Origin of the sequence: Sphingomonas rosea, from assembly GCF_039538065.1 — a bacterium.
Classification (GTDB): Bacteria; Pseudomonadota; Alphaproteobacteria; order Sphingomonadales; family Sphingomonadaceae; genus Sphingomicrobium; species Sphingomicrobium rosea.
In genome coordinates this window covers 1,112,299-1,166,287 of sequence record NZ_BAABBR010000001.1, presented here as the reverse complement: position 1 = coordinate 1,166,287, position 53,989 = coordinate 1,112,299, and the positions used below count along the sequence as shown (strand labels likewise).

Here is a 53,989-nt window from a genome sequence, read left to right as displayed (position 1 = left end):
CGTTGCCGGTAAGATTGCCGCTGCCGGCATTGGCAGTGAGCTGATCGATCTGCAGCCGCTCGCCGGTGAAGCGACCCTGCAGCGCGAGGTTGGTCAGCCGGGTCCCGTAGGTCGCGTTGGTGTAGGTCAGGCTCTTGCCGCGCACGATGCCGGTGACTTGCGGCTGGTCGACCCGGCCCGAGAAATCGGCGGCGACCCCGAGCGGGCCGCTGAGGCTCTGGTCCGGCAGGCCTGCGAGCGAGAAGAGCGCGTCGGCCGGACCCATGTAGCGGATCCCGCCGCGCAAGGGGGCGCCGGCGATCCGGCTGGTCCAGCTTCCGGCGCCGGTCGGCTGGATCGCGGCCTGGACCCGCCCGACGACGGTGCCGCGGGTCCGCATGACGGCGTTCAAGGTGCCCGTGCCGGGGGCGAGCTTCGCCACCACATTGACGTCGAGCGGGCGGCTGACGGCGGCGGCGGTGGTCCGGGTAAAGCCGCGGATGGCGAGGCTGGCGTCGAGCTGGGGGAAGGCGCTGCCGGCCTGGACGAAGTCGATGCTGCCAGTCGCGCGACCACCCACCCCGAGGCCCGGGGTGAACAGGTTGATGAGGCTCATGTCGACGCCGTCGATCCGGCTTTGCAGGCGCAGTTCGCGGCTGCTGTAGAGGCCCGACAGGCGCGCGCTGCCCTGGTCGAGAACGAGGCGGGTCGGGAGGAGTTCGTAGGCGCCGCTCTGGGGCACGATCCGCGCGGGATTGTCGGTGCGGACGTCGATGCCGTTGACCCGGCCCTTCAAGGCGGCGCGCCACAGGTTCGGCTCGAGCTGGCTGTTGAAGGCGACACGGAAGGGGACCCCCGACTTGCCCTCGGCGAGGCCGCGCGCGAAGCCGCGACCGCCGCGATAGTTGATGATGGCGCGGAAGGCGGAGAGGTCGGTCGAGCCGAAGCGCGCGCGGGCAAGCTGCGCGTCGGCGACGATCTCGGGCTGGCCGTAGAGAATGACGCGCGCGTCGACGATGGCCGCGCCGACGGCGATCCCCGCAGGCTCGGGGAGGATGGCGTTCTGGGCGCGCAGGTTGATGAGCGCCTGCTGATAACGGCCGGCGGCGGACAGGCGAACGAGCCCGCCGATGCCATTGCCCCGCGCCGTCAGCTCGCCCGCATAGGGACCGGCGCCGGTCTGCCGGATCCGGCCCTGCGCAGTGATTTCGGCGAGCGTCGCACGGCGGATGTCGATGGTCAGCGGTCCGGCGGCGGTCTGCACCGCGACGTCGGCGGTGAAGTCGCCATAGTCGCTGCGCCCGCGCGCGAGAACGAGATAGGCGTTGCCGGCCGAGCGGATGTCAGCGCGCAAGCCCGCGATCCCGAGGCCGAAGCCGGGGCGGGCGGCGGTGACGATGGCGCGCGGATTGCTGGCGGTGCCGGCGACCTGGACTCCGACCGGTCCGTAGGCGCGCGACACGCCCGTCGCGGTGAGCGCGATCTGGCCGTTCGGCGCATAGCTGCCGCGGCCGTCGGTGACATGGAGTTCGGGTGCGGTCAGGCGGAGGCGGGCGAAGCGGATGATCCCGTCGGGGCCGTAGGCGACATCGCTCGAGGCGACGACGTTGCCGCCGAGGAAATTGCGTACGCCCTCGTTGAACAGTCGGGTCGACTGGGCGCGGACACGACCGACGAGACTGAAGCCGCCGTTCGCCAGAGTCTTCACGTCGGCATTGGTGGTGATGTTGAAGATGCCGAGGCTATCGATGCGGTAATTGTCGACCGTGCCTTCGAGCGCGCCGGTGTAGAGCCCCTTCGCGACGTCGGCGAGGACGATGGCCTTGGCGTCAATCCGGTCGGCGCGGAGGCGGAGATTGTCCGACACGATGCGGGGCCAGTCGACCGCGAGATCGCCGTCGAGGCGGACATTGGTGATGGTCCCGCCGGCCGCCACGTCGAGCCCGGTGATCGCGCGGGCGCGGGCGGCGACGGGGACGATCAGCTGCGATCGGTCGAACCGCGCGCGGCCGCTCGCCTCGAGTCCCTGCAGACCCATGTCGTTGAAGGCGAGCGTCGTGGCGGTCACGCGGTAGTCGACCGTCGGGCGGGTAAGTTCGCCGTCGAGGGTCGCGGCCAGCCGGAGGTCGCGCCCCGCGAGGTTGGGGGCGAGCAGGCCGGGCTTCAGCAGGCCGAAATCGAGCTTCATGCCTTCCAGACGGTTGCGACCGACATCGGCGACGCCATTGGCGACGAGGGTGAAGGCGTCGCTCTTTGCGGTCCCCGACAGGTCGGCGCGGCGATTGGCCCAGGTCGACTGCACCGCGACGGTGGTGATCGGGCCGAGCAGGGCGGCGGTCGGCCCGGTGAACAGCCGCGCGATCCGGGTCGGCCCGCGCACGCCGAAGGTGCCGTCGCGGGCAGTGAGGTCGAGCCGCGCGAACGGCATATTGTCGAGGTCGGCGAGCAGCCGCCCGTTCCATGCCTTCCAGTCACCATTGCCCTGCACCCGCAGGAGCGCGGGCTGTGTGAGGCCGGCAAGCTTGCCGAACACGCCGCCCGAGGGGGCGCTGACCCGCGCGTCGAGGGCGAGGCGATTGTCCTCGGGTACGGCATCGAGCTTGAGGGCCAGACGGTCGCCGCCCGCCCGCCCGTCGCCGCCGATGATCGCGGCCTGGAGATCCACCTGCGCGCGGCGGTCGGCGATCCGGGCACGGCCATCGACGAATCCGACCCGCCGTTCGCCCGTGACCGGGGCCTCGACGACGAGCTGGTCGATCTTGAGCCGGCCGATATCGATGTCGAGGTCGGGAAGGAGCGGGGCGTCGCTCGGCGGGCTGGCGCGAAATTCGGGCAGCCGCGCGAGGGTCGCGGTGCGCGCGGTCAGGCTACGGATGTCGACATGGTTGTCGAGGTAATCGAACGGGCGCCAGTCGAGCTTCACTTCGGGCGAGCGGAAGAAGACGCCCTTGGGATCGGCGAGCGTGAAATCGTGGAGCGTCAACGCGCCGTAGAGCGACCCGTCGATCCGTCCGACGCCGATCTTCATGCCATTGGCGAATTCGAGGCCCGCGATCTTGTTTGCGACGAAGCGGCGACCGGGGTCGCTGTTGATTCCGAAGAAGAGGGCGGCGGCGAGCAGCAGGACGAGCACCAGCAAGCCGGCCAGCCACTTGGCAATCCGCGCCGGCCAGTTCGTGCGGCGGTGGACGACGACGATGTCGTCCCCGCGCTCTGGGGTGGCGTCCGGGTCGGCCGTCACCGCGCTCATCAGAACGGCGAATACGGGATCCGGACCGAGAACCTCATCCTCGTCGTACCGAAGACCATCGAAGGCGCCGACCGCGAGATGCTCGGCTTCGAGACGCTGACTTTCGCGCCGATCGACCGCCGCCTGATCGTCACCGAGATGCTGAGCCCGCGCGAGCGGCAGTGGGTCGACGATTATCACGCCGAGGTGGTGAAGCGGATCGCGCCGGGCCTCGCCGCGGGGGAACGGGCGTGGCTCGAGGCGGCCTGCGCGCCGCTCTAGGCGTTCGGGCGCCCTACCCGCTAGCGTCACCCCGGGCCTGACCCGGGGTCCCGCTCTTGCACCCGCTTCAAAGCCGCTGAGAAAAAGAAGCAACAAGCGCGATTTCGGGGGTGACGAAGATCGGTCGTGCCGATGTCCGCTTCCGACCCGTTGCGTACATTGTTACTTCGCCTCAGATAGTCTGATGTGTAACAAATCGTCTCTGGCGTGCTTCGCTCTCGTCATCGGTCTGGCGGTTGCTCCGACCGCAGCGAGACCTTGTCCTGATCCAGTGCGGGTGATTGTACAGAGTATTGCCGGTAAGTGCGGCCTTCCCTCTAAACAGCTTTATACCGCCCGAGGGGTGGTTCTCTTCAATCCGGCTACAGATACCCCGTTCGCAAAAGTCGAATGCGTCTTGAAAGAGATGAGCGCCAATCACCTTCAGTTCGAAAAAATTGGACTGATTGCAGCGCCTTCTCCCACGGGAAGATGATGTCCGCCTTCCATCCATAGCGGACATTTCAGCCGCCCCTTGTTGACAAACTTGCGTCGCGCGTACGAGGCAGCGGCTCAGTCCTCGGGCTTTTCCGACCTCGGCAATTCCCCCTTCGCCGGCACCGCCCCCGCCTTCCGTTTTCTGAGGTTCTCGCGCAACGCGGCGGCGAGCCTCGCTTCCTTTTCCAGCTTATTCATTCTCTTCCCTTGACACTTACGCCAGCCAACCGCCATAGGCCCGCCCGTCTCCGGACAGTGCTGCCGTAGCTCAGTGGTAGAGCGCATCCTTGGTAAGGCTGAGGTCGTGAGTTCAATCCTCACCGGCAGCACCATTTTCCCCGACCTAATCGCTGGACCTCCGCCTCTCGGCGGCTAGAGGACGGCGATGCGCTTCTTTTCCGACAATGCCGCCGCCGTTCACCCCGCGGTCTTCGAGGCGATGGCCAGGGCCGACCGGCTCGACACCGCCTATGACGGCGACGCCTGGAGCCAGAAGCTCGACGCGGCCTTCTCGACTGTCTTCGAGCGCGAGGTCACCGCGCTGTGGGTCACCACCGGGACCGCGGCCAACTGCCTCGCGCTCGCCGGCATGGTGCCTTCCTACGGCGGAATCCTCTGCCACCGCGAGGCGCACATCCAGGTCGACGAGGCCGGCGCGCCCGAATTCTTCTCGGGCGGGGCGAAGCTGCTGCTGGTCGATGGCCCAGGCGCCAAGCTGACCCCAACCGCCCTCGAGGACGTCCGCGGCCGGATTCGCGCCGACGTCCACCAGGTCCAGGCCAATGCGCTGTCGATCACCAACGCCACCGAATATGGCCTGACCTATTCCGCCGCCGAAACCGCGGCGCTCGGCGAGTGGGCGAAGAGCCACGGCCTGGGGTTCCACTTCGACGGCGCCCGCTTCGCCAATGCCGTCGCCTCGACCGGCGCCTCGCCCGCCGAACTGACCTGGAAGGCCGGGGTCGACGCCCTCTCCTTCGGATTCGTCAAGAATGGCGGGCTGTCGGCCGAAGCGCTGATCCTGTTCGATTCGTCCCTCGCCGACGGGATCCGCCGCCGCCGCAAGCGCTCGGGCCATCTGCTGAGCAAGGGCCGCTATCTCGCCGCCCAGCTGCTCGCGATGCTCGAGGACGACATCTGGCTCGCCAATGCCCGCAATGCCAACGAGGCCGCGCGGCGGCTGGCGGCCGCGGCGGGGACACGCCTCGTCTTCCCGGTCGAGGCCAATGAGGTGTTCCTCAAGGTCACCGCGGACGAGGCCGCGCACCTCCGCGCCGCGGGCTTCGATTTCTACGACTGGGGGATCGGCGAAGCGCGGCTGGTGACGAGCTGGGACCAAGACCTCGCCGCGGTCGACCGCCTCGCGGAAGCGATTTCGGCGCTGTGAGCGCGCCGCTCGGCCGCGGCACGGTCCTTCTCTTCTTCTGCATCATCACATTGATCTGGGGATCGACCTGGATCGTCATCCGCGACCAGCTGGGCGTCGTCCCGGCGCACTGGTCGGTCGCCTACCGCTTCCTCATCGCCACCGCCGCCATGGCCGCCTACACCCGCTGGCAGGGCGCGGGCCTGCGCCTGCCGCCCGGCGCCTGGAAGGTCGCGGCACTGTTCGGCTTCTGCCAGTTCTGCGTGAACTTCAATGCGGTCTATCTGGCCGAGCACCACATCACGAGCGGCCTGGTCGCCTGCGTCTTCGCGCTGCTGCTGATCCCGAACAGCCTGCTCGCCTGGGCCTGGACGGGCCACAAGCCGAGCCGCAGCTTCATCCTCTCGGCCATTCCGGCGGTCGGCGGAATCGCCCTCCTGTTCCTCAACGAGGTGCAGAGCGCCCGCGCGCCCGTGAATGAAGCCGCGCTCGGGATCGGTCTCACCCTGCTCGGCGTGATGGGCGCCAGCGTCTCGAACGTCCTCCAGACCACCGAGCGCGCCAAGGAAGTGCCGCTGCCGACGATGCTGACCTGGGGAATGCTCTACGGCGCGCTGTTCGACTGCCTGTTCGCACTTATCGTCAGCGGCCCGCCGGTCGTCGACCCGCGCCCCGGCTACTGGCTCGGCCTCGCCTATCTGGCGCTCTTCGCCTCGGCGCTCGCCTTCAGCCTCTACATGCCGATCATCCGCACCATCGGCCCCGGCCGCGCGGCCTATTCGAGCGTCATCGTGCCGATCATCGCCATGGCGCTCTCGACCATCTTCGAAGGCTATCGCTGGACCGCGCTCGCGGCTGGCGGCGCGGTGCTGGCGATGGCCGGCATGGTCTGGGCGCTGACCAGCCGGCGCGACCCCGAGCCAGTCCCGCTTGCCGACTAATTGGCCACAGTCAGGAGCTCGGGCTTCGCCATCGCCCGTTTGGCCGGCGGCAGCTCGGCAAGGTGCCGCGCCTTCCACTCCATCGCCCGGTGCGCGCGATTGTAGCCCGAGGGATGGTCGAAGAAGATCATCTCCTCGAGCGCGCTCGGCTCGAGCTTGCGATATTCGCTGAGCCGCATCGCGACATGGGCGAAGCCATCAGGCTCGCGCGCCGCGTCGAGGCCGAATGCGTCGGCCTCGTTCTCGTTGTGGCGGATGATCGAATTGGTGAATGGCGTCGCGACCAGCATCGCGAGCGCGGTCAGCAGCACCAGCGCCGGCATCGAGGCGGGATCGGCGACATCGCGCACGCCCCACCGGCCGCCGTAGCGAAGCAGCAGCCGCGGGGTCGCCCACCAGAGGAACAGGAACACCGCCAGCACCACCACGGTGAATGCGAGCAGCATCTTGATCACGTGGTTCAGCACATAATGGCCAAGCTCGTGGCCCATCACCGCCTTCACTTCCTCGGGGCTGGTGCGGTTGAGGAGATTGTCGTTGAGGCTGATCCGGACCGTCGGCCCGAGCCCACTGACGTTGGCCGAGATGCGGTTGGTCTGGCGCGAGGCGTCGACCACATAGACATTGTCCGCGGGCACCTTGTTGGCGCGGGCCATGGCGAGAATCTGCTGGCGCACCGGCCCCTCGGCCATCGGCGTGTAGCTGTTGAACATCGGCGCGATGAACACCGGCGCCAGCAGCGCACCGAAGGTCATGAAGCTGACGACGACCCCCGTCCCCCACAGCCACCAGGTCCGCGGCGCGCGGCGGATGACACCATAGATGGCGGCCGCAACCAAGGGGCCGATGATCAGCGACACCAGCAGCGACTTGCCCTGGTCGCCGAGGAAGCCGCCCAGCGTCTGTGTCGACATCCCATATTGATGCTCGCGGAAGTAATCGCCGTAGATCACCCACGGCATGACCATCAGCCCGGTCACCAGAATGTAGGGCAGCGCATAGAGGATGGTGCGCAGCCACGGCCGCTTTGTCCGGCGGCTCGCGGCCCGGCTCCAGCGCGACGACCAGCCGAGGTGCAGCACCAGCCCGTTGATGAGGACGCTGATCAGCGTCCCCCACATCAGCATCCAGTAGCCGCCCTCGAAATAGGCGTCCGAACGCGCGCGGACGGGTCCGGAAACGGTGTCGAGATAGGCGCGCGTCGCCGTGTCGACGTCGAAGGCCCCGGCCGTGGCGGCAAGCAGCAGGTTGAGCGTCATGATATTCCCCCTGGCTGCGTTTCCTAATTGCCTCGACGTCGCCGCGCCACTCCCCTTCGACGGATGGCCGGACGGCAGGTTGTCGAGGCCATTTCCCGCGCCTAAGCCCCACCCCATGCTCGATATCCGTGATGCGTTAGAGACGCCCGCCGCCCCCGCTCCCGTCCGCCGCGAGGATTACCGGGCGCCCGACTGGCTGATCCCGCAGGTCGAGCTCGACTTCGCCCTCGATCCCGCCCGGACGATCGTCCGCGCCCGCCTGCATGTCGTCCGCAATGGCGAGCACGACCGCCCGCTCCGCCTCGACGGCGAGGCGCTCGAGACCCTCTCGGCCAGCCTCGACGGCCAGCCGATCGAGGTCCGCATCGAGGCCGAGCAGCTCGTCGTGCCGATCGCCGCCGCGAGTGCCGTGCTCGAGACCGAGGTCGCGATCCTCCCCGACCAGAACAGCCAGCTCATGGGCCTCTACGCCTCGGGCGGGATCCTCTGCACCCAGTGCGAGAGCGAGGGCTTCCGCCGGATCACCTGGTTCGCCGACCGGCCCGACGTGCTCAGCACCTATCGCGTCCGCCTTTCGGCCGACCGGGCGCGCTTCCCGATCCTGCTCGCCAACGGCAATCCGGTCGAGCGCGGCGAGGGCGAGGGCGGAACCCACTGGGCATTGTGGGAAGACCCCTTCCCCAAGCCCTCCTATTTGTTCGCGATCGTCGCCGGCGACCTTGCCTGCAACGCCGACACCTTCACCACCGCGTCGGGCCGCAAGGTCGACCTCGGCATCTGGGTGCGCGAGCCCGACCTCCCCAAGACCGCGCATGCGATGCAGGCGCTCAAGGATTCGATGGCCTGGGACGAGCGCGCCTACGGCCGCGAATATGACCTCGACCGGTTCAACATCGTCGCTGTCTCCGACTTCAACTTCGGCGCGATGGAGAACAAGGGCCTCAACATCTTCAACACGCGCTACGTGCTGGCCGATGCCGAGACGGCGACCGACGCGGACATCGACGCCGTCGCCGCGGTCGTCGCGCACGAATATTTCCACAACTGGTCGGGCAACCGGGTCACCTGCCGCGACTGGTTCCAGCTCAGCCTCAAGGAAGGCCTCACCGTCTTCCGCGACCAGAGCTTCAGCGAGGCGATGGGCTCGGAAGCCGTTCAGCGGATCGACCAGGTCCGCATGCTCCGCGCCGCCCAATTCCCCGAGGACGCCGGCCCGCTCGCCCATCCGGTGCGGCCCGACAGCTATCTCGAGATCGCCAATTTCTACACCGCGACCGTCTACAACAAGGGCGCCGAGGTGATCCGGATGATGCGGACGCTCCTCGGGCCCGAGCGCTATCGCAAGGGCACCGACCTCTATTTCGAGCGCCACGACGGTCAGGCGGTGACCTGCGAGGATTTCGTCCGCGCGATGGAGGATGCGAGCGGCATCGACCTTGGCCAGTTCCGCTTCTGGTACAGCCAGGCCGGCACCCCGCGGGTCGAGGCGCGCCTCGTCCAGGAAAACGGCCGCGCCGCGCTCCATCTGCGCCAGAGCGTCCCCGCCACCTCCGGCCAGCCGCTCAAGCAGCCGATGGTCATCCCTCTCAAGGTCGCGCTGATCGGCGCCGACAGCGGCCGCGAGATCGCGAAAGAGCGGCTCGTCGTGATGCGCGAGGCGACCCACGTCGAGCCTTTCGCCGACGTCACCGAGCCTGCGCTCCTTTCGATCAACCGGCACTTCTCCGCGCCCATCGTGGTCACGGCCGAGCGCAAGCCCGGCGAGATCGAGGCGCTGGCCGAGACCGACACCGATCCCTTCGCCCGCTACGAGGCCGGGCAGGAACTGATGACGCGCGACCTCATGGCCGCGATATTCGGCCAGCCGCTGCGCACCGATGCGGTCGTCACCGCCGTCGGTGCGACGCTCCGCAGCCAGGCGCTCGACCCTGCTTTCAAGGCCGACGCCATCGCGCTCCCGGCCGAGAGCCTGCTGATCGAGCATCTCGACGCCGCCGATCCCGGCAAGGTCCACGACGTGCGCGAAGCGATGCGCCGCGCGATCGGGACCGAACTCGCCGACGATCTGTCGCGCGCGCACATGGCCGCGAGCCGCGCCGATCCCGCCAGCCTCGCAGGCGCCGACAAGGGCCTGCGCCGCCTGCGCAGCGCCACCCTCGCCCTCCTCGCCGCGGGCAATGCCGAGCTCGGCCGGAGCCTGGCGTCGCGCCAGTACGATGCCGCGAAGACCATGACCGAGCGGCAGTCGGCGCTGATGGTGCTGGCGACGCTCGGCGGCGGAGAGGCCGAGAAGGCGCTGGACGACTTCTACCGCCGGTTCGAGAACGACCCGCTGGTGATCGACAAGTGGTTCGCGGTGCAAGCCTCGGTGCCGGGCGACGCGACCCTCGACACCGTCGAACGGCTGATGGCGCATCCCGCCTTCACGCTCGCCAACCCCAATCGCCTGCGCGCGGTCGCGGGGAGTTTTGCGGGCACGCCCTCGGCCTTCCACCGCCCCGACGGGCGCGGCTATGACTGGCTGGCCGAGGTGATCGTCGCCGCGGACAAGCTCAACCCGCAGACCGCCGCCCGCTTCGTCGCGCCCTTGGGCCGCTGGCGCCGGATCGAGCCGGTTCGCGCCGCCATGATGCGTGCCGCGTTGGAGCGCATCCTGCGCGAGCCGGGGCTCAGCAAGGACGTGCTCGAGCTCGCGGGCAAGAGCCTGGGATGAGTTCTGCGTCGTCCCGGTTCGCGCCGGGACGACAGGCCGTGCTCTAGTTGCCGATCCAGCGCGCGACCTGGGCCGCGACGTTGTTCGCCGCCTGGTTCATCGCCGGGCCGACACTTGCCGCGGTGCCGTCCGCCGGCACGCTCGCGGTGAAGCGCTGGGCCTGCACCGTGGCGCCACGCGTCGCGGTCGCGTCATAGGTCACGATCACCTGGCCGGTCGCCATGTCGTAGCCGAACCGCTCGAGCACGCCGGTGACCCGGGTCCCCGGATCGATCCCCGCCTGGCGCGGGTCGATGACGATGCGGTTGGTGGTGCGCTTCACCGTTTCGCTCAGCAATTGCTGGAACAGCCGGTCGGGCGTCTCGAGATACTGGAGGTCCTTGACGTAGGTGACCCGGCCCGGCGCCTCGAGCACGGGGACGCGCACCTGCCGAATTTCCTTCGCCGCCACCGGCAGCTCGATGCTGACCGCATCGCTCGCCGCCCCGGTCCGGGCGATCGCCGTGTCGGCCGCCGCGGGGGTGAGGGTCAGGAGCGTGGTCGGGACCTTGCCGCCGCCGAAGCAGCCAGACAGCGCGAGGGCGGCCACGGGAGCGAGGAGGGACAAGCGCATCAGCGGGACTTTCCGGGTTTATGATCGGGGAGCTTGGGCGCGCCGAGCACGCCCGTGACGCCGCCCTGTTCGAGCCTGCTCGACACGCCGTCGAGGCTGGTCGTCAGGTCGCGCAGGTCGCGCACGAGGCGGTTGACCTCGGGCAGCGTCGACTTGGAGAAATTCTGCACGCCGGGCTGTGCGTCGGCGACCAGCGAATCAATCCGGGCCGAGGTCTGCTGGAGCGCCTGGAGCGTCTTGCGGAGATCCGCCGCGGCCGGCTGGACGTCGCGCTGGACCACCACGTTGCTGCTGTTGGCGAGCTTGGCGACCTCGTCGGCGGCACGGCCGGCATTGCGGGCGGCGACCCGCGCCTCGGCCAGCGTCTGCGCCATCTCGGGCGCCCGCTCGGCCAGCACGGCGCTGGTCTTGTCGATATTCTCGAGAATGTCCGAGATCGCATTCTGGTTACGGTCACTGAGCAGCTCGGTCAGCCGCTCGGTCAGCCGCTGGATGCGCTCGAGCAGTTCCGGCGCCGAATTGAGCAGCGCACCGAGGCCACCCGCCGAGCTCGGGATCACCGGGCAGCCCTGCGGCCCCAGCTGGGTCAGCGGCTTGGCGCCCTTGACCGCGCCGTCGAGCTGGATCTCGCTGACGCCGGTGAAGCCGACGCCCTTGATCTGCGCATTGGTGCCCTGGAGCACGGGGGTGGTCTGGTCGACCTCGATCCGCACCCAGACGAACTCCGGCCGGTCCGGCAGCAGCGAGATCTTGGTGATCTGGCCCACCGGCACGCCCGAGAAACTGACGTTGGTGCCGCGATTGAGCCCGCCGACACCTTGGCTGAAATAGATGTCGTAGCATTGCCGCTTGTCGGTCTTCAGCCCCGCGATCCACACCGCGAAGAACAGGAGGCCGACCAGCAGGGCCAGGACGACGGTGCCGACGAGCACCTGGTTCGATCGAGTTTCCATGCGCCTCTGCTAAGCCGCCGCCGCGGCGCGGCCGCGGGGTCCGTTGAAATATTCCTGGATCCAGGGATGGTCGAGTTTGAGCAAGCGGTCGATCGTGTCCACCGCGATCACCTTGCCGTCCGCCAGCACCGCGACCCGGTCGCAGATAGCGTACAAGCTGTCGAGATCGTGGGTGATCAGGAAGACCGTGAGGTCGAGCCGTTTCTGCAGGCTCCGGATCAGTTGGTCGAAGGCCTGCGCGCCGATCGGGTCGAGGCCCGCGGTCGGCTCGTCGAGGAACAGCAGTTCCGGATCGAGCGCCAGCGCCCGGGCCAGCCCCGCGCGCTTCCGCATGCCGCCCGACAATTCGCTCGGATATTTGCTGCCAGCATTGTCGGGCAGCCCCGACATGGCGATCTTGAAGCCCGCGATCTCGTCGAGGAGCTCGCCCTTGATGAAGGGGAAATATTCGCGGATCGGGACTTGCACGTTCTCGGCCACGGTCAGGGTCGAGAAGAGCGCGCCGTTCTGGAACAAGATGCCCCAGCGGCGACGGATGTTCTTGGCCTCGTCCTCGGGGCGGTCGACCATGTTCTCGCCGAGCACCTCGACTTCACCCGCGGTCGGCCGCTGGAGCCCGATGATCGAGCGCATCAGCACCGACTTGCCGGTGCCCGAGCCGCCGACCACGCCGATGATCTCGCCCCGGCGCACGTCGAGATCGAGGTTCTGGTGGACGAACTGGTCGCCGAACTTGTTCTCGAGCCCGCGCACGCGGATGATCGGCTCCTCGCCGTCGGGCAGGATCGGGCTGGAATGCTCGGGGGCGACGAACTCGGCCATTAGAGCCACCCGATCGAGCTGAAGAACACCGCGAACACCGCGTCGAGGACGATCACGAGGAAGATCGACTGAACCACCGCCGACGTGGTCTTCAACCCGACCTGTTCGCTGTCGTTGGCGACCAGCATTCCCTGGAAGCAGCCCGCGAGGGCGATGATGAAGCCGAACACCGGTGCCTTGATGAGGCCGACCCAAAGGTCGCTCGCCGGCACCACCTCAGCCATGCGCTGGGTGTAGGTGAGCGGCGGAATTCCGAGGCCCACCCAGCAGAAGATGCCGCCGCCGATGATCGCGGTCAGCATCGCCCAGAAGGCGAGGAGCGGCATGGTGATGATCGCCGCGAACACACGCGGGACGACCAGCGCCTCCACCGGCGAAACGCCGATGGTCCGCATCGCGTCCACTTCCTCGGTGATCTTCATCGTCCCGATCTGCGCCGCAAAGGCCGAGCCCGATCGGCCCGCGACCATGATCGCGGTCATCAGCGGCCCCAGTTCGCGCACGGTGATCCGGCCGATGAGGTTGATCGTATAGACCTCGGCCCCGAACTGCTGGAGCTGGACCGCGCCCTGCTGGCCGATGACGATGCCGATGAGGAAGCTCATCAGCCCGATGATCGCGAGGGCGCGGACGCCGACCACGTCGAACTGCTGGACCACCGCATTGTAGCGGAAGCGCTTGGGATGGGTGATGACCGACGCAAAGCCCATCAGCGTCGCGCCGAAGAAGCCGACCAGTCCGGCGAGCGTCCGGCCGAAGGATATGGTCGCGATCCCGATCTCGGCCACCGCGCCGGTCTTCTTGGGCGGCTTCACCTCGACGGCTCGATCGGCGTCGGCGACCTGGTCGAGCAGTTTCTGCGTGTCGCTCGACACGCCGGTCAGCTGCGCCTGCCGGTCGCGCATCGTGCGATGCACCAGCCAGGCGCCGACCGTGTCCATCCGCTCGACGCGGCTGAGGTCGATGGTCAGGGGATCGGGAGTCGCATCGATCTCGCGCTGGGTCGAACCCGCACGACCGATCGTCAACGCGCCACTGGGCGCGAAGACGTTGCTATTTCCCTCGTTTACCGCCGCGGAAGCCATTAGTTTCGCGACATGCCCGCAAAGCCTGTCAACGGCAAGCTCCTGCCCCTTCCGGTGTTTGGTCTTGCTATTGCCAAGCTTTGCCGCTTTTCGCCCTTAGCATATGGCTGAGACGTCCGCCGACCCCATCCAGTTCCTCAGCCTCGGCGATCCGCCGGTGCGCCTGTTCGGCCGCACGGCGCGCGCCCGGGCCGAGCAGGTCGCCGCCAAGGCCGGCCTCGCGGTCGGTGACGCGGAGGATGTCGGGCGTCCGCGCATCGTCGCCGACATGGGGTTTGCCTGGGACCCTGCCTGGCTGCGCGAGCTCAAGGGCCGGCCCGGAAGCGCGCTCCTCCTCGACGGCCTGCCCGTCCTCTATCACCTGCCCCCGGGCACGCCGGCGAGCGAGGCCGACCCGCTCGCCCTCGATCCGATCGACGCGCGCACGGCTTCGCTGAGCTATTTCGAACTGCGCAAGCGCGAGCGACCGTTCGTCATGCCGCTCGATCCCGCCGATCCGCTTCCGGTCGAGCGCGCGCTCTACGACGCCTCGTACAAGGGCGTGACCGACCTCCTCACCCTTTATCTGTGGCGCCGGCCGGCCTTCTGGCTGACCCGCTGGGCCGCGCAGGCCGGGCTCAGCCCCAACATGGTGACGCTGGTCGGCTTCGTCCTGTGCGTCGCCGCCTTTTGGCAGTTCTGGCTCGGCCATTACTGGACCGGCACCGCCCTGGGCTTCATCTTCATGGTGCTCGACACGGTCGACGGGAAGCTCGCGCGGACCACCGGCCAGTCGAGCGGCTGGGGCAACGTCTTCGACCATGGCATCGACCTCATCCACCCGCCCTTCTGGTGGTGGGCCTGGCTCCACGGCCTCGGCGCCGCCGGCCACCAGCTCGAGGAAGTCTACAAGGGCGGGCTGCTCACCGTGATCGTCGGCACCTATGTCGCCGGGCGAATCATCGAGGGCCTGTTCGAGTGGCGCTTCGGGATGCACATCCACGTCTGGAAGCGGATCGACAGCCAGTTCCGGCTGATCACCGCCCGGCGCAATCCCAACATGGTGATCCTCGTCGCCTGCCTGTGCCTCGGCCGGCCCGACCTCGGGATCGAGCTCGTCGCCTTGTGGTCGATCCTCAGCCTCATCTTCCACGCCGTCCGCCTCGCGCAGGCCGAGGGCGTCGTCTTCCGCGGGGGCAGGATCGTCAGCTGGCTCGACGCCGAATGAGCGGCGGCTGGACCGCCGTATTGCTGGCCGGCACCCGGCCCGGCGGCGACCCCCTCGCCCGAAGCCTCGGCACGGACTTGAAGCCCCTGCTCCCGCTGCTCGGCGAGCCGATGATTCTTCGCCCCCTGCGCACCCTTCTCGCCAGCCCCGAGGTCGCCGCCGTCCGCGTCCTCACCCAACAGGTCGAGCCGATCGCCGCCCCCCTTCCCGTGGACGGGCGGGTCACCGTCGAGCCCTCCGCCGGCACCATCGCCGAGACCATCCTTCGCCTCCTCGACGACCCCGCGACGCATTATCCCCTGCTCGTCACCACCGCCGACCACGCGCTCCTCACCCCCGTGATGATCGCCGAGTTCACCGCCGCCGCCGCCCGGAGCGACATCGCCATCGGCCTCGTCAGCCGGACCGCCATGCGGAAGCGCTTCCCCGACGCCCAGCGCACCTGGATCCCGGTCGGCGGCGAAGCCTATAGCGGCGCCAATCTCTTCGCCCTGACCTCGCCCGCCGCCCGCGCCGGGGTGATGCGCTGGCGGGCGATCGAGCAGGACCGCAAGAAGGGCTGGCGCGTCCTCCTCCAGTTCGGGCTCCCGCTCTTCCTCGGTTCGGTGCTACGGCTGCGCGACCTCCCCCGCACCGCCGCCGCGCTCGGCCGCAAGCTCGGCCTCCGCCTCGAAGCGATCGTCCTTTCCGACCCCCTTGCCGCGATCGACGTCGACAAGCCCGCCGACCACGCCCTCGTCACCGCCATCCTCGAAGGCCGCGCCTGATGGACCTTGCGATCTACGACATGGACCGGACGGTGACCCGCCGCGCGACCTTCACCCCCTTCCTCCTCCATTGCGCGCTGCGCCGGGCGCCGTGGCGGCTCGTCTTCCTCCCGCTCGTGATCCTCTCGATGCTGGCCTATCTCGCCAAGGTCATCGACCGCGCCGAGCTGAAGGAGATCAACCACGCGCTCCTCCTCGGCCGAAGCACCCGGCCGGCCGAGCTCCTCCCGCTCGTCGCCGGGTTCGCCGACCGCCAGGCCGCGACCAACATCCGCCCCGGGGCGCGCGCCGCCATCGCCCGCGACAGGGCGCAAGGCCGCCGAATCGTCATGGCCACCGCCAGTTATCGCTTCTACGCCGCCGCCATCGCCGAGCGCCTCGGCTTCGACGACGTCATCGGCACCAATACGATCCTCGGGCTCGACGACAGCGTGCTCTGCCGCATCGACGGCGAGAATTGCTATGCCGAGGCGAAGCTCCGGATGATCGCCGACTGGGTCGAGAAATCGGGCCTCACTGGCCGCCACGGCCACGTCCGCTTCTATTCGGATCATGTCAGCGACGCGCCCGCCTTCGAATGGTCCGACGAGCCGGTCGCGGTAAACCCTCACGCCAAGCTCGCCGCCCTCGCCAGGGAGCGCGGCTGGCAAATCGAGGACTGGGGTTGAGCGGCTAGAGCCGTTCCCGCATCGTCGTCAGCAGGTCCTTCAGGAGCAGGTTGCTGCGCCGGAGCTCGCGCCGCGAATGCATCATCTCGAGCGCCAGCACCGCCGAGCCGCCGACCACGAGGAAGATGCCGGACAGGGCGAGGCTCTGGAACAGGGACATGGCTCCTGCCTAGGCAAAGCTCCCTACCAGTGTCTTAAGCGAAGGCACCATGACGGGACTTCGATCTGAAGCTATGACCTGACGCAACTGTCGCTAAATTCACTTTGGACCCGAAACGATCTCTCGAGGATTAAGGACTGAAGCCAGTGTCACTGAAATGGCACCGTTGGCTGTGTGGGATTTGGTCTCGGCTCAGGCCGCCGGCATCGGTGGCGGGAGAAGGTGAAGCTGCCTAATGGATCCGACATGGTCTCGATCGAGCAACTGACCCCGAGGCAGCGCGACTGTCTGCGCGGTGTTGCCGATTACAAATCCTACAAGCAGATCGCGCGCGACCTCGGCATCTCCGACAGCATGGTCGAGAAGCACCTGCGCATCGCCCGAGAGAAGCTCGGCGTCGGCAGCACCGCCGAGGCTGCCCGTGTCTTCCTCGCCGCCGAAGGTGAGGCTCCGCCTCAGGTCGGATTAATCAACCTGCACAACCTCGAGCCTAGTCCCGACAAGGTGTTCACTCACGACGAGCTTGCTGGTCACGAGTACACGGAAACCGGGGCCGCCGACCTCGATCCGCCATTGTCGCCACTCCAGACGCTGTCGATGATCGGCCGCGTCGCGCTGGGATCGATCGTCGCCCTGACGTTGCTGATCGCCTGCGCCGAAGGGTTGAAGATGGTGCTGATCTGAAGCGACGGCTCCACAGCGGGAGTCGAAGAGAAATGTTGAATCAGCGTCTGGCAGCTGCCCAGAAAGTCGCCCAGGAACTCATGCCCATGGAAGCCTCGATCGAGGAAGCGCTGATGCGCGGCTCGCGCCTGGCGCTGGCGATCCTCGAGGGTCGTCAGTTGGCCAAGCTGCCGATCACCGCCGGCCAGGAGAGCCTCAAGGCCCTCGCCAGCACGCAGGCGGCGCTGCTCGAAGCGCGTTCGACCATTGCCGAGGCGCATGCCTTGCTCAACGACGAGAAAACCCGGATCGGTCTCGGCGCCCGCTCGATGGGCGACTGGGGCGAATGCCCGCCGGCCAGCGGCAGCGCGGAGACGGCGCCAAGCCCGAAGCCTGCGCTGACCGTGGTCGCGTAAGGGCATTCGAACAGGGGGAGGGGAAGCAGTCTTGTATACGTCAATCGCCTATGCGGGGCTGCTTCTTCTCACCCTCTCCTTTGCCCTCGCCAAGGGCACGCGAAGCGAGCGGACCACTGGGATCGTCCTTCTCTTGGGCAATCTCGCGACGATCGCGGTCATGGTGGTCAACCCGGGCGACTTCGTCTCGGTCTCGACCGCCTATCTCGCGGTCGACGTCCTCGCGACGATCGTCCTGACGATCCTCGCCGTCCGCCGGCCGTCGTGGATGAGCATCCTCGTCGCGGCCTTCCAGTTGAACGGAAGCCTCGGCCACCTGGTCAAGCTGCTGGCGCCCGAGACGATCAGCCTGAGCTATGCCGTGCTCCTCCGGATCTGGGGCTGGCCGATGATCCTCGCCCTTCTCGCCGCCCGCTTCTGGCCGACCCTGTGCGAGGTCATCCGGCAATCGGACCTCCACAGCGTCCCGCGGCCGTTCCGCCCGGCCTTGCTGGCCTCGTCGAGGGTCGTGCCCGCCTCCGGCGACGGCCTCGCCGCCCGCCGCGGCGAGCGCGTCGCCAACGACCGCGATCTTCCCCCATCATCCTCGGCCCCGCCGCCGATCGTGCAAGAAAGTCAGTGATATGGGCCAAGCGTTGACCCGTGCCGAAGCCGAAATCCTCGCCGCCAGCCAGACCAAGGACATCGCCCCGCCGCTCGTGATTGGCGACGCTGCGCCGGCGGCCGAGCGACTCGATGGTAACGAGTTCCGGATGATCGTGGGACAGCTTCAGGGCCTGCTGGCACCGAGGAAGCGACTTAACCCCGGCAACAGGGCCGATCCGCACGCCAGGGCGGAGCGCGAATGGCGCAAGCGCGAGCAGCGCAGCACGCTGTTCGGCGCCGATCTTTTTGCCGATCCGGCCTGGGACCTGCTGCTGATCCTGTTCGCCTTCGCCGACCGCGCGAACTCGCTCAAGGTCCGCCAGCTCCAGGAAATGGCCAAGGTCCCGCTGACGACCGCCATCCGCTGGCTCGCGGTGCTCGACCATCGCGGCCTCGTGTGGCGCGAGACCGATACCAACGACCGACGTGTCACCAATGTGGGGCTGACCCAAAAAGGCACGGAGCGGATGCTGGCCTATTTCGCCGAGTGATGAGCTTCTGCTAGCAAGCCCCTGAAACGGGGTTTGAATTGATGATGACGACGTCTGCCGAAGTCAGCGCCGCTCAGAGCGCTGTGTATCACTTGCGTGCCGCCTTGAAGCTGCTCGACACGACACCCGAGATGGCCGCCGCCGCGGCGCGCCTCGCCTCGCTCGTCGACGAGGTCGAGGAGTGCGTGTCGAACCGGATCCTCGGCACCGGCCCGACCGAGGGCTGAAGTCGCGCCGAGCAGGATTCGACGCAGATCCGTTAATGCGACGGGGGCCGCGAAATGACGCGCGCCCCCTGCACCCTCGGAGCTTTGTAACTCTCAGACCGCGTCGAGCGCGTGGGCGAAGTCGGCGATAAGGTCGTCGGCATTCTCGACCCCGATGCTGATCCGGACGAGATTGTCGGTGATCCCCAGTGCCTGCTTGCGCTCGTCGGGAACGCTGAGATGGGTCATCGCCGCCGGGGCGCTGGCCAGCGTCTCGGTCCCGCCGAGGCTCACCGCAAGGTGCGCGATGGTCAGGTTGTCGAGGAAAGCGAAGGCCTCCTTCTCGCCGCCCTTCAGATAGAGCGAGAAGGTCGAACCCGCGCCAGTGCAGTGACGCTTGTAGATGTCGGCCTGGCGGCTGCCTTCCTCGAGGAAGCCGAGGTAGCCGACGCTCTCGACCTTGGGATGGTCCTTGAGGAACGCGCAGACCTTGGCCGCATTCTCGCCCGCGCGGCTCATCCGGAGTTCCAGCGTCTCGAGGCTCCGGAGCAGCATCCAGGCGGTGTTGGGATCGCAGATGGTCCCGATCGTGTTGCGCATCATCCGGATGGGGTCGAGGAACTTCTTGGCGCCGACCAGCCCGCCCGCGACGAGGTCGCTGTGACCACCGGCATATTTGGTGAGGGAGTAGACGGTGACGTCGGCGCCCTGCGCCAGCGGCTTGGCCCAGAGCGGCCCAAGGAAGGTGTTGTCGATCGCGATCGGCGGCACGTCGCCGCCGGCGAAGGCGGCGTCACGCGCGGCGCGGACCGCCTCGACGTCGACCAGCGCGTTGGTCGGGTTGGCGGGGCTCTCGAGATAGATGAGGCTCAGGCGACCCTTGGCCTTGGCGGCCTCGATGACCTTGGCGATTTCGTCCTGCGTGGCGCCCGCCGGGAAGTCGAGCCAGGTGATCCCGAACTGGCCGAGGATCTTGGCGATCAGCGTCTCGGTCGCGGCGTAGAGCGGACCCGAATGGACGATGACGTCGCCCGGCCGGGCATAGGTGAGGAGCAAGGTGGCGATGGCCGACATGCCGCTCGAGAAGGCAAGCGCTTCCTCGGCTTCTTCCCACAGCTTGAGGCGGGCTTCGAGGATCTCCTGGTTGGGCCCGTTGAAGCGCGAATAGACGAGGCCCTCGGCCCCGCCCGGACGCTTGCCGGTGATGCCCTCGAAGAAGCGCTTGCCGTGGGCGGCGGTCTCGAAGACGAAAGTCGAGGTGAGGAAGATCGGCGGCTTGAGGCTGCCCTCGGATAGGGTCGGGTCGAAGCCGTAACCCATCATCAGGCTTTCGGGGCTGAGCTGATGGTTGCCGATCGCGGTCGGGCTCTTCTTGGGGCGGCGCGAAGCGGGGACACCGCTCATCTGGGCTTCGTTTTCCATGGCCGCCCCCTAGCGTAAGCGGGGCGGCAAAGGCCAGCGCAATGGCGCTCAGGCCTGGCGGCGGCGTCCGGCCAGCAGCCCTGCGGCAAAGCCGAGCGCGACCCCCGCGACCCCGCCGGCGGCAAGCGCGCTTCGCTTCCAGAAGCGCTCCTCGGCGCTTGCCGGCGGAGCGACCGGCGCGGCGCGCGGCGGCTTCATCCGGCCGCCTTCCTCGACAGGGATGCTGTGGATCGTCCGGCTGATCGCCTTGATCCGTTCGCGCTTGGCGGCGGCCGAGTCGGCTTGGGTGTCGCTCATCTGTGCCACGCTAGGTGGCGCAGATTGCAGCCCGGTTAAAGCGCCTTCCTCAGAACGGCAGGGCGAAGCGCACCGCCGCGCCCGCGTCCGGCGCCGCCGCGGCGACGTGACCCGGCTGCCGGCGGACGAACAGGTTGCCGCCGATCCATCCGGTCCGAAGCAACCGCCGCTGGTAGCCGAGCTCGGCGTCGAGTTCGCGGCCCTTGGGCACGAGGCTCGAGCGGACGATGCTGTAGCCGGGGGTCATGGTCGCATAGTCGAACGAGGTCGGCAGGCTCATCGCGAAGCCGCCCCCGTCGATCCGCAGCGGCTGGGTGAAGCGCAGGCCGAAGCGGTCGCCTTCGCTCAGGAGGTTCGAGCGAGCGAGATCGAGGCCATAAGCGCCGGTGGTGAAGCTGCCGCCCGCGAAATGGGTCCAGCCGCGCCGCGCGGTGACGCCCGCCGTCCAGTCGTTGCCGAGCTCGCGCCGAGCCTCGACGTCGAGGAAGGTGGTCGCCGCCCCGCCGCCGCCAAGTAGGTCGGTCATGCGCCCGCCGAGCAGGCTCTGCTTCTCGTCGAGCCGGCCGATCCCCGCCGACAGCCAGGTCTTGCCGAAGTTGCGGTCGACCGAGATGTTGGTCCAGCGATAGGGCGACCCGAAGGCACTGGTGCGCCGCTCGCTGTACACTTCGCCGGTCTCGCCCGACATCGTGACGGCAACGGGCCCGAGATTGTGGCGGACCGCGAGCGCGGCGCCGCGCCGGGCGTCGAAGCCCGGATTGCCGGCGACGTCGCGGGCGATGAGGAAGGCGCCCGTATCGACCCCCGAGAGGCGCCGCTCCATCGCCTTGGCGCCCTCGGCGAAGCCGAGCGCGATGGCGGTGTTCTTGTCGACCCTCGCGACCGCCGAGCCCGCGACGAGCCGCGCCTTGCGCAGGTCCTCGGGGCCGATCCCCGTCCGCTCCACGAGATAGCCGACGCCCGTGCGCCGCTCGGCGACGGTCATGGCGATGTCGAGCCCGCCGGCACGCGCGCCGCCGACCCGGGCGCTGTTGTCGAGCGCGCGGTGGAGCGGCTCGGAGCGCGGCGCCGAGCGGATGGTCTTGGCAAGGTCGATCGCGAATGCGCGCGAATAGCCGTCGAGGACGATCGCGCCCATCGATTTGCCGCCCCCGCCGCCGCTGTCACCCGAGGACGGCGGCGCGTCTGACCCGCCCTCGACGATCGGGGTGCCGGTCCCGGCGACGCTGAGCGTGCCCACGGGCTGCATCGCCCGGGTGATGTTGAGGCGCCCGCGCCCGAAGACTGCGTCGGTCCCGGCGTCGCCGAGGTCGTCGGCGGTCCGGAACAGGAGGTCGATGATCTGCGAGCCGGTGAGATTGGGGAAGGCGGTGGCCATCAGCGCGACCGCGCCGCTGATGGTCGGCGCCGAGAAGCTCGTCCCCGACCAGCGCGTCGGCGTGCCGTCCTTGTTGATCGTGAGGACGCCCGACCCGAGAGCGGTCAGGTAATAAGGCGCGGAGGTCCCGGCCTTGTTGCTGAACGCGCTGAGCTGGTCGGTGGCGCCGGTGACGCCGCCGCCCTGATAGGTGCCGATCGAGCCGGCGATGATGATCTTGCCCGGGAAGGTTGCGGCCGAGACCGCGCCGAACGGGTCGGCGTTCACGCCTTCCGGCTTGTCGCCATTGTTGCCCGCCGAGATGACCAGGACCACGCCGCTGTTCACGGCCCGGCCCATGGCCGCGAGCAGCGTGCTTCCGGGCGCCTCGCCGCCGAGCGACATGTTGATGACCTTGGCGCCGGCCTGCAGCGCCGCGTCGATTCCGCGCGCGATGTTGCTGTCGGAGAAGGAGCAGCCGTCGGTGGCCGGGCAGCTGTCGGGCGTATCGGCCCGCAGGGCGAGCACGGTGGCGTCGAAGGCGAGGCCGAGCGAATTGTCGTTGTTGCGCGCCGCGGCGGCGACTCCGGCGACCGCCGTGCCGTGCCCGCTTTCGTCGGCGAGCGCGCGGCCGGCGGTGGTGACGTCGCGGCTGGCGGGGTCGATCCGGCCGGCGAATTCGCCGAGCGCCGGATTGATGCCGCTGTCGATGATCCCGATCTTGATCCCGCGGCCCGTCGCGCCCGCATTGTAGGCGGCGATCGCCCCCGCGACCGTGGCCGCGTTCGAGCGCTGATATTCGGCCGTGTTGTAATTGGTCGCCGTGGGCGTCGGGGTCGGCGTGGGAGTAGGCGTCGGAGTGGGGGTAGGCGTCGGCGTAGGCGTGGGGGTCGGAGTGGGCGTCGGAGTTGGAGACGGTGCCGGAGTCGAATTGACGCCGCCGCCCCCGCCACCGCCGCATGCCGACAGGGTCAGCATGACCGCACAGGCCGCCGAGGCCATCAACGCCTTCTTCATCTGCTCACCCTTCCGCAACCCGCTAAGAATCAATGACTTTCCTATAGCGAAATATGCTTAATATTTCCTTTCCCTTTGTTGAAGGATGGAACCGATCTAATCGGCGCGATTATGAGCCCCTTCGCCATCGCCCCGCATCACCGCGTCCGATTCGGACAGGTGAATGCCTGGATCTTCGACCTCGACAATTGCCTTTATCCGGCTTCGACCGGGCTGTTCGCGCTGATCGACGAGCGCATGGGCGCCTACATCCAGCGGCTGCTCGGCGTGGAGGCGGACGAGGCCAAGCGGATCCAGAAGCATCATTTCCACACTCATGGCACCACGCTCGCCGGGCTGACGAAGGAGCATGGGGTCGATCCCCACGACTTCCTCGAGGACGTCCATGCCATCGCGCTCGACCGGGTCGACGCCAATCCGCGCCTCGCCGAGGGCATCGGCCGCCTGCCGGGGCGAAAATTCGTCTTCACCAATGGCGACGCGCCTTATGCCCGCCGGGTCCTCGAGAAGATCGGCCTCGCCGACGCCTTCGAGCATCTCCACGACATCCACGCCGCCGAACTCAGGCCCAAGCCCGAGCGGCACGGCTACGAACTGCTGTGCAGCCGGATGGGCATCGACCCCGCCCGCGCCTGCATGGTCGAGGACATGGCGCAGAACCTCCGCCCGGCCAAGGCGCTCGGAATGACCACGGTGTGGGTGGACAATGGCTCCGAGCGCGGCAATCACGACGCCGACCCCGGCCACATCGACCTTCGGATCACCGACGTCGCGGAGTGGCTGCACGATTTGGCTGGAGACGAAGCTTGAACGCGAACAACGAACTCGAACCGATCATCGACGCGTTGTGGGAGAAGCGGGACAGCCTCGGCCCCGACGCGCCGAAGGAGGTCCGCCAGCCGGTCGACTGGGCGCTCGCCATGCTCGACGCGGGCACGGTGCGGGTCGCCGAGCCGCATGCGGATGGCTGGAAGGTCAACCAATGGCTCAAGAAGGCGGTGCTGCTGAGCTTCCGCCTCAACGCCATGGACACCATCCCCGGCGGCCCCGGCGGCGCGCCCTGGTGGGATAAGGTGCCGAGCAAGTTCGAGGGCTGGGATGCGGCGAAGTTCGGTGAGGCGGGCTTCCGCGCGGTGCCGGGCGCGATCGTCCGGCGCGGCGCCTATATCGCGCCGGGCGCGGTGCTGATGCCGAGCTTCGTCAACCTCGGCGCCTATGTCGGCGAAGGAACGATGATCGACACCTGGGCGACTGTCGGCAGCTGCGCCCAGATCGGCAAGAACGTCCACATTTCGGGCGGGACGGGCATCGGCGGCGTGCTCGAGCCGCTCCAGGCCGGGCCGGTCATCATCGAGGACGATTGCTTCATCGGCGCCCGCAGCGAGGTCGCCGAGGGCGTGGTGGTCGAGAAGGGCGCGGTCATCTCGATGGGCGTGTTCCTCGGCGCCTCGACCAAGATCGTCGACCGCGCGACCGGCGAGGTCATGTACGGCCGCGTGCCCTCTTATTCGGTGGTGGTGCCGGGCACCCTGCCGAGCGCCAACGGTGGCCCGCACCTCGCCTGCGCGGTGATCGTCAAGCGCGTCGACGAGCGCACCCGCTCCAAGACCGGCATCAACGAACTGCTGCGCGACTAAGCGGCACCGAACAGGTCATGATGCGTTCGGCCCGGGAACTTACCCCCGAGGTCGAACCCATGAAATCCGCCGTTCCTGTCGTCGCCCTGCTCCTGCTTGCCGCCTGCCAGCGGACTCCGCAGGAGCAGCAGATCCACGACATCAAGGCGCAGGCCGACGAGCGCGCCGATGCGGTTGAGCAGGCGGCCGACGGCCGCGCCGACCCGATGGACGCGCAGGCCAAGGCGCTGCGCGAGCAAGCCAAGCAGGTCGGCGGCTATGACGGAAAGAGGCTCGAGGTGCAGGCCGACGCCCTCGAGAAGGAAGCCGACCTGACCCGCGCGCAGGGCAATGACCGGGGCGACGCGATCCGCGCCGAGGCGGATGCCAAGGCCAAGGCGCTCGAGAGCCGCTAGGCCTCGAGCTCGCGTAAGGACCGTCCCCGGGTCTCGCGCCCGGCCCAGCCGAGCATGGCGGCGGAGATCGCGGTCGGAATGATCAAGGCGACTGCCGCGCCGACCAAAGTCGGGATGAACCCCGCCAGCGCCGCGACCTGCACCGCCACCCCGCCGAACTTGCTGCTCCCAGCGACCAGCCCCGTCGCCCGGCCGCGATTGCCGAGCGGGTAGTTCTCCGCCGTGTAGGGGAGCAGCACCGCGATCGTCCCGTTGGTCCCGAGAATCAGCAGCGCGATGATCGCGATGAGCAGCGGTTGCCACTGGAGGAGCGCCGCCGGAAGCAGCGCACCGACCAGTCCGACCAGGGTCAGCACGATGGTCGCGACCAGCGTCCACTTGCTGCTCAATTTGGCATAGCACCAGGCACACACGAAGATCGTCGGCAGCGCGAGCAGCGAGGAGCGCGCGAGGATGCCGCTCGCCAGCTCGGCGCTATAGCCCCGCGCCTGAAGGTCGGAGGGCAACCACAGCAGCAGCCCGAAATTGACGAAGCTCCAGCTCAGCGCGGCGATGACGAGGGCGAGGGTCAGCTTGCCGTGCTGCGCGGCGGCTTCGGCGGCATCGGCCGGAGGTGCGGCGCGCGGCGCCGGCTTCAGCCCGAAGCGCCGTTCCATCCGCGCTAGCTCCTCGGTCCGGCCCTGCTCGGCGAGGAAGCGCGGGGTTTCGGGGATGAACCGGGCGAGCGCGAGGAGGGCAAGTCCGCTCGGGAAGCCTTGCAGCCACAGGGCGCGCCAGCCGAACACGGGCTCGAGCACGTGCGCCGCCCCGCTTGCCGCGAGATAGCCGCCGACGAGTCCCGTTCCGCCGACCAGCACCAGCACCCAGCTTCGGTGCCGCGGGGGCATGACCTCGGCCAGGAGCGCGTAGACGACCGGCAGCATCCCGCCCGCCGACGCGCCCATCAGGAAGCACATGACGAGGTTCCAGCCGAACGCCGGCATCGCGCCGCAAATGGCGGTCGAGGCGAACAGGATCGAGGACAGGAGGATCGACACGCGCCGGCCGTAGATGTCGGCCAGCCAGCCCCACAGGAAGGAACCGACCGTGGTCCCCGTCAGCGCGACCAGCGGCAGCAGCGCTGCGGTGCTCTTCTCGAGACCATATTCGGTGCGAAGCCCCGGCAGGACGAAGCCCAGGGTCGCGGGCTTCATCACGTCGATGACGAGGCCGATGGTGAGGACGAACAGAGTCAGGCCATGCCAGCGATTGAGCGGCGTCGAATCGGGGGCTTCATAATCGGTGCCGGCGTGGCTGCCGTGCGGCGCGCGCTGCTTCGGAAGGGCGCCCCAGCAGGCAAGCGGCACGCCCACGCCGATCAGCACCATGCCGAGCAGCATCTGCCAGTCCATCGGCATGCCCGACAGGTGGTTCCCCATCCGGTGCGCCATGACGAGCATCGGAAGGTGGAGGAGCACCCCCGCGCTGATCGCCGCGCAGCCCAGCCAGAACCAGCCCGCGCGCTCGCCGACGATCGATGTCGAGCCCCCCATCCCGGCTATTTCGCCAGCGCGAGGATCTTCGCGGCCTCGGCCCCGGTCCAATCGAGGTCGCCCGAATAGCGCCAGATCTCCTTGCCGTCCGAGCCATAGAGGATCGTGGTCGGCAGGATCTGCACGCCGAGCGCGCTCGACACCGCCATTTCCTTGTCCTGATAGGTTTCGAGGCCGATCTTCCGCTCGTCGAGGAAGGCGGCGACGGTCGGCTGCGGCTGCATGTCCTGGCTGAGCGCGATCACCTGCGGCACGCCGCCCTTGGCGGCGAGCTTGTCGAGCGTCGGCAACTCCTTGATGCACGGTGCGCACCACGTCGCCCACAGGTTGACGAGCAGCGGCTTGCCGCCAGCGATCGCCGACAGGCTGGTCTGCTCGCCGTCGCCGTCGAGGATCGCGACGTCGGGCATCGCCTTGCCGGCCTGGCTCCTGTCGAGGCCCGGCCCGCCGGAGCTAGCCGCCGCGACCCCCTCATTGGCTTGGCTTTGGCCGGGGCTTTGCTTATCGCAGCCGCCGGTCAGCAATGCCGCGACGCACGCGGCGGCGAGAAAGAGAACACGCATGACGACGCGCTACCCGCCAAGGCGCCCGCCGCACAAGCTTGGGCTTTGGGCGAGCATGCTCGCGCTCTCGCTAGGGATCGCCGCCTGCGGGCAGGTGGGTGAGCTCAAGCCCGCGCCCGGAAGCCGGCTCCCGGTCAAGCCCAAGATGGCGGTGACCACCCCGACCCCGACCGAGCTCCTCACCCCGCCGGCAATCGCCCGGCCGGTCCGCGTGGACGAGATCCTGACCCGGTCCGAACCGCGCAAGCCCGACCGCTTCGATCTTCCCCCGCCGAGCGGCGCGCCAGCCGCGCCGGAACCAGAAGTCGATTTGGGCGCTCCCACGACCAACACGCAAAGCAATGCCCAGGAGCCCCGATGAGTTCTGACTTCATGCCCGTCCGCAAGGCCGTTTTCCCGGTGGCGGGCCTCGGCACGCGGCTCCTTCCCGCAACCAAGACCATGCCCAAGGAGATGCTGACGGTCATCGACCGACCGCTCATCCAATATGCGGTCGACGAGGCGCGCGAGGCGGGGATCGAGCAGCTGATCTTCGTGACCGGCCGCGGCAAGTCGAGCCTGGTCGACTATTTCGACATTTCGTTCGAGCTCGAAAGCACGATGCGCGCCAAGGGCAAGAGCCTCGAGGTGCTGGAACTTAGCCGCGCCGATTACGGCGAACTGATCAGCGTCCGCCAGCAGCAGCCGCTCGGCCTCGGCCATGCGGTCTGGTGCGCGCGCCATGTCGTCGGCAACGAGCCCTTTGCGGTGCTCCTCCCCGACGACCTGATGGCCGGCACGCCGGGTGCGCTCAAGCAGATGGTCGACGCCTATAACAAGGTTGGCGGCAACATCGTCTGCGCCGAGGAAGTCGCGCCCGAAAAGACCGCCAGCTACGGGATCGTCACGCCGGGCCGCACCGACGGCAATCTCACGGAAGTGAAGGGGCTGGTCGAAAAGCCGGCGCCCGACGTCGCCCCGTCGCGGCTCGGGGTCATCGGCCGCTACATCCTCCAGCCCGAGGTGATGGCGGTGCTCGACCAGCAGGAGCCGGGCGCGGGCGGGGAAATCCAGCTCACCGACGCCATGGCCAAGCTGATCGACAGCCAGCCCTTCCACGCGGTCAAGGTCGATGCCGTGCGCCACGACTGCGGCGACCGCGCGGGCTATGTGCTGGCGACGCTGAAGCTGGCGCTCGAACGCGAGGACCTCGCCCCGCTGGTGCGCGAGGCTCTGGCGAACGCCTAGGCGCTGAGGTGCCGGCGCTCGGCTTCGAGCGCGTACATCCGGTGCTTGAGTTCGCCCAGCTCCACCGCCTTCAGCGCGGCGCGGGCGTCGAGCGCGTTCATGTCGGTGCGCAGCGCGGCAATCTGCCGTGCCGCCGCCAGCCGCCGCTCGATCCGCGCGACCAGCAGCTCGAAATGGAAGGGCTTGAGCATCACGTCGTCGGCGCCCGCGGCAAAGGCGCGAACCGCAGGATCGGGTTCGGCCCGGCCCGCGAGCAGCATGATCGGCAGGTGCGCAAAGGCGGCCTGCTCGCGCACCGCGCGCGTCAGTTCGGGACCGCTCATCGGCTCCATGACGAGGTCGGCGAGAAGGAGGTCGATCCGCGAACGGTGGAGTTCGCCGAGCGCCGCCGGCCCATCCGCCGCGGTCGCCAGCGCATAGCCTTCCTCCCCCAGCCGCTTGGCAAGCATGGCAAGATGACCGCGGTTGGGGGTCACCACGAGGAGGCGGGGGCGGGACGATCGGGACGCGGGCGAGAGCATGGTCCCAAAGTGGCGGCGAATGGTTAACAGATCGTTAGGAAAGGCGGCGACTCACGCCAGATCGGCGGTCTGAGCGCCGATCACCGCCACGCGCCTTGCCCCGTCCCAGATCTCGCACGGGCAAGTGTAATCGTTCCGGACCCGGACGACTGCCGTCTCGACATCCGCCGCTTCGATCCAGCTCGACCAGACGATCTTGTCGTCCCGGTCGAGCAGGTACACCCGATACTCCTGCATTGCCGACGCCCCCGGGGCTCGCCGAGATGCGCGAGCCGTTCGTTACGGCTCCTTAGCCACGACAGATAAATGCCGCCTTAACAACAGTTTAGGGCATGCCGGGTTCAGGGATCGAGCTCGACGTCCCAATAGAGATAGTCGCGCCAGCTGTCGTGGAGATAGCCCGGCGGAAACGCCCGGCCATGGTCCTGCAGCTGCCAGCTCGTCGGCCGTTCTGGCCAGCGGCTGATGCTCATCCCGGCCTGCCGCGGAGTGCGCCCGCCCTTGCGGAGATTGCACGGCGCGCAGGCGGTGGCGACATTCTCCCAGGTCGTCCGGCCGCCCTGGGCGCGCGGGATCACATGGTCGAAGGTCAGCTCCTTGTGGCTCCCGCAATAGACGCAGCGGAAGCGGTCGCGGAGGAACAGGTTGAAGCGCGTGAACGCCGGATGCTCGCTCGGCCGCACGAACTGCCGGAGCGCGATCACGCTCGGCAGTTTCAGCGTATGGCTCGGGCTGTGCACCTCGCGCTCGTAATGCGCGATGACGTCCACCCGCTCGAGGAACATTGCCTTCACGGCGGTCTGCCACGGCCACAGGCTCAGCGGATAATAAGACAGCGGGGTGTAATCGGCGTTCAGCACCAGCGCCGGACAGCTGTCGGGATGGCGAATGAGTTCGGGATGATACACGAGCGCGAAGGTCTCCGTTCGGTCCTGCCGAACGCACCTCTCCGGCCTCGTCGCACGCAAGCAGGAGAGACCGTTTTCGGCCGCTTCCCTTGTGCCCATCGGATGCCAAGCCGATGTGACGTCGTGATGAATCGCAAGTTGCCGATTCATGGTCAAGAGTGTTTCGTGACGCCGTGATCACCCGCTTCGCCCCCTCGCCGACTGGCCGGCTTCATCTTGGCCATGCCTATAGCGCCGCCTTGGGGCGTTCGCTCGGCACGCGCTGGCTGCTCCGGATCGAGGACCTCGACCCCGGCCGCGCCCGGCCCGAATTTATCGGCGGCATCCTCGCGGACCTCGCCTGGCTCGGCCTCGCCCCCGACGGCGCGCCCCTCGTCCAGTCGGAGCGCACCGCGCGCTACGATGCGGCGCTCGAGGAATTGAAGGCGCGCGGTCTCGTCTATCCCTGCTTCTGCACCCGCGCCGACATCGCCGCCTCGCTCACCGCGCCGCACGGCGATGCGGGAAGCGCCTATCCCGGCACCTGCCGCGACCTGCCCGACGATCCCGCGCGCCGCGCCTCGACCCCGCACAGCTGGCGGCTCGATTCGGCCAAGGCGCTTCACGAGGCCGGCGGCGTGCCCGGCTGGCGGGAGCATGATGGCGGCCGCTTCGACGGATCGGCCGCGATGATCGGCGACGCCATCCTCGCGCGCAAGGACGCGCCCTCCTCCTACCATCTCGCCTGCGTGGTCGACGATTGGGAGAGCGGGGTCACCCTCGTCGTGCGCGGGTCGGACCTCCGTCCCTCGACCCCTGTCCAGCGCCTCCTCCAGCACCTGCTCGGCGCGCCCGAGCCCACCTACCTCCACCACCGCCTCGTCACCCACGAGGATGGCCGCCGCCTCGCCAAGCGCGATTCCGCGCCCACGCTGCTTGCGATGCGCGAGGCCGGGGTCGACGGTCCCGCCCTCGCCGCCGCCCTCGTCACGGGCTCACTACCTACTGGTTATCGGCTCGCGGACCATTAAGTAGGAAAAGCTATGAACACCCTCCTCATCATCCTGCTCGTCGGCTTCATGGCCGCCACCGCCTACGTCCTCGTCCGCGGGGTCATGGCGATGGCTTCTGGCAAGGTCGGCAACCAGGAAAAGCAGCAGGAATGGATGCGCAAGCGCGTCCTCTACCAGGGCATCGCGATCTTCATCGCGGCGGCCATCCTGCTCCTCGCCGGCGGCGGGAAGTAGGTCCTTGGTCAAGCTGACGAAGATCTACACCCGCACCGGCGACGGCGGGGACAGCGGGCTGGTCGACGGGAGCCGGGTCAGCAAGGCTTCCCCACGCATGCACGCGATCGGCGAGGTCGACGAGGCCAACAGCGCCATCGGCCTCGCGCTGGTCTCGCTCGACGGGGAGGCCAGGGCCGCCCTCTCGCGGATCCAGAACGAACTGTTCGACCTCGGCGCCGACCTCGCCACCCCCGGCGAGATGGAGGGCGCGCTCCGCATCATTCCCGAGCAGGTCGAGCGGCTCGAGCGCGAGATCGACGCGATGAACGCGGAGCTCTCGCCCCTCACCAGCTTCATCCTGCCGAGCGGCCCGGTTTCGGTCTCCGCCCTCCACCTTGCCCGGGCCACCGTCCGCCGGGCCGAGCGCTGGACCGTCGCGCTGGGCGCCGAGGAGGCGATCAACCCGCACGCCCTCGCCTATCTCAATCGCCTGTCGGACCACCTGTTCGTGACCGCGCGCCACGTGGCGTCGAAACATGGCGGTGACGTGCTGTGGCAGCCCGGCGCCACCCGCTGAACTTAAGACTAGGTGCGGCACTGAAACGACTTTTGAGGGTTATACCGGCTTAGATCAGGACGGGAGTGCTCGTGACCCTCAAGGCCATCGCCATCAATGCCACCTTGAAGCCGAGCGGCAAGGAACCCTCGTCCACCGACAAGATGATCGACCTCGTCGCCGATGGCCTCCGGAAGCACGGCGTCGAATGGGCGGGCACGATTCGTCTCGCCGACCATGTGATCAAGCCGGGGGTCTCTTCGGACGAAGGCGACGGCGACGAATGGCCCGCGCTCCGCAAGCGCATCCTCGAGGCCGACATCCTCGTCTTCGGCTCCCCCATCTGGCTCGGCCAGCTGTCGAGCCTCGGCAAGATGGTTCTCGAGCGGATGGACGCCTTCCTGTCCGAAACCGACGACCAGGGCCGGATGCCGAGCAGCGGCAAGGTCGCGGTCGCGGCGATCGTCGGCAACGAGGATGGCGCGCACCGGGTCACCGCCGACCTCTTCCAGGGTCTGAACGACGTGGGCTGGACGATCCCCGCCGCCGGTGCGACCTATTGGGTGGGAGAGGCGATGAACAAGAAGGACTTCAAGGACCTGCCCCAAGTCCCCGACGAGGTCGCCGCCGCGACCGAGACGCTGGCGCGCAACGCCGCACACCTCGCCGGCCTGCTCGCCGCCAAGACCTATCCCGGGACGGGCAAGGACCAGTGAACCTCGCGACTTCCTTGCGCCAGACCCCGCTCGCCGAGCGACTGCGGGAGGTTCGTAGCCTCACCGCCGCGCTCGCCGGTCCGCTCAGCGACGCCGATGCGACCGTGCAGCCGATGCCCGACGCCTCGCCTGCCAAATGGCACCTCGCGCACACCAGCTGGTTCTTCGAAACCTTCGTGCTCGCCGAACATGTGCCGGGCTACCGTCCCCACGACGAGCGCTGGCCGTTCCTCTTCAACAGCTATTACGAGGGCGCCGGCGACCGGCTCGCGCGCGACCGCCGCGGCATGCTCTCGCGCCCCCGGCTCGACGAGATCATGGCCTATCGCGCCCATGTCGACGAAGCGCTCGACCGCGCCATGCCGGGTTTCGACGCCGAGGCCCTGACCCTGATCGAGCTCGGCATCAACCACGAGCAGCAGCACCAGGAACTGTTCCTCACCGACATCCTCGCGACCTTTGCCGCCAATCCGCTTCTGCCGGCCTATGCCGAAGCCGCCCCGGCTAAGCCTGGCGCCGCGTCCACGCCCGGCTGGACCGAGGGCCGCCGCGGCGAAGCGCAGATGGGGGCGGACGGCGACGAGTTCACCTTCGATTGCGAGCGGCCGCGCCACTCCGTCTGGCTCCAGCCGCACGCCATCGCCGACCGCTTCGTCACCAATGCCGAATGGGCCGAATTCATCGCCGATGGCGGCTACCGGACCGCAGGCCTGTGGCTCAGCGAAGGCTGGGAATGGGTGAAGCGCGAGGGCATCACCGCGCCGCTCTACTGGCACGAAGACGGCCGCTCCTTCACGCTCGCGGGCCTGCGGGAGCGTGATCCCCAGGCGCCCGTCGCGCACGTCTCCTTCTTCGAGGCCGATGCCTTCGCCCGCTGGGCCGGTGCGCGGCTCCCGACCGAGGCCGAGTGGGAAGACCATGCGCGCATCACCGATCCCGCCGCGGGGCACCAGCTCGACCGGGCCGGAGCGGTCATGCCGGCGGCCGGCGGCGCGCTGTTCGGCGATGTCTGGTGCTGGACCGGCACGGCCTATCTCGCCCATCCCGGCTTCCGCCAGCCGCCCGGGACCGTCGGCGAATATAACGGCAAGTTCATGAGCGGGCAGATGATCCTCAAGGGGGCAAGCTGCGCCACCCCGCGTGGTCATTCGCGCGCCACCTACCGCAATTTCTTCCCGCCGGCCGCGCGCTGGCAATTCACTGGAGTCCGTCTTGCTCGCGACCTCTGAGCGGGTGGATCCCGCCTTCCTCCACGACGTGCTGTCGGGCCTCAAGCAGGATCCCCCGGCGATTCCCGCCCGCTGGTTCTACGACCACAAGGGTTCGGCGCTGTTCGACGACATCACCCGGCTGCCGGAATATTATCCCTCGCGCACCGAGACCGCGATTCTCGGCCGGGTCATGCCCGAAATCGCCCGCCGGGTCGGACCCGGCCGCTCGGTCGTCGACTATGGCGCGGGTTCGCTGACCAAGACCCCGGTGCTCCTCGAGGGCATCGACCCCGCGCTCTACGTGCCGGTCGACATCAGCGGCGAATATCTGCGCGGCAGCGCCGAACGCCTCCAGGAGCGCTTCCCGTCGCTCGGGATCGAGCCGATCGAGGCCGATTTCACGCGCCCCTTCCCGCTTCCCCACGCGGTCCGGCGCCATCCCCGGCTCGGCTTCTTCCCCGGCTCGACCGTCGGCAATTTCGTGCCCGCGAGCGCGGTCGATCTCCTTCGTTCGTTCCGCGAGACGCTCGGCACGGGCGCGATGCTGCTGATCGGCATGGACCAGGTGAAGGACGTCGCCCGGCTCGTCGCGGCCTATGACGACGCGCAGGGCGTGACCGCCGCCTTCAACCTCAACCTCCTCGACCGGATCAATCGCGAGCTTGGCGGGGACATCCCCGTCGCGGCCTTCCGCCACGAGGCGCGCTGGAACCCGATGCTGTCGCGGATCGAGATGCACCTCGTCGCCAACGAGGACGTCGCCTTCACCGTCGGCGGCGAGTCCTTCGCCTTGGCCGCCGGTGCGAGCATCCACACCGAGAACAGCCACAAATATACCAGCGAAAGCGGCCGGCTGCTGCTTGCCGCGGGCGGCTGGACCCCGCTCGAGGAGTGGAAGGACGAGGCCGGCGACTTCGCGCTCCACCTCGCCGTCGCCGAAGCGGACCGTAGCGCGCCCTGAGGGCGTGTTGCCGGGAGGAGGCGCGGTCGGCTAGAGGCTCGGCATGGTTCTTCGAACAATCCTCGAAATCGCCGCCATCCTCCTCAACTTCGCGTGGTGGCTGATCGTCATCCAGGTGATCCTGTCGTGGCTGGTCGCGTTCAACGTGCTCAACACCTCGAGCCAGGGCGTGCGCCGCTTCCTGACCGGCCTCGACCGGGTGCTGGAACCGCTCTACCGGCCCTTCCGCAAGATCCTGCCCGACTTCGGCGGTCTCGACCTGTCGCCGGTGGTCGTGCTGCTGCTGATCGGCATCCTCATCAATCCGGTCATCAGTAACGCCCTCCGCTCCCTCCCCGCGCCGGGGATGTGAGGCGATGGCGGCGCGGCTGATCGACGGGAAAGCGGCGGCGGCCGCGCTTCGGGCGCGGGTCGGCGGCCTCGCCGCGATGTTCGAGGCGGCGACCGGCCGCCGCGCGGGCCTCGCCACCGTCCTCGTCGGCGAGGATCCGGCGAGCAGCGTCTACATCCGCTCCAAACGCAGCGCGACCGGCGAGGCGGGGATGGAGAGCATCCACCACGCGCTTCCCGCCGACACGAGCGAGGCCGAGGTGCTCGCGCTCGTCGAGACGCTGAACGCCGATCCCGCGATCGACGGCATTCTCGTCCAGCTCCCCCTGCCCTCCCACATCGATGCCGCCCGGGTGATCGACACGATCGATCCCGACAAGGACGTCGACGGCTTCCACGTGGTCAATGCGGGCCGTCTCGCGGTCGGCGATCCGGCGGCGCTCGTCCCCTGCACGCCGCTCGGCTGCCTCCATCTTTTGCGCGCCGAGCTGGGGAAGCTTACCGGTTACCATGCCGTGGTCATCGGGCGGTCGAATATCGTTGGAAAACCAATGGCTTCGCTCCTTCTGGGCGAAAGCTGCACGGTCACGATCACCCACAGCCATACGCGTGACCTTCCTGAAATTTGCCGCTCCGCCGACATCCTCGTCGCCGCCGTCGGCCGCCCCGAAATGGTCAAGACCGACTGGATCAAGCCCGGCGCCACCGTCATCGACGTCGGCATCAACCGCGTCCCCGGCGCCGAGCCCGGCAAGACCCGCCTCGTCGGCGACGTCGCCTTCGCCGAGGCCGCCGAGGTCGCCGGCGCGATCACTCCGGTACCGGGCGGGGTCGGGCCGATGACCATCGCCATGCTGCTTCGCAACACCCTCGTCGCCGCGCACCGCCGCGCCGGCCTGCCGCAGCCGGAAGGTCTCTGATGCTGCTCGCCTTGGTCCTCGCCGCCGCTGCTCCGCCGCCCGCCACCGCGCTCGACGCCGAGCGTGCCTTCGCCGCCGACGCGCAGACCTCCGGCCAGTGGACCGCCTTCCGCAAATGGGCCGATCCGACCGCAGTGATGTTCACCCCCCAGGCCATCTGGGCGCAGGAGTTCCTCAAGGACCGCAAGGACCCCCCGCAGTCGGTCCGATGGTGGCCCGACCGCTCGCTCGTCTCGTGCGATGGCCGGACCGCGGTCAACAGCGGCAGCTACCGATATCCCGGCCCCGAGGGCACCGGCCGCTTCCTGACCCTGTGGATGCGCCAGCCCTCGGGTGACTGGCGCTGGACCGTCGACGGCAACATTCCCGAGACCGGCCGTTTCCGCGTTCCGGCACGCGCCACCACCCGCCGTGCGAGCTGCGCCAATCCGGTGCTCCGCAAGCGGCAGATCGCGGCCTCTTACGCGAGCGCGCTCAACCGTACCGCGCCGCCGGGCGACAGCGGCTACAGCCGCTCGGCCGACGGAACCTTGCTGTTCAATTGGACGGTCGCGGCCGACGGCCTCCGCCGCACCCGCGTCCAGCTCTGGAACGGCCGCCGGTTCGAGCTCGTGGTCGACGCCACCACCCCGCCGAGCCCATGATCGAGTTCTTCACCTCGGCCTTCATCACGCTCGCGGTCATCATCGACCCGCCGGGCTGCGCGCCGATCTTCGCCGGACTGACCAAGGGCACCGACGCCGCGCACCGCCGCCGCATGGCGATCCGCTCGGCGATGGTCGCCTGGTGCATCCTGACCTTCTTCGCGCTCTTGGGCGAGCCGCTCCTGCGGACGCTCGGGATCAGCCTTTCGGCCTTCCGCCTCGCGGGCGGCATCATGCTGTTCATGATCGCGCTCGATATGGTGTTCGAGAAGCGGACCGAGCGCCGCGAGGAACGCGCCCGCGAGATCGAGGGCACGCCCGAAGCCGAGGACATCTCGGTCTTCCCCATGGCGATCCCGATGATCGCGGGGCCGGGCTCGATCGCATCGATCATGCTGCTGTCGGCCAAGGCTAGTGGGATCGTCCAGACGGCGATGGTGCTTGGCGCCATGACCGCGGTGATCGTGCTGACGCTGGTCGCGCTGCTTGCCGCGGGTCCGCTGATGCGGCTGATCGGCGCCAAGCTCGAGGCGATGATCACCCGGATCCTCGGCGTCATCCTCGCCGCGCTGGCGGCCCAGTTCGTCCTCGACGGCCTCGAACGGAGCCTGCCCGGCCTCGCCGGCTAGCTAGCGGATCACCCGCCACATCTTGAGCGGATTGTCCTTGCCGAGGTCGATCGGCTGCAGCCACGGGAAGGACGCGCCGCGCTCGAGCTGAGCGTAGAAGCCCTTGGGCGTTTTCGCGGTGAAGATCGTCGCCTGATTCATGTGCGGGCAGGTCAGCACATAGTCCGACCGGTGCTTCATGATCAGCGCACGGGCCTGCTCGGGCGTGCCGCGGAAGGCGTTCATGCTGTCGGCGATCGCCTGCCCGTTGCGATGGTAGGGGCCGCCGAGCGCGCTGTGGTGCGTCACCGTGATGAGCCGCGGCCCGAGGTCGATGAAGGTGAAGACCATGCCCTTGGGCTGCTGCGCGACGGGGCGCATCGCCCACATGGTCGGGCAGAGGCGGTTGGCGCGGTTGTTGAGCTTCTCGTTCTCGGTCTGCTTCTTCGCCTTTTCGGGGAAGAAGCTCAGCGCCGCCGGGGCCGCCGCCCCGCTGCCGACGAGGACCACCGCGGTGCTGCCGAGGACGACGGCGAGGCTGTTCTTCGCGTTCCAGAAGCGCGGGAGGAGCGTCGCGACGAGCGCACCGCAGCCGACCACGCCCAGCATCTGGGCAGCGGGTCCGGAGCGGGTCTGCCAGAAGAGGAGGCCGAAGGCGGTGACGCTGATGAGGGCGATGGCGATGGTCGGCGCGAGCCGCTCGTCGCGGCGACGCAACCAGATCAGCCACGCCCAGCCGACGAGACCGGCGGCAGGAAGCGAGGCGATGGTGAGAGCGACCCGCCACGGGTGGCGGGTGATCGGCCGAGCTTCGCGAACATTGTCGAGCCACAGGCGCTGGACTTCGGGAGTCACGCCCTCGAGCCGGGACAGGCATTGCGGGAAGGCGAATGCGTGGAACAGCGCGATGACGAGGCCCGCGGCCGCCGCGAGCCCGAGGCGCACGGGCCAGCGGGCTGGGCTGCGCCAGGCGAGCGCGAGCATCAGCGCGCCGCCGAGGAGGGCGTCCGACAACCAGACGGGCGACAAGGCGTCGCAGACCGGCGCGCGATTGGCGTAGCTCGCGAAGAGGAGGAAGCCGAGCGCGCAGCCGCCGGCGAGGCTGACGGCGTAGCTCCGGAGCCGCTCGCGCTGGTCGAGGTCGGCGACCCACATCAAGACCTGCGCCGCGCCGGCGAGCGCGAGATAGATCAGCATCTCCATGCCGATCGAAAGGCTGAAGGCGGTGGCAAGACCGGTCACCAGCCCGCCACGGCGACGGTCGGGATCCGCGAGGCCCGCAAGCGCCACGGCGAGTGCCGCAAGCTGCCAGCCGTGGTGATCGATGCGGGTCGGCATGAACATGCCGTTGGTCGCGCCGGCGAAGTAGAGGGCGATCAGGGCGGGGACGAAGGCGGCCGGGCTGATCAGCCGCCGCGCCGTCAGCGCAACGGCGCCGAGCATGACGAGATAGGGGAGCATCGGCGCGACCGCGACCGCCATGCGCTCGGCCGCCGCGCCATTCATGAACAGCCGGCCGAGCAGGATCAGCCCGGCGATCGGCAAGTCGACGATCCGGCTCCAGTGGATGTTGGCGCCGCCAAACGCCGGATCGAAGCGATACTGGCGAAGGTCGTACCAACCCTGCCCGTTCATCCACGCGCGGACCTCGGCCATTCGGAGGTTGTCGTCGGTATCGCCGAGGGCGAAGCCCTGGATGGCGCCCCAGCGCTGCCAGAGGAAAACGGCGCACGCGCCCATCCACACGATCAGGACGACGAGGCGCCAATGCCGCTCGGCCAATGACAACAGACGCTCGGGCACCGATCACCTCTTCCTGCTCGTTTCCGCGACGCGGACGCGTTGCCGCTCTAGATACTCGTCGCTAGAGGGCAAGGGGATGGTCATCGCCACCCTGTTTCCGGAGCCGCGTCACCGCAAGCTGCTGGGCCAGCTCGTCCGCTTCGGACTGGTCGGCGGCGGGCTCGCGGTGCTTTACTCGGCGATCTACTGGCCGCTCGCGACCTATGTCATGTGGCCGGTCTTCGCGGTGCTGATCGCCTTCGCGGTCGCGGTGACGACCGGATATTTCCTGCACAGCCGGTGGAGCTTCCAGGACCAGGGCCATGCCGAGGACACACGAACCAAGGTCGGGTTCCTCTTGGTCCAGTCGAGCGGCATGGTGCTGAATGTCCTCTTCACGTGGCTCTTGGTCGACGTCATGCACGGACCGACCTGGTGGCCGCTGGTGCCCGCGGTGACGGTGACGCCGCTCTTCACGTTCATTCTCAATCGCTGGTGGGTATTTCGCTGATGGAACGGCAGGTCTACGATCGCATGGCCGAGCTCGACCAAGTCCACTGGTGGTATACGGCAAGGCGCACGATCCTCGCGTCGCTGATCACGCGGGTCGCGAGGCCGCCCCGCAATGCCAAGATCCTCGAGGTCGGCTGCGGCACCGGTCATAATTTCGCGATGCTCGACCAGTTCGGAACGGTCGATGCGATCGAGGTCGATCCGGCGGCCCGGGCGATGGCCGAGCTGCGGCTCGGGCGGCCGGTCGGGTCGGCCCCGCTCCCGGCGCTCGATGGCGTGCCCGACAATGCCTACGACATGATCGGCTCGTTCGACGTGATCGAGCATATCGCGGATGACCGGGCGGCGCTGGCGGGTATCGCCCGCTGCCTCAAGCCGGAGGGCAAGTTCGTCATGACCGTGCCGGCGCACCAGTGGATGTGGTCGGCGCACGACGAGGTGAACCATCATCATCGCCGCTATTCGAAGCGCGGGCTCGAGCAATTGTTCGCGGATTCGCCACTGAAGCTCGAGCGGTTTGGCTATTTCAACAGCTTGCTGTTCCCGGTCGCGGTGGCCGCCCGCGCGGCGGGCAAGATCCGCGGCAAGGACGACGGGGACGACACGCTTCCCGCAGCGCCGATCAACAAGGCGCTCGAAGCGGTCTTCGTTCAGGAAGCGCGGTTGATCGGCCGGGTGCCGCTGCCGCCCGGACTGTCGCTCTGGGCGGTCGCCTCGGGCACCTGACCCAAACCGCGGCGGGGCATGCGCGCCTCGCCGGCGATGTCCTGCACGATATAGAGCGGGCGCTGCTTGGCCTGGCTGTAGAGCCGGCCGATATACTCGCCCATCATCGCCAGTACGAACATCTGCACCGCGCCCAGCACCACGACGACCAGCATCAGCGAGGTCCAGCCCTGGATGCTGTGCCCGGTGACGAAGGCGAAGAGGATGTAGCCGATGATCAGCAGCGAGCCGAGGCTGAGAAGCAGCCCGACGTGGCTGGCGAGCTTGAGCGGCGCCGAGCTGAAGCCGGTCAGCGCGTCGAGCGCGAAGCGGATCATCTTCGACAGAGGATATTTGGTCTCGCCGGCCGCACGCTCGGCCCGGTCATAGGCGAAGGGCACCTGGCGGAATCCGATCCAGGCGACCATGCCGCGAACGAAGCGGGCCTGCTCGGGCATCGCCAGCAGCACGTCGAGCGCACGGCGGCTCATCAGCCGGAAGTCGCCGGCGTCGAGCGGAATGTCGATCTCGGTCGCGCGGCTGAGAAGGCGGTAGAAAGCGTGGGCGGTGGCGCGCTTGAAGCGGGTTTCGCCGGCGCGGCTCATGCGGACGCCGTAGACGACGTCGGCCTGCTCGCGCTCCATTACTTCGAGCATCGGCGCGAGAAGTTCGGGCGGATCCTGAAGGTCGGCGTCGACGATCAGGATCCGCGTGCCGCGCGCGAGGTCGAGGCCGGCGGTCAGCGCCAGCTGGTGCCCGTGATTGCGCGACAGGTTGACGCAGGTCAGGCGGGGATCGGCCGCGGCAAGCCGCTCCATGATCGGCCAAGTGCCGTCACGCGAGCCGTCGTTGACGAGGATGATTTCATAGTCCGAGCCAAAACTGGCGACGGCCGCGCCGGTCAGCCGCTGGTGCAGCAACGGCAGGCATTCTTCCTCATTGAAGCAGGGCACGACGATCGAAAGCGCGGTCATGGCGCTGGAGTAACGCCTTGCTTGGGAATGCGGTAGAGGGCGGAACCGTCGGGCAGGCCCCAGACCTTCTGCATCCCCGCGACCAGCTTCGGATCATGGGCCGGCGGATTGATGAGCCAGAGGTAGTCGAACGCCTGGCGCGGAATGGTGCGAAGCGGAAGGTCGATCGGCCGCGCCCAGCGCGCGGGGCAGCGATTGGGTACGACGAGGTTCGAAGGGTCGTAGCGGAAGGCGCCGGCCTGGTCGTAGATGACGGTCAGGAGCTTGGCACCCTCGACGTCCCAATGGTCGTTCGAGAAGCCGAGTTTGCGGACCACGACGAGGCCGCCGAGATGGGCATTGCGCCACATTGGCCAGCTCGCGTCCTTGGTGCAGCCGAGCCCGACGAGACTGACGACCTTGGCCCCGACCGGCATGTGGTCGAGCGCGGTGAGCTGCCTGTCATATTCGTCGCTCGCAAGCTTCAGGCTCCAGGTGACGCTCGCGGTCCGTGCTAGGACGAAGGCAAGGGCGACGCTGGCGAGCACCCAGCCGACCTTTAGGTCGGTATCGCGGCGGAAGCGGATAGCAAGCAGCGCCATGGCCAGCACGAAGGGCATCAGCCGCATGTCGGCATAGGCCGAGCCGAAGATGATCCGCGGCAGGAGCACGAACGTCACCGCGAGGACGATCGTGGTGAAGGTGAGCATGCGCGACAGGGTCAGGCGCGGATAGACGACCGCGAAGATGACAATCAGGATCTCGAGCAGGAAACTCAGCCGGTCCCACATGATCCAGCGGTCACGCAACACGGTGCGCAGCGAGAACATCTTGTTGGAGAAATTGAACCAGTCGGCCGTCTGCCCGCCGGCGCCCTCGCGCCAGGCGAGCATCAGGATGAGCGGCAGAGCGAGGATCAGCGACTGGCCGGTCGCGCGCAGCACCGAGCGCCACCAGCTTCGCCCGTCGTCGTGGGCGCGGACGAACTCGGCAGAAAAGACGAGGAGCCCGAGCATGCCCCAGCCGAAGGCGTGGCACAGCCAGATGAGGACGCTGATCGGGACGAACAGCGCCGCACGCAGCCGGTAGCGGCGGTGCCGACCGAGGCGGAGCCAGAGACCGAAGGCGAGCAGGGCGAGGCCCACGCTCAGCGAATAATTCACGAAGCCGAACAGGAAGTGGTGGCCGTAGGCGAGCGGCAGGGCGAACATCACCGTGGGGGGCAGGCGATGGTGCACCTCGCGGGCGACCCACAGCATGCCGGCGACGGTGACCATCGGAATGGCGATCACGACCAGCTTCACCGCCGGCTCGAGGCCGATGAGTTTGGCGAGCGGATAGACGGCAAGGTCGACCCCCAGGTTGCCCATCAGCGCCCACTGGAAATGATACAGCGCGGACAGGCTCGGCGCATTGCCGTCGAGCATCACCCGGTAGCGGCCCATGTGGCCGAGCAGGTCCACCAGCGGCGGGATCGGCGGGTAGAGCAAGGGCACCGCGGCGAGCAGCACCATCGCGACCACGAAGGCGCGGGTTTCCCACCAGGGGCGTGGGCTTCCTCTCGGTGTCGGGGGCGCGGCGGGCGGAATCATGGCGTTGGTTCGGCCCCTTGCACCTTGCGGTTCGTCTGTCACCCCCGGTTCAGCCGAGCCGCGTTAAGTCCGCCTTATCCGCAGGGGCATTTGGAGAATTTGTCATGAAGAAGTTTCTGCTCGCCGCCGGCGCACTTTTCGCCACCACGGCCGCCATCGCGCAGGTTCCGCCGCCGCCGCCGATGAAGCCCAACCCGATGATGGCGCGCAATGTCGTCGAGACCCGTGCCCAAGCTGTCGAGCGCGTGCGCGCGATGTTTGCCCGGCTCGACACCAATCGCGACGGCTTCGTGACCGCCGCCGAGGTGCAGGCGATGCGCGGCATGGCGCGTCCACCGATGCCGCCGCGTCCCGAAGGCGGTCCCGCCCGTGGTCCGGCGCTGTTCGATCGCCTCGACACCAACCGCGACAACATGATCAGTCGCGACGAGTTCGATCGTAGCCAGGCGATGCGTGGCGGTGGTGGTGAGCGCCGCGAGGCGCGCATGGGTCAGCGCGGCATGAAGATGCACGGCATGGGCGGCGGCATGCTGAAGCGCGCCGACGCCAACAACGACCAGCGCATCTCGCTTGCGGAAATGGAAGCGGCGGCGCTGCAGCGCTTCGATCGCTCGGACGTCAATCGCGACGGCCGCATCACGCCCGAAGAGCGCCAGCAGATGCGTCAGCAGATGCAGGTCCGCCGCCCGGTCGCGCCGCCCGCGCCGCCGGCTCCGGCCCCCGCACCGGTTCGCTAAGCTCGGCGAGCCAATGAGGAAGGCCCGGTGAATCGATCCGCCGGGCCTTTTTCTATGCTTTAGAGGCGGCCCGGTAGCGCTGCTCGGCCTCGACCATGTAGTCGCGCGTAATCGGCAGCGCGCGGCGGTCGCGGACATACTGGACCTGGAAATTGTTCATCGCGCCCTGCTCGAACGCGACCACGCCCGCGGCGAGGTAGAATTCCCACATGCGAAAGAAGCGCTCGTCATAGAGCGCGACGATCTCGGCCCGGTGGGCGTGGCAATTCTGGAGCCAAGCCCGCAGCGTGTAGGCATAGTGAATGCGGAGCGTCTCGACATCGGTCGCGATCAGCCGCACGGCTTCGCTCGCCTCCATCATCTGGCTGAGGCTCGGGAGGTGGTAACCGGGGAAAATCCACTTGTCGGTGAAGGGATCGGGCTTCCCGGCCTTGCCATATTTGCCGATCGTGTGGAGCAGCATGACGCCGTCGTCGGCGAGAAGCTCGCGGCACTTGGCGAAGAACTCGCCATAATGGGCGGCGCCGACATGCTCGAACATGCCGACAGAGACGATCCGGTCGAAACGGCCGGTGACCGCGCGATAGTCGATCAGTTCGAACTTCACCTTGTCGGCGACGCCGGCCTCCTGCGCGCGTTGCCGGGCGACGCGGAGCTGTTCTTCCGACAGGGTCACGCCGAGCACGTCGGCCCCCGACAGACGGTGGATGGTCAGCGCCATCCCGCCCCAGCCGCAGCCGATGTCGAGCACGCGCTGGCCGGGTTTCAGGTAGAGCTTGGCGGCGATGTGCGCCTTCTTGTCGATCTGCGCCTGCGCGAGGCTGTTGGCGGGATCGTGGAAGTAGGCGCAGCTATATTGCATGTCCTCGTCGAGGAAGAGCCGGTAGAGCCGCTCGTCGAGGTCATAATGATGGGCGACGTTGCGGCGCGAGGCCGAGGCGTCGTTGCGGGCGCGCGGCAGGAGGCGCTTGAAGAAGCCGACCTGCTTCTTGAGCTTGCCGCCATGGCCCCCGTCCTCGAACCGGCTCGAGCCCACGACCAGTCGCAGGAGGTCGAGAAGTTCGCCTTCCTCGAGCGTGATCTCGCGATCCATGTACAATTCGCCGAACGCTAGCCGCGGATGGCGCATGAGGCGGAGCAGCGCGGCCCGGCTGTGGATGCGGACCACAACCTGCGGTTCGCCGGCACCGAGGCTGGTGCGCTCTCCATCCGGCATTTGAACGATGAGGGTGCCACCGCTGATGCGGTCGCCGAGCAAGCGTTGGAGGATCATGCCGCCTTGTGGCGCGGACCAAGGGCCCAACGCAATGTCGAAGCGAGGCCGTATGTCATCGCCTGCGTGGTAGGCCGGGCAATGCCGCTACTCTTCAAGCCGTGGAGGCGGCGAACCTCGGGCGGAAGGAGGTCGACGGCGGAGCGCATCAGCAGGCGCTGGAGCGGCAGGTGCAGCAGACGCTCGGGCGGCGCATGGAGGATGATGTCGCGGACCTTGCGGGATCGCTCGTCAGCGCGAAGCTCGAGGAGAAATTCGCGGGCGAGCGCCTCGGCCTCGGCCTCGCTGCGGGGGACGGGGTCGGCGCCCAGCCCTTCGGCGATGGGCACGACTTCCCGCCAGTATGTGTCGCGATCGGCCTGGCTCATGCCCGGCTCGACGAAACGCCGGTAACCGGCAAGGAACATCGCCGAACCGGCAACATGGACGAAGGCCAGCAGGCGCCGATCGTTGGCGTCGTAGGGCGTGCCGTCCGCGAGCTTGCCATTCACGTGGTCATGGATGCGCCGCACGCGGGCGATCGCAGCCTCGGCGTCGGCCCGAGCGCCATAGGTCGTCACAGCGATGAAGCGCGCGGTGTTGCGCAGCCGGCCGTGCATGTTCTTCTGGAAGTCGCTGTGATCCCAGACCCCGGCGAGGGCCTTGGGGTGAAGCATCTGCCAAAGGAGTGCAGCGGCACCGCCGACGATCATCCCCGCGACGTCTGCGTGGACCCGCCAAGCCACTCCGCCGGGTGGGCAGAGCGCATCCTCGGATGGGACGATCGGCTGCTGGCCCCGCTCCGCATCGTTGAAGAAGCCGATCACCCCGGAAGCGATGGCACGGCGGAGTTGTTCGGTCGGGGCCAGGGACGCCATGGCTCCTCAACGCAGGCCTAGGCGGCCTGCTCCCGATCGAGGTCAGCGCGGCGCTTCTTCTCGGCGGCGGTCTTGAGCTGTCCGCACGCGGCGTCGATGTCGCGGCCGCGCGGGGTCCGGACCGGGGCCGAGATCCCGCCCTCGAACACGATGTTCGAGAAGGAGCGGATCCTTTCGGGTGTCGAACATTCGTATTCGGCGCCCGGCCACGGGTTGAACGGGATCAGGTTGACCTTGGCCGGCAGGCGATAGTGACGGATCAGGCGGACGAGTTCGCGCGCATGGTCGTCGCTGTCGTTCTTGTCCTTGAGCATCACATATTCGAAGGTGATGCGACGGGCGTTGTTGGCACCGGGATAGTCGGCGCAGGCCTGTAGCAGTTCCTCGATGCCGTATTTGCGGTTCAGCGGCACGATTTCGTCGCGGATTTCCTTGGTCACCGCGTGAAGCGATACCGCGAGATTGACCCCGATCTCCTCGCCACACTTTTCCATCATCGGGACGACGCCCGAGGTCGACAGCGTGATTCGGCGCTTGGAGAGACCGAGGCCGTCGCCATCCATCACGATCCGCAGCGCGTCGCGGACGTTGTCGAAATTGTAGAGCGGCTCGCCCATGCCCATCATGACGATGTTGGTGAGCATCCGGCCCTCGGGCTGGCTCGGCCATTCGCCGAGCGCGTCGCGGGCGAGCATGACCTGGCCGACGATCTCGTGCGGCTCGAGGTTGCGGACGAGGCGCATCGTGCCGGTGTGGCAGAAGCGGCAATTGAGGGTGCAGCCGACCTGGCTCGACACGCACAGGGTCCCGCGGTCCGCATCGGGGATGAAGACCATCTCGAAATCGTGGTTGTCGACCGTGCGGAGCAGCCACTTGCGCGTGCCGTCGGTCGAGACCTGCGCCTCGACCACGCCCGGCCGCGATATGCGGAAGCGCTCGGCCAGCCAAGGCTGCTGGGCCTTGGCGATATCGGTCATGAGCGCGAAATCGGTGACCCCGCGATTGTACATCCAGTGCCACAGCTGCTTGGCGCGCAGCTTGGCCTGACGGCCATCCATGCCGGCGGCTTCGAGGGCGGCGCGAATGGCATCGCGGGAAAGGCCGATCAGCTCCACGCGCGCGTCGGCATCGGCCGGCGCGGGACGCGGGACGGGCACGGGGTCGACCGGGCCGGGGATCGGCATGAGGTTGGTATCGGCGCTCATGGGAGAGCCGCCATGTAGTCGTGTTGCCACGATTTTTCCAGTGGCTGCGTGCGCCTAGGGCGCGCAGGCAAGCGCAGCCGCATCGATGGCGGTCGGGGCACCGCCGAGGAGGTAGCGATCGCTTATCGACCCGCCCACCCCCGGCGCCCGGACCCGCATCTCGCCGGCGGCGCGAATCGCGGCGATAATGGCCTGCTCCTGCGCGGGGCCGCGGCTCCAGGCATTGTTGCCGCTGGTGGCGAGGAGGAAGCTGCTTGAACCGACGGTCAGCACGGCGGCGGCGCCCGCGCGCACGGGCCGAGCGAAGATGATGTGCAGTTCTCCCCGTCGCCGACCATCTCGGGTGAAGGCGAACGCCGTCCGTGCCTGGACCCGGCCGGGCAGGGCCTGGAGTTCGCTCCGCGCGACCGCTTCGCAGAGGCCCGCCGAACGCTCGAATGCTGCCCAGCCCGCACCCGCGTGAAGCAGGCGCTGCGCCGAGGCCGTGCTGGCCAGGGCGAGAAGGGCGACAGCGGCCAAGCCAGCGCGGCCGTGCATGATGTCAGGCGACCTTGGACACCTGCAGACCCGCGATGATCGCACCCGCGGCGATCGCGATGCCGTAGGGGATGCCGGCCTTGGCCTGGAGCACGCGCACTCGTGACCGGAGCGCGTTGGGCCACGGAAGGGTTCGCAGGACGATGATGAGGATCGCGAGCGCGCCGCCCGCGATGGCGGTCCAGATGAGGAAGCGAAGCGCTCCGTTCAAGTTGAACCACAGCACAGTCGCCGCGAAGAGCTTGACGTCGCCCCCGCCGAGCATGCCGCGGCCGAAGAGGAAGGTGCCGATCGCCAAGGCGATGACAAAGACGAGGCCGTTCTCCCAGAGATCGACGCGCGGCCCGGCGACGAATGCCGCGACGATCCCCAAAACCAGCACGGCCGCGACGATGTAGTTGCTGATCTTGAGCATGACCGAGTCCTGCAGCGCGGCGAGCGCCAGGAGTGCAAGCAAGCTCCAGACGAGCCACTCAGGCACCGACGACAGCAGATTCACGGCAATCCCCCTCTCAAACTAAGACAGCGATGCCGCCGCGCGCGGGGTCGCGCAAGGGGCGCTTGCGCCATGCCCCCCGACATGCGACAATTAAGTCGCTCGGTTTGATTGCGCTTGGGGGGCGCGTGCGCCGGGCATTTTCGCATCATGAAACGGCTATGGTCCGTGCCGGAATGCCGGCATGAGCCTGCAGCACGTGCTCGCCGAGGCGGCTGCCGAACTGGCGCTGTTCGCCGCACTGGGCTTCCTGCTCTTCTCGCTCGACGACCTTGCGGTGGATGCCATCTATCTCGGGCGGCGGCTGTGGCGGGCCCTTTTCGTTTATCGCCGCCACCCGCGCAGCAGCGCACTGTCACTCAAGTCTGGCGAGTCTGGTTGGCTGGTGGTGTTCATCCCGGCCTGGGACGAGGCCAATGTCATCGCCGCGATGCTCCGCGCCACGCTCGAGCGGTTCGACCATCCCGACTTCACCTTGCTGGTCGGCTATTATCGCAACGATCCTGCGACGCGGCTGGCCATCGAAGCGGTGCCCGATCCGCGCGTGCAGGCGGTGGAAGTGCCGGCGAACGGCCCGACGACCAAGGCCGATTGCCTCAATCATCTCTACGCCTTTCTCGTTCGGCACGAAGCTGCGAGCGGGCGGCGGGCACGAGGGATCGTGCTTCACGACGCCGAGGACCTCGTCCATCCGCTCGAACTCAGGATCTTCGACCGCCTGATCGGTCGGGCGGGCCTCGTGCAGCTGCCGGTGGTCCCGCTGCCCGATCCCGCGAGTCCGTGGATCGCGGGCCATTATTGCGATGAGTTCGCCGAGAGCCACGGCAAGGAACTGGTGGTGCGCGAAGCGGTGGGTGCCTCCATCCCGCTCGCAGGCGTCGGCTGCGCCATTTCCCGCGAGGCGATCGCGCGGCTGGCGGCGGCGCACGACGGTAAGCCCTTCGCGGGCGGCTCGATGACTGAGGATTACGAGATGGGCCTCCGGCTCGGCACGCTGGGCGAACGAACGATGTTCGTCCGCCTTCCCGAGGAACCGGGTTCGCCGGGCGTGGTCGCGAGCCGCGGGCACTTTCCCTCGACGCTCGGCGCGGCGGTCCGCCAGAAGGCGCGCTGGCTCGGTGGGATCGCCTTTGCGGGATGGGACCGGCTCGGCTGGCGCGGCGGACTGGGCGAGCGGTGGTTCCGGCTTCGCGACCGCCGCGGGCCACTGGCCGCGGTGCTCCTGCTTGCTGGCTATTTGGCGGCGCTGCTGTGGGCCCAATTGTGGCTGGCCGCGGCACTCGGCGCGCCCGTGCCGCCCCAGCCCTCGCCGCTCCTCGAAACGCTGCTTCAGGTCAATTTCGCCCTGCTCATGTGGAGAACGCTCATGCGGATCGCCTTCACCACCCGGCTCTACGGCTTCGGCGAGGGGCTGGCGTCGGTGCCCAGAATCCTCGCCGGCAATCTCATCGCCATCCTCGCCGCGAGCCGCGCGCTTTTCCTCCATGCCGGGGGTGGCCCCAAACAATGGGACAAGACCGCGCATGTCTTCCCGGGCCAGACGGTGCGGCCATGAGCGCGCCGATCCGTTTCCTTGGGCTCGCCATCCTCACTTACGCGGGCCTCCGCACGGCAAGCAGCGCGCTCGCCCTCGAACCGATTGCGGCACTGTCGCCCACCCCTTCGACGCCCGCCGCCGTGACCGCCGAAGCCCGGGCGAAGATGCCGCCGCCCGGGGTCGCCGCCGACATGGGTCCGCCGCCGGCTTATGCCGGAGCTTACGGCACCGATCCCTACCCGCCGTCGATGGCTTCCGGGATGCTCCCGCCGGGCGTGGTCATGACCCCGCAGGGCTATGCCGTCATTCCCTATCCGATTGTCCAGGCGGCGATGCCGGTGATGCGTGCGCCGCAGACTTATTATGTCCCCGCCCCCTATCCGGGCCCGGCTTCAACCAATCGGCGCACGACGGTCACCAATGACGAAGGAAGCATGGACGACGCCCCTTCGAGCGACGGCTATTCGAGGCCGCTGCCGCCGCTTGCCGATTGGCCGGCCATCGGCACCATCGGTTCGGCCATCGTCGCCGGTCTCCAGCGCACGCCGGGCTGGGGCAAGGGCAAGGACGATGGCGCCCCCATCGACAACCTCCGGCCCAAGCGCTGGTCGGTCGATGCCTGGGCGCTGCTGCGGCAGCCGCGCCAGGATGTGCTGAGTTTCGACGATCCGGGACGGAGCCTCAATCCCGGGCTCGCGTCGGCGGGGGCGCTGGGCGGCAGCCAGGCCGGGATGCGGATCACGTGGCGGCCGCTCAACCGTGTCGGGGTTCATGTCCGCGCCTCGACCGCGCTGCTGCCGCAAGGGCGCTCCGGACAGAGCTTCGCTGGCGGCGAGGGTGCGCTCGGCGTCAGCTGGCAGCCGCTGCGCAACGTGCCGGTGCGGGTGATGGCCGAGCGGCGGCAATTGCTCGGCGATCCGATCGGCGGAGGCCGCAATGCCTTCGCTTTCCTCATGGAGGGCGGACTTTACGGCAAGACCTTGCCCTTCGGCCTCCAGCTCGACGGTTACGGGCAGGCAGGCGTCGTCGGCCTGTCGCGCCGCGACTATTTCGCCGACGGCGCGCTGACCGCAACCTACCCGTTCATGCCCCGACTCTCCTTTGGCGCGGGCATGTGGGGCGGGATCCAGCCGGGCCTGTCGCGCTTCGATGCGGGGCCGCGGCTGAGTTACCAGCTCCGGCCGGGGCTGAGGGCGCATGTCGACTATCGCTTCCGTGTGACCGGGAATGCTGATCCGGGGAGCGGCCCGGCGGTGACGCTGGCCGCAGGTTTCTAGCCCGCCTTCGTCCGCCCCTGCCCTCGCGGGCCAGCTTTGCGCGCCCGCCAAATCGTCCTAAGGGCGTGACGGGCGGAGGATGACCATCGATGCGCAAGAGCAAGAAGCTCGAAACATTCCCTAATCTCGTCGCGATGTTTCTCGACCGGGTCGAACAGCGCGGCGACACACCGTTCCTCTGGGCAAAGCGCGAGGGCGAGTGGCGCTCGATCAGCTACACCGATGCGGCCCGCCAGGTTGCAGCGCTGTCGGCGAGCCTGATCGGACTCGGCTGCAAGCCGGGCGACCGGGTCATGCTGGTGTCCGAGAACCGGCCCGAATGGTTGATCGCCGATCTCGCGATCATGGCCGCGGGCTGCGTCACCGTTCCAACCTACACCACGAACACGACCCGCGACCACACGCATATCCTTACCAACAGCGGTGCGCGCGCGGTCATCGTGTCGAGCCAGAAGCTGGCCAAGGCGCTGATCCCGGCGGTCCTCTTCGCATCGGACTGCCAGGACGTGATCGGGATCGAGGACATCCGCACCGGGCAGCCGGTCAACGGCGCGCGCTTCCATCAGTGGGACGAACTGCTGGCGGGGCCGTCCGACCTCGGCGCGGTGAAAGAGCGGATTGCCGGCATCGGCCGCGACGACCTTGCCTGCCTCATCTACACCAGCGGCACCGGCGGCGCCCCGCGCGGCGTCCGCCAGCATCATGGCGCGATCCTTCACAATGTCGCGGCCTGCCTCGATGTCATCGCCAACGACTTCGGCTGGGACGATGAGGTCTTCCTGTCATTCCTTCCCGCAAGCCATGCCTATGAGCATAGCGGCGGGCAGATGTTCCCGATCGGGCTGGGCGCCCAGATCTACTTTGCCGAGAGCCTCGAGAAGCTCGCGGCCAATATCGAGGAAGTGCGTCCGACTCTGATGGTCGTCGTCCCGCGCCTGTTCGAGATGCTCCGCCAGCGGATGCTTAAGGCGATCGAGAAGCAGGGCGGGATCCCGCAGAAGCTGATGGCGCGGGCCCTGTCGATCGGCAAGGAGCGCTACGAGCAGGGAAGCATCGCGATCAAGGACTGGCCGGCGGACGTGGCGGTGAAGCTGCTGCTGAAGCGCAAGGTTTCGCAGAAGTTCGGCGGCCGGATCAAGGCGATGGTTTCGGGCGGGGCACCGCTCAACCCCGACGTCGGCCTCTTCTTCCATTCGCTCGGGATCACCCTGCTGCAGGGCTATGGCCAGACCGAGTCCGGCCCTGTCATCAGTTGCAACCGTCCCAAGAACGGCATTCGCCTCGAGACCGTCGGACCGCCGCTCCTCAACACCGAAGTGAAGTTCGCCGAGGACGGCGAGTTGCTCGTGCGGGGCGAGCTGGTGATGCACGGCTATTGGAACAACGAGGAAGAGACGGCGCGCGTCCTCAAGGACGGTTGGCTGCACACCGGCGACGTCGGCCATTTCGACGAAGCGGGCCGAATCGTCATCACCGACCGGAAGAAGGATCTTATCGTCAACGACAAGGGCGACAACGTCTCGCCGCAGCGGGTCGAGGGGATGCTCACGCTCCAGCCCGAGATCGCGCAGGCGATGGTCTTCGGTGACCGTCGGCCGCACCTCGTCGCGCTGCTCGTTCCCGAGCCCGAGCTTGTGACCGCCTGCAAGCGCAACGATGCGGCGATCCGCGCTGGCCTTCAGAAGGCGGTCGACCGGGTCAATGCCGAGCTGAGCGTCATCGAGAAGGTGCGGCGGTTCACCCTCGCCGACGAAGCCTTCTCGGTCGAGAACGAGCAGATGACGCCGAGCATGAAGATCCGCCGTCACGTGCTCAAGCAGGTCTACGGCGAGCGGCTCGACGCCCTCTACGGGAAGTGATGATCTAGGGGCGGCGGGGACCGGTGTAGGGGACGAAGTCGCCGAAGCTGCACAGCCCCACCGTCGCACCCGATCCGCTGTCGACGATCCGCGCGATCTCGCCGCGGCACGTGCCGGTGTTGCCGAACTGCTTGGTCAGGAGGAACGTCCCGGGGCGCCCGAGGCCGTTGCAATTGCCCTGCAGGTCGTTGCGCCAGTAGCGATTGCTTCCGTCGCGATAGAGGATCGTGTTCTCGTCAACCACGATCATGTCCTGCGAACGGTAGCTCGGCAGACAGGTCTCGGCCTTCCCGGGCGTCTTTCCGTCGAGATAACGGGCGAGTTCCGCAGCGGCCTGCGGCGAGCGCTGACGCGGCTCCATCGTCGTGGCGCAGGCGGCCAGCGTGGCCGCCCCGGCAATGACCGAAGTGGCAATGAGATAAGGGCGAAGCATCGGATCAATCCTCATGGCGGGTCACGCAACAACGCGCCGCGAGCCTGCTGTCTCCCGGCTTAACGGAAGCTGTCCTTCGCGGCCCTGAGCCGTGCGAAGCTCGCCTCGTCCTCGGCGCGAAGGAAAAGATTGCTGCGCCGCTCTTCCCCCATGGTCGTTGGGAGGGTCGGTTCGCCCGAGTCGCGCAGCGCCTGAATCTCACGCAGGCGGCGCGTCACTTCTGGATCGCCCGGGGCCTCTGCGGCAAGAAAGCGATAGTTGGACAGGCTGTATTCGTGCGCGGGATAAAGGATCGTCTCGTCCGGCAAGGTCGCAAGGCGCTTGAGCGACGCGTGCATCTGGGCGGGCGTCCCCTCAAACAACCGGCCGCAACCGCCCGCGAAGAGCGTGTCGCCGACGAAAGCCCGCCCGGAAAGGACGAAGGCGATGTGCCCGAGCGTATGGCCGGGAACGGCCCAGACCTCGGCCTCTTCCTCCCCGATCATGACGCGGTCGCCATCGGTCAGGCCATGGTCGAGCCCGGCAAACCTGTCACGCTCGGCTTCGGGTCCCCAGACCTTGGCGCCGGTCGCGGCCACGACGGCAGGAATTCCGGCGGTGTGATCGGGATGCCAGTGCGTGATCAGGATCTGGTCGATCGTCCAGCCGCGCGCCGCCGCCGCCTGGAGCGCCTTGTCGCCGTCCCCCGGATCGACCACCGCCGTGTGGCCGTCCGCGTGGACCAGCCAGATGTAGTTGTCGGACAGCGCGGGGACGGCGACGACCTCCATTACCAGACGCCCGTGTTCGGCATCGAGGCCCACGGTTCCGCGGCCGCCTGCGCACCGCCCTTGTTGAGGAGCTCGATCGAGATGTTGTCGGGGCTGCGGACGAAGGCCATTCGCCCATCACGCGGGGGACGATTGATGGTGACTCCGCCATCCATCAGGCGCTGGCAGGTCGCATAGACGTCGTCGACCTCGTAGGCGAGGTGGCCGAAATTGCGCCCGCCGTCATAGTCCTCGGGATCCCAGTTGTAGGTGAGTTCTACCTCGCCTCCCTCGTCGCCGGGCACACCGAGGAAGATCAGGGTGAAGCGGCCCGCCTCGTTCTCGATGCGGCGACGCTCCTCGAGACCGAGCAGCTTGAAGAAGGCGATGGTACGGTCCGGGTCGGCGACCCGGAGCATGCTGTGGAGGAATTTCATGGGTGATCGATCTCCCTGGGGTCGGTCCTTGTTATCGGCCCCTAGGTGACGACGACGCGCCCAAGTTCAAGACTT

General features: G+C 68.3%; 60 protein-coding genes and 1 tRNA gene (2 of these 61 running past the window's edge). 34 read left to right on the top strand and 27 right to left on the bottom strand.

What is annotated here, in order from left to right:
* On the bottom strand, window positions 1–3,229 hold the 5' portion of the coding sequence (locus ABD693_RS05820; protein ID WP_344696076.1) for a translocation/assembly module TamB domain-containing protein. It extends 1,022 nt beyond the left edge of the window; 3,229 of the gene's 4,251 nt are visible here — the first part of the coding sequence; its start codon is at window positions 3,227–3,229; the stop codon falls past the left edge of the window.
* Between ABD693_RS05820 and ABD693_RS05815 the strand changes: the two genes are divergently transcribed.
* The 4 genes from ABD693_RS05815 (at window position 3,164) to ABD693_RS05800 (ending at window position 6,274) form a co-directional block, all read left to right on the top strand.
* Window positions 3,164–3,490: a M24 family metallopeptidase C-terminal domain-containing protein gene (locus ABD693_RS05815; RefSeq protein ID WP_425567260.1), complete on the top strand. Its 327-nt coding sequence runs from the start codon at window positions 3,164–3,166 to the stop codon at window positions 3,488–3,490. The two genes, ABD693_RS05820 and ABD693_RS05815, sit on opposite strands and share 66 nt — an antisense overlap.
* Window positions 3,491–4,224: 734 nt before the next feature.
* Window positions 4,225–4,299: transfer RNA gene (locus ABD693_RS05810), tRNA-Thr, on the top strand.
* Window positions 4,300–4,352: 53 nt separating this feature from the next.
* Window positions 4,353–5,354, top strand: a complete 1,002-nt coding sequence (locus ABD693_RS05805) for a threonine aldolase family protein (RefSeq protein WP_344696075.1) — start codon at window positions 4,353–4,355, stop codon at window positions 5,352–5,354.
* Entirely contained in the window at window positions 5,351–6,274 is a 924-nt protein-coding gene (locus tag ABD693_RS05800) for a DMT family transporter (RefSeq protein ID WP_344696074.1), read from the top strand. The genes ABD693_RS05805 and ABD693_RS05800 overlap by 4 nt, the downstream gene beginning before the upstream one ends.
* On the opposite strand, the gene ABD693_RS05795 is transcribed toward ABD693_RS05800, so the two are convergent.
* Window positions 6,271–7,533: a M48 family metallopeptidase gene (locus tag ABD693_RS05795; RefSeq protein WP_344696073.1), complete on the bottom strand. Its 1,263-nt coding sequence runs from the start codon at window positions 7,531–7,533 to the stop codon at window positions 6,271–6,273. The two genes, ABD693_RS05800 and ABD693_RS05795, sit on opposite strands and share 4 nt — an antisense overlap.
* Window positions 7,534–7,648: 115 nt before the next feature.
* Here ABD693_RS05795 and pepN point away from each other — a divergent pair, with 115 nt between their 5' ends.
* Window positions 7,649–10,246 (top strand): aminopeptidase N, encoded by a 2,598-nt coding sequence (pepN, locus tag ABD693_RS05790; RefSeq protein WP_344696072.1) that lies wholly within the window; start codon window positions 7,649–7,651, stop codon window positions 10,244–10,246.
* A gap of 43 nt (window positions 10,247–10,289) precedes the next feature.
* On the opposite strand, the gene ABD693_RS05785 is transcribed toward pepN, so the two are convergent.
* Genes ABD693_RS05785 through ABD693_RS05770 form a run of 4 tightly spaced genes read right to left on the bottom strand, consistent with a single transcriptional unit; the run spans window position 10,290 to window position 13,719 of the window.
* On the bottom strand, window positions 10,290–10,859 hold the full coding sequence (locus ABD693_RS05785) for an ABC-type transport auxiliary lipoprotein family protein (RefSeq protein ID WP_344696071.1): 570 nt from the start codon (window positions 10,857–10,859) through the stop codon (window positions 10,290–10,292).
* A complete protein-coding gene (locus ABD693_RS05780; protein WP_344696070.1) occupies window positions 10,859–11,812 on the bottom strand; it encodes an MlaD family protein in 954 nt (317 codons plus the stop codon). Before ABD693_RS05780 ends, ABD693_RS05785 begins: the two co-directional genes overlap by 1 nt.
* 9 nt (window positions 11,813–11,821) lie before the next feature.
* Window positions 11,822–12,634, bottom strand: a complete 813-nt coding sequence (locus tag ABD693_RS05775) for an ABC transporter ATP-binding protein (protein WP_344696069.1) — start codon at window positions 12,632–12,634, stop codon at window positions 11,822–11,824.
* Window positions 12,634–13,719 (bottom strand): ABC transporter permease, encoded by a 1,086-nt coding sequence (locus tag ABD693_RS05770; RefSeq protein ID WP_344696068.1) that lies wholly within the window; start codon window positions 13,717–13,719, stop codon window positions 12,634–12,636. The genes ABD693_RS05775 and ABD693_RS05770 overlap by 1 nt, the downstream gene beginning before the upstream one ends.
* A gap of 103 nt (window positions 13,720–13,822) precedes the next feature.
* On the opposite strand from ABD693_RS05770, the gene ABD693_RS05765 reads away from it, so the two are divergent.
* The 3 genes from ABD693_RS05765 to ABD693_RS05755 are packed head-to-tail and all read left to right on the top strand — an operon-like array spanning window position 13,823 to window position 16,361.
* Window positions 13,823–14,926 carry a CDP-alcohol phosphatidyltransferase family protein gene (locus ABD693_RS05765; RefSeq protein ID WP_344696067.1) on the top strand — a complete coding sequence of 368 codons (1,104 nt, stop codon included), beginning with the start codon at window positions 13,823–13,825 and terminating at the stop codon, window positions 14,924–14,926.
* The gene (locus tag ABD693_RS05760; RefSeq protein WP_344696066.1) at window positions 14,923–15,693 is read left to right on the top strand and encodes an NTP transferase domain-containing protein; all 771 of its coding nucleotides are present in this window, start codon (window positions 14,923–14,925) and stop codon (window positions 15,691–15,693) included. Before ABD693_RS05765 ends, ABD693_RS05760 begins: the two co-directional genes overlap by 4 nt.
* Window positions 15,693–16,361 carry an HAD family hydrolase gene (locus ABD693_RS05755; protein WP_344696065.1) on the top strand — a complete coding sequence of 223 codons (669 nt, stop codon included), beginning with the start codon at window positions 15,693–15,695 and terminating at the stop codon, window positions 16,359–16,361. The genes ABD693_RS05760 and ABD693_RS05755 overlap by 1 nt, the downstream gene beginning before the upstream one ends.
* Window positions 16,362–16,365: 4 nt before the next feature.
* On the opposite strand, the gene ABD693_RS05750 is transcribed toward ABD693_RS05755, so the two are convergent.
* Window positions 16,366–16,521 carry a hypothetical protein gene (locus tag ABD693_RS05750; RefSeq protein WP_344696064.1) on the bottom strand — a complete coding sequence of 52 codons (156 nt, stop codon included), beginning with the start codon at window positions 16,519–16,521 and terminating at the stop codon, window positions 16,366–16,368.
* 246 nt (window positions 16,522–16,767) lie between these two features.
* On the opposite strand from ABD693_RS05750, the gene ABD693_RS05745 reads away from it, so the two are divergent.
* From ABD693_RS05745 to ABD693_RS05725, 5 genes are all read left to right on the top strand, one after another.
* Window positions 16,768–17,205 carry a helix-turn-helix domain-containing protein gene (locus ABD693_RS05745; RefSeq protein WP_344696063.1) on the top strand — a complete coding sequence of 146 codons (438 nt, stop codon included), beginning with the start codon at window positions 16,768–16,770 and terminating at the stop codon, window positions 17,203–17,205.
* A gap of 86 nt (window positions 17,206–17,291) precedes the next feature.
* Complete coding sequence (locus ABD693_RS05740) at window positions 17,292–17,600, top strand: hypothetical protein (RefSeq protein ID WP_344696062.1); 309 nt, start codon at window positions 17,292–17,294, stop codon at window positions 17,598–17,600.
* A 31-nt stretch (window positions 17,601–17,631) separates the two neighbouring features.
* Window positions 17,632–18,222: a hypothetical protein gene (locus ABD693_RS05735; RefSeq protein ID WP_344696061.1), complete on the top strand. Its 591-nt coding sequence runs from the start codon at window positions 17,632–17,634 to the stop codon at window positions 18,220–18,222.
* A 1-nt stretch (window position 18,223) separates the two neighbouring features.
* On the top strand, window positions 18,224–18,736 hold the full coding sequence (locus tag ABD693_RS05730; protein WP_344696060.1) for a hypothetical protein: 513 nt from the start codon (window positions 18,224–18,226) through the stop codon (window positions 18,734–18,736).
* A 41-nt stretch (window positions 18,737–18,777) separates the two neighbouring features.
* Complete coding sequence (locus ABD693_RS05725) at window positions 18,778–18,963, top strand: hypothetical protein (protein ID WP_344696059.1); 186 nt, start codon at window positions 18,778–18,780, stop codon at window positions 18,961–18,963.
* A 93-nt stretch (window positions 18,964–19,056) separates the two neighbouring features.
* Here the strand turns inward: ABD693_RS05725 and ABD693_RS05720 are convergent, their stop codons facing one another.
* Genes ABD693_RS05720 through ABD693_RS05710 form a run of 3 tightly spaced genes read right to left on the bottom strand, consistent with a single transcriptional unit; the run spans window position 19,057 to window position 23,035 of the window.
* Entirely contained in the window at window positions 19,057–20,364 is a 1,308-nt protein-coding gene (locus ABD693_RS05720) for a cystathionine gamma-synthase family protein (protein WP_425567259.1), read from the bottom strand.
* Between the two features lie 48 nt (window positions 20,365–20,412).
* Window positions 20,413–20,661: a hypothetical protein gene (locus ABD693_RS05715; RefSeq protein WP_344696058.1), complete on the bottom strand. Its 249-nt coding sequence runs from the start codon at window positions 20,659–20,661 to the stop codon at window positions 20,413–20,415.
* Window positions 20,662–20,710: 49 nt separating this feature from the next.
* On the bottom strand, window positions 20,711–23,035 hold the full coding sequence (locus tag ABD693_RS05710; protein WP_344696057.1) for a S8 family peptidase: 2,325 nt from the start codon (window positions 23,033–23,035) through the stop codon (window positions 20,711–20,713).
* A gap of 111 nt (window positions 23,036–23,146) precedes the next feature.
* On the opposite strand from ABD693_RS05710, the gene ABD693_RS05705 reads away from it, so the two are divergent.
* Genes ABD693_RS05705 through ABD693_RS05695 form a run of 3 tightly spaced genes read left to right on the top strand, consistent with a single transcriptional unit; the run spans window position 23,147 to window position 25,067 of the window.
* Window positions 23,147–23,845: a pyrimidine 5'-nucleotidase gene (locus tag ABD693_RS05705; RefSeq protein WP_344696056.1), complete on the top strand. Its 699-nt coding sequence runs from the start codon at window positions 23,147–23,149 to the stop codon at window positions 23,843–23,845.
* The gene (gene dapD / locus ABD693_RS05700) at window positions 23,842–24,672 is read left to right on the top strand and encodes a 2,3,4,5-tetrahydropyridine-2,6-dicarboxylate N-succinyltransferase (protein ID WP_344696055.1); all 831 of its coding nucleotides are present in this window, start codon (window positions 23,842–23,844) and stop codon (window positions 24,670–24,672) included. The genes ABD693_RS05705 and dapD overlap by 4 nt, the downstream gene beginning before the upstream one ends.
* A gap of 59 nt (window positions 24,673–24,731) precedes the next feature.
* A complete protein-coding gene (locus ABD693_RS05695; protein ID WP_344696054.1) occupies window positions 24,732–25,067 on the top strand; it encodes a hypothetical protein in 336 nt (111 codons plus the stop codon).
* Here ABD693_RS05695 and ABD693_RS05690 read toward each other — a convergent pair.
* Together ABD693_RS05690 and ABD693_RS05685 are read right to left on the bottom strand one after the other, a co-directional pair.
* Complete coding sequence (locus tag ABD693_RS05690) at window positions 25,064–26,599, bottom strand: MFS transporter (protein ID WP_344696053.1); 1,536 nt, start codon at window positions 26,597–26,599, stop codon at window positions 25,064–25,066. The two genes, ABD693_RS05695 and ABD693_RS05690, sit on opposite strands and share 4 nt — an antisense overlap.
* A gap of 5 nt (window positions 26,600–26,604) precedes the next feature.
* On the bottom strand, window positions 26,605–27,162 hold the full coding sequence (locus ABD693_RS05685; protein WP_344696052.1) for a TlpA family protein disulfide reductase: 558 nt from the start codon (window positions 27,160–27,162) through the stop codon (window positions 26,605–26,607).
* Here ABD693_RS05685 and ABD693_RS05680 point away from each other — a divergent pair.
* Both ABD693_RS05680 and galU read left to right on the top strand, forming a co-directional pair.
* Window positions 27,161–27,523, top strand: coding sequence for a hypothetical protein (locus ABD693_RS05680; RefSeq protein WP_344696051.1), 363 nt, complete (start codon window positions 27,161–27,163; stop codon window positions 27,521–27,523). The genes ABD693_RS05685 and ABD693_RS05680 overlap by 2 nt on opposite strands.
* A complete protein-coding gene (gene galU, locus ABD693_RS05675) occupies window positions 27,520–28,389 on the top strand; it encodes a UTP--glucose-1-phosphate uridylyltransferase GalU (protein WP_344696050.1) in 870 nt (289 codons plus the stop codon). The genes ABD693_RS05680 and galU overlap by 4 nt, the downstream gene beginning before the upstream one ends.
* Here the strand turns inward: galU and ABD693_RS05670 are convergent.
* The 3 genes from ABD693_RS05670 to ABD693_RS05660 form a co-directional block, all read right to left on the bottom strand.
* A complete protein-coding gene (locus ABD693_RS05670; protein WP_344696049.1) occupies window positions 28,386–28,868 on the bottom strand; it encodes a response regulator in 483 nt (160 codons plus the stop codon). The two genes, galU and ABD693_RS05670, sit on opposite strands and share 4 nt — an antisense overlap.
* 93 nt (window positions 28,869–28,961) lie before the next feature.
* A complete protein-coding gene (locus tag ABD693_RS05665) occupies window positions 28,962–29,147 on the bottom strand; it encodes a hypothetical protein (protein WP_344696048.1) in 186 nt (61 codons plus the stop codon).
* Between the two features lie 104 nt (window positions 29,148–29,251).
* On the bottom strand, window positions 29,252–29,818 hold the full coding sequence (locus ABD693_RS05660) for an HNH endonuclease (RefSeq protein WP_344696047.1): 567 nt from the start codon (window positions 29,816–29,818) through the stop codon (window positions 29,252–29,254).
* Window positions 29,819–29,991: 173 nt separating this feature from the next.
* On the opposite strand from ABD693_RS05660, the gene gluQRS reads away from it, so the two are divergent.
* The 10 genes from gluQRS (at window position 29,992) to ABD693_RS05610 (ending at window position 36,993) form a co-directional block, all read left to right on the top strand.
* Complete coding sequence (gluQRS, locus tag ABD693_RS05655; RefSeq protein WP_344696046.1) at window positions 29,992–30,828, top strand: tRNA glutamyl-Q(34) synthetase GluQRS; 837 nt, start codon at window positions 29,992–29,994, stop codon at window positions 30,826–30,828.
* Between the two features lie 12 nt (window positions 30,829–30,840).
* Window positions 30,841–31,044: an HIG1 domain-containing protein gene (locus tag ABD693_RS05650; protein WP_344696045.1), complete on the top strand. Its 204-nt coding sequence runs from the start codon at window positions 30,841–30,843 to the stop codon at window positions 31,042–31,044.
* A 4-nt stretch (window positions 31,045–31,048) separates the two neighbouring features.
* On the top strand, window positions 31,049–31,603 hold the full coding sequence (locus tag ABD693_RS05645) for a cob(I)yrinic acid a,c-diamide adenosyltransferase (protein ID WP_344696044.1): 555 nt from the start codon (window positions 31,049–31,051) through the stop codon (window positions 31,601–31,603).
* A gap of 71 nt (window positions 31,604–31,674) precedes the next feature.
* Window positions 31,675–32,298: a flavodoxin family protein gene (locus tag ABD693_RS05640; protein WP_344696043.1), complete on the top strand. Its 624-nt coding sequence runs from the start codon at window positions 31,675–31,677 to the stop codon at window positions 32,296–32,298.
* Window positions 32,295–33,527, top strand: coding sequence for an ergothioneine biosynthesis protein EgtB (gene egtB / locus ABD693_RS05635; protein ID WP_344696042.1), 1,233 nt, complete (start codon window positions 32,295–32,297; stop codon window positions 33,525–33,527). Before ABD693_RS05640 ends, egtB begins: the two co-directional genes overlap by 4 nt.
* A complete protein-coding gene (gene egtD / locus ABD693_RS05630; protein WP_344696041.1) occupies window positions 33,511–34,470 on the top strand; it encodes an L-histidine N(alpha)-methyltransferase in 960 nt (319 codons plus the stop codon). Before egtB ends, egtD begins: the two co-directional genes overlap by 17 nt.
* Window positions 34,471–34,513: 43 nt before the next feature.
* Window positions 34,514–34,822: a YggT family protein gene (locus tag ABD693_RS05625; RefSeq protein WP_344696040.1), complete on the top strand. Its 309-nt coding sequence runs from the start codon at window positions 34,514–34,516 to the stop codon at window positions 34,820–34,822.
* 4 nt (window positions 34,823–34,826) lie between these two features.
* Entirely contained in the window at window positions 34,827–35,720 is an 894-nt protein-coding gene (gene folD, locus ABD693_RS05620; RefSeq protein WP_344696039.1) for a bifunctional methylenetetrahydrofolate dehydrogenase/methenyltetrahydrofolate cyclohydrolase FolD, read from the top strand.
* Entirely contained in the window at window positions 35,720–36,364 is a 645-nt protein-coding gene (locus tag ABD693_RS05615; RefSeq protein WP_344696038.1) for a hypothetical protein, read from the top strand. The genes folD and ABD693_RS05615 overlap by 1 nt, the downstream gene beginning before the upstream one ends.
* Window positions 36,361–36,993 carry a MarC family protein gene (locus ABD693_RS05610; RefSeq protein ID WP_344696037.1) on the top strand — a complete coding sequence of 211 codons (633 nt, stop codon included), beginning with the start codon at window positions 36,361–36,363 and terminating at the stop codon, window positions 36,991–36,993. The genes ABD693_RS05615 and ABD693_RS05610 overlap by 4 nt, the downstream gene beginning before the upstream one ends.
* Here ABD693_RS05610 and ABD693_RS05605 read toward each other — a convergent pair whose 3' ends face one another.
* Window positions 36,994–38,775: an AcrB/AcrD/AcrF family protein gene (locus tag ABD693_RS05605; protein ID WP_344696036.1), complete on the bottom strand. Its 1,782-nt coding sequence runs from the start codon at window positions 38,773–38,775 to the stop codon at window positions 36,994–36,996.
* Window positions 38,776–38,851: 76 nt separating this feature from the next.
* On the opposite strand from ABD693_RS05605, the gene ABD693_RS05600 reads away from it, so the two are divergent.
* Window positions 38,852–39,265, top strand: a complete 414-nt coding sequence (locus ABD693_RS05600) for a GtrA family protein (protein WP_344696035.1) — start codon at window positions 38,852–38,854, stop codon at window positions 39,263–39,265.
* Window positions 39,265–39,993, top strand: a complete 729-nt coding sequence (locus ABD693_RS05595; RefSeq protein ID WP_344697578.1) for a class I SAM-dependent methyltransferase — start codon at window positions 39,265–39,267, stop codon at window positions 39,991–39,993. The genes ABD693_RS05600 and ABD693_RS05595 overlap by 1 nt, the downstream gene beginning before the upstream one ends.
* On the opposite strand, the gene ABD693_RS05590 is transcribed toward ABD693_RS05595, so the two are convergent.
* Both ABD693_RS05590 and ABD693_RS05585 read right to left on the bottom strand, forming a co-directional pair.
* The gene (locus ABD693_RS05590; RefSeq protein WP_344696034.1) at window positions 39,918–40,946 is read right to left on the bottom strand and encodes a glycosyltransferase family 2 protein; all 1,029 of its coding nucleotides are present in this window, start codon (window positions 40,944–40,946) and stop codon (window positions 39,918–39,920) included. The genes ABD693_RS05595 and ABD693_RS05590 overlap by 76 nt on opposite strands.
* Window positions 40,943–42,517, bottom strand: a complete 1,575-nt coding sequence (locus tag ABD693_RS05585; protein WP_344696033.1) for a hypothetical protein — start codon at window positions 42,515–42,517, stop codon at window positions 40,943–40,945. Before ABD693_RS05585 ends, ABD693_RS05590 begins: the two co-directional genes overlap by 4 nt.
* A gap of 104 nt (window positions 42,518–42,621) precedes the next feature.
* On the opposite strand from ABD693_RS05585, the gene ABD693_RS05580 reads away from it, so the two are divergent.
* A complete protein-coding gene (locus ABD693_RS05580; protein WP_344696032.1) occupies window positions 42,622–43,254 on the top strand; it encodes an EF-hand domain-containing protein in 633 nt (210 codons plus the stop codon).
* 52 nt (window positions 43,255–43,306) lie between these two features.
* Here ABD693_RS05580 and ABD693_RS05575 read toward each other — a convergent pair whose 3' ends face one another.
* From ABD693_RS05575 to ABD693_RS05555, 5 genes are read right to left on the bottom strand one after another with little or no spacing between them, the layout of a single operon-like run.
* Entirely contained in the window at window positions 43,307–44,527 is a 1,221-nt protein-coding gene (locus ABD693_RS05575; RefSeq protein WP_344696031.1) for a class I SAM-dependent methyltransferase, read from the bottom strand.
* Window positions 44,524–45,384: an oxygenase MpaB family protein gene (locus tag ABD693_RS05570; protein ID WP_344696030.1), complete on the bottom strand. Its 861-nt coding sequence runs from the start codon at window positions 45,382–45,384 to the stop codon at window positions 44,524–44,526. The genes ABD693_RS05575 and ABD693_RS05570 overlap by 4 nt, the downstream gene beginning before the upstream one ends.
* A 17-nt stretch (window positions 45,385–45,401) precedes the next feature.
* Window positions 45,402–46,589: a dual-specificity RNA methyltransferase RlmN gene (gene rlmN, locus ABD693_RS05565; RefSeq protein WP_344696029.1), complete on the bottom strand. Its 1,188-nt coding sequence runs from the start codon at window positions 46,587–46,589 to the stop codon at window positions 45,402–45,404.
* A gap of 54 nt (window positions 46,590–46,643) precedes the next feature.
* On the bottom strand, window positions 46,644–47,108 hold the full coding sequence (locus ABD693_RS05560) for a hypothetical protein (RefSeq protein ID WP_344696028.1): 465 nt from the start codon (window positions 47,106–47,108) through the stop codon (window positions 46,644–46,646).
* A gap of 22 nt (window positions 47,109–47,130) precedes the next feature.
* Window positions 47,131–47,625, bottom strand: coding sequence for an A24 family peptidase (locus ABD693_RS05555; RefSeq protein ID WP_344696027.1), 495 nt, complete (start codon window positions 47,623–47,625; stop codon window positions 47,131–47,133).
* Between the two features lie 181 nt (window positions 47,626–47,806).
* Between ABD693_RS05555 and ABD693_RS05550 the strand changes: the two genes are divergently transcribed.
* From ABD693_RS05550 to ABD693_RS05540, 3 genes are all read left to right on the top strand, one after another.
* Complete coding sequence (locus tag ABD693_RS05550) at window positions 47,807–49,177, top strand: glycosyl transferase family protein (RefSeq protein WP_344696026.1); 1,371 nt, start codon at window positions 47,807–47,809, stop codon at window positions 49,175–49,177.
* Window positions 49,174–50,436: a hypothetical protein gene (locus tag ABD693_RS05545; RefSeq protein WP_344696025.1), complete on the top strand. Its 1,263-nt coding sequence runs from the start codon at window positions 49,174–49,176 to the stop codon at window positions 50,434–50,436. The genes ABD693_RS05550 and ABD693_RS05545 overlap by 4 nt, the downstream gene beginning before the upstream one ends.
* Before the next feature lie 89 nt (window positions 50,437–50,525).
* The gene (locus tag ABD693_RS05540; RefSeq protein ID WP_344696024.1) at window positions 50,526–52,295 is read left to right on the top strand and encodes an AMP-dependent synthetase/ligase; all 1,770 of its coding nucleotides are present in this window, start codon (window positions 50,526–50,528) and stop codon (window positions 52,293–52,295) included.
* A gap of 4 nt (window positions 52,296–52,299) precedes the next feature.
* Here the strand turns inward: ABD693_RS05540 and ABD693_RS05535 are convergent, their stop codons facing one another.
* From ABD693_RS05535 to ABD693_RS05520, 4 genes are all read right to left on the bottom strand, one after another.
* Entirely contained in the window at window positions 52,300–52,728 is a 429-nt protein-coding gene (locus ABD693_RS05535; protein WP_344696023.1) for a hypothetical protein, read from the bottom strand.
* Window positions 52,729–52,787: 59 nt separating this feature from the next.
* The gene (gene gloB, locus ABD693_RS05530; protein ID WP_344696022.1) at window positions 52,788–53,498 is read right to left on the bottom strand and encodes a hydroxyacylglutathione hydrolase; all 711 of its coding nucleotides are present in this window, start codon (window positions 53,496–53,498) and stop codon (window positions 52,788–52,790) included.
* Entirely contained in the window at window positions 53,498–53,914 is a 417-nt protein-coding gene (locus ABD693_RS05525; RefSeq protein WP_344696021.1) for a VOC family protein, read from the bottom strand. Before ABD693_RS05525 ends, gloB begins: the two co-directional genes overlap by 1 nt.
* A 66-nt stretch (window positions 53,915–53,980) precedes the next feature.
* Window positions 53,981–53,989, bottom strand: the end of a protein-coding gene (locus tag ABD693_RS05520) for an alpha/beta hydrolase (protein ID WP_344696020.1). 723 nt of this gene lie beyond the right edge of the window; 9 of the gene's 732 nt are visible here — the last part of the coding sequence; the start codon falls outside the window, past its right edge — the gene reads right to left on this strand; the stop codon is at window positions 53,981–53,983.

Excerpts from the sequence above, each read along its gene's own strand:
- ABD693_RS05525 (WP_344696021.1), bottom strand. The coding sequence starts at position 53,914 with ATGAAATTCCTCCACAGCATGCTCCGGGTCGCCGACCCGGACCGTACC.
- ABD693_RS05705 (WP_344696056.1), top strand. The coding sequence starts at position 23,147 with ATGAGCCCCTTCGCCATCGCCCCGCATCACCGCGTCCGATTCGGACAG.
- ABD693_RS05725 (WP_344696059.1), top strand. The coding sequence starts at position 18,778 with ATGATGACGACGTCTGCCGAAGTCAGCGCCGCTCAGAGCGCTGTGTAT.
- ABD693_RS05585 (WP_344696033.1), bottom strand. The coding sequence starts at position 42,517 with ATGATTCCGCCCGCCGCGCCCCCGACACCGAGAGGAAGCCCACGCCCC.
- ABD693_RS05710 (WP_344696057.1), bottom strand. The coding sequence starts at position 23,035 with ATGAAGAAGGCGTTGATGGCCTCGGCGGCCTGTGCGGTCATGCTGACC.
- ABD693_RS05805 (WP_344696075.1), top strand. The coding sequence starts at position 4,353 with ATGCGCTTCTTTTCCGACAATGCCGCCGCCGTTCACCCCGCGGTCTTC.
- ABD693_RS05795 (WP_344696073.1), bottom strand. The coding sequence starts at position 7,533 with ATGACGCTCAACCTGCTGCTTGCCGCCACGGCCGGGGCCTTCGACGTC.
- ABD693_RS05650 (WP_344696045.1), top strand. The coding sequence starts at position 30,841 with ATGAACACCCTCCTCATCATCCTGCTCGTCGGCTTCATGGCCGCCACC.
- ABD693_RS05720 (WP_425567259.1), bottom strand. The coding sequence starts at position 20,364 with ATGGAAAACGAAGCCCAGATGAGCGGTGTCCCCGCTTCGCGCCGCCCC.
- ABD693_RS05770 (WP_344696068.1), bottom strand. The coding sequence starts at position 13,719 with ATGGCTTCCGCGGCGGTAAACGAGGGAAATAGCAACGTCTTCGCGCCC.
- ABD693_RS05600 (WP_344696035.1), top strand. The coding sequence starts at position 38,852 with ATGGTCATCGCCACCCTGTTTCCGGAGCCGCGTCACCGCAAGCTGCTG.
- ABD693_RS05570 (WP_344696030.1), bottom strand. The coding sequence starts at position 45,384 with ATGGCGTCCCTGGCCCCGACCGAACAACTCCGCCGTGCCATCGCTTCC.
- folD (WP_344696039.1), top strand. The coding sequence starts at position 34,827 with ATGGCGGCGCGGCTGATCGACGGGAAAGCGGCGGCGGCCGCGCTTCGG.
- ABD693_RS05755 (WP_344696065.1), top strand. The coding sequence starts at position 15,693 with ATGGACCTTGCGATCTACGACATGGACCGGACGGTGACCCGCCGCGCG.
- ABD693_RS05780 (WP_344696070.1), bottom strand. The coding sequence starts at position 11,812 with ATGGAAACTCGATCGAACCAGGTGCTCGTCGGCACCGTCGTCCTGGCC.
- ABD693_RS05540 (WP_344696024.1), top strand. The coding sequence starts at position 50,526 with ATGCGCAAGAGCAAGAAGCTCGAAACATTCCCTAATCTCGTCGCGATG.
- ABD693_RS05575 (WP_344696031.1), bottom strand. The coding sequence starts at position 44,527 with ATGATCCTCCAACGCTTGCTCGGCGACCGCATCAGCGGTGGCACCCTC.
- ABD693_RS05545 (WP_344696025.1), top strand. The coding sequence starts at position 49,174 with ATGAGCGCGCCGATCCGTTTCCTTGGGCTCGCCATCCTCACTTACGCG.
- ABD693_RS05695 (WP_344696054.1), top strand. The coding sequence starts at position 24,732 with ATGAAATCCGCCGTTCCTGTCGTCGCCCTGCTCCTGCTTGCCGCCTGC.
- ABD693_RS05590 (WP_344696034.1), bottom strand. The coding sequence starts at position 40,946 with ATGACCGCGCTTTCGATCGTCGTGCCCTGCTTCAATGAGGAAGAATGC.
- ABD693_RS05740 (WP_344696062.1), top strand. The coding sequence starts at position 17,292 with ATGGAAGCCTCGATCGAGGAAGCGCTGATGCGCGGCTCGCGCCTGGCG.
- ABD693_RS05550 (WP_344696026.1), top strand. The coding sequence starts at position 47,807 with ATGAGCCTGCAGCACGTGCTCGCCGAGGCGGCTGCCGAACTGGCGCTG.
- ABD693_RS05680 (WP_344696051.1), top strand. The coding sequence starts at position 27,161 with ATGACGACGCGCTACCCGCCAAGGCGCCCGCCGCACAAGCTTGGGCTT.
- ABD693_RS05715 (WP_344696058.1), bottom strand. The coding sequence starts at position 20,661 with ATGAGCGACACCCAAGCCGACTCGGCCGCCGCCAAGCGCGAACGGATC.
- ABD693_RS05625 (WP_344696040.1), top strand. The coding sequence starts at position 34,514 with ATGGTTCTTCGAACAATCCTCGAAATCGCCGCCATCCTCCTCAACTTC.
- ABD693_RS05765 (WP_344696067.1), top strand. The coding sequence starts at position 13,823 with ATGGCTGAGACGTCCGCCGACCCCATCCAGTTCCTCAGCCTCGGCGAT.
- galU (WP_344696050.1), top strand. The coding sequence starts at position 27,520 with ATGAGTTCTGACTTCATGCCCGTCCGCAAGGCCGTTTTCCCGGTGGCG.
- ABD693_RS05615 (WP_344696038.1), top strand. The coding sequence starts at position 35,720 with ATGCTGCTCGCCTTGGTCCTCGCCGCCGCTGCTCCGCCGCCCGCCACC.
- ABD693_RS05760 (WP_344696066.1), top strand. The coding sequence starts at position 14,923 with ATGAGCGGCGGCTGGACCGCCGTATTGCTGGCCGGCACCCGGCCCGGC.
- ABD693_RS05785 (WP_344696071.1), bottom strand. The coding sequence starts at position 10,859 with ATGCGCTTGTCCCTCCTCGCTCCCGTGGCCGCCCTCGCGCTGTCTGGC.
- gloB (WP_344696022.1), bottom strand. The coding sequence starts at position 53,498 with ATGGAGGTCGTCGCCGTCCCCGCGCTGTCCGACAACTACATCTGGCTG.
- ABD693_RS05685 (WP_344696052.1), bottom strand. The coding sequence starts at position 27,162 with ATGCGTGTTCTCTTTCTCGCCGCCGCGTGCGTCGCGGCATTGCTGACC.
- ABD693_RS05595 (WP_344697578.1), top strand. The coding sequence starts at position 39,265 with ATGGAACGGCAGGTCTACGATCGCATGGCCGAGCTCGACCAAGTCCAC.
- ABD693_RS05775 (WP_344696069.1), bottom strand. The coding sequence starts at position 12,634 with ATGGCCGAGTTCGTCGCCCCCGAGCATTCCAGCCCGATCCTGCCCGAC.
- rlmN (WP_344696029.1), bottom strand. The coding sequence starts at position 46,589 with ATGAGCGCCGATACCAACCTCATGCCGATCCCCGGCCCGGTCGACCCC.
- ABD693_RS05730 (WP_344696060.1), top strand. The coding sequence starts at position 18,224 with ATGGGCCAAGCGTTGACCCGTGCCGAAGCCGAAATCCTCGCCGCCAGC.
- ABD693_RS05690 (WP_344696053.1), bottom strand. The coding sequence starts at position 26,599 with ATGGGGGGCTCGACATCGATCGTCGGCGAGCGCGCGGGCTGGTTCTGG.
- ABD693_RS05610 (WP_344696037.1), top strand. The coding sequence starts at position 36,361 with ATGATCGAGTTCTTCACCTCGGCCTTCATCACGCTCGCGGTCATCATC.
- ABD693_RS05750 (WP_344696064.1), bottom strand. The coding sequence starts at position 16,521 with ATGTCCCTGTTCCAGAGCCTCGCCCTGTCCGGCATCTTCCTCGTGGTC.
- ABD693_RS05580 (WP_344696032.1), top strand. The coding sequence starts at position 42,622 with ATGAAGAAGTTTCTGCTCGCCGCCGGCGCACTTTTCGCCACCACGGCC.
- ABD693_RS05745 (WP_344696063.1), top strand. The coding sequence starts at position 16,768 with ATGGTCTCGATCGAGCAACTGACCCCGAGGCAGCGCGACTGTCTGCGC.
- ABD693_RS05665 (WP_344696048.1), bottom strand. The coding sequence starts at position 29,147 with ATGCAGGAGTATCGGGTGTACCTGCTCGACCGGGACGACAAGATCGTC.
- pepN (WP_344696072.1), top strand. The coding sequence starts at position 7,649 with ATGCTCGATATCCGTGATGCGTTAGAGACGCCCGCCGCCCCCGCTCCC.
- ABD693_RS05535 (WP_344696023.1), bottom strand. The coding sequence starts at position 52,728 with ATGCTTCGCCCTTATCTCATTGCCACTTCGGTCATTGCCGGGGCGGCC.